Below are 56,891 nucleotides of genomic sequence, written 5' to 3'. Positions count from 1 at the left end.
TCTAGGTCATATTCGCGCTACCGTCGCGCAATGTCGATGGTTTGCCGGGCGATGGGGAAAGCCGGAGCAATTCATCCGCCCTGCGGATAGCGCCACAAGCACCCTGTTTCCAAAACCCGAAGTGAAGGGGATCACTGCGGCTAAGCGAAACCGAAAAAAGGGAGTATATCCACATGGCCGCATGGCTCATCGTCACCGCCCGCGTCCCCGACCGCGATGCTTTCATGGCCTCGGGCTATCCGCAGGCGGCCGCCAAGATCCAGGCGCAGTACGGCGGCGAATACATCATCCGTGGCCCCGGCGGCACCGTGCTCGAAGGTCCGGGCGAAGACGGCGCTTCGGTCGTGGTCACCCAGTGGAAGGACCGCGAGGCCGCGCTCGCCTTCTGGAACTCGCCCGAATACGCCGAAGCCAAGAAGCTGCGCGAAGGGCTGGCCGAGGTGTCGGTCACGCTCGTCGGCGCCTGATCGGGACGAAATGTGGGGCAGAGGCCGCAGATAGGTGCGGCCCTGTCCGGGAGGGGGAGTTTTATCGCATGAGGGCAGGTCGTGTGCAGCAGGGGGCTGCAGCGCTCCTTATCCTGGGGACCGTGATGGGTGGTGGTGGAATGGCCAAGGCTACACCTGCGCAGCCGCGCCAGGCGGGCGAGGTTTTCACCGACTGCGCGCAAGGGTGCCCGCAGATGGTTGCGATTGCTCCGGGACGTTTCCGGATGGGTGCCGATGCCGGCGAGGAAGGACGCCCCGAAGGCCCGGTCCGTGAGATCGCGCTTGCGCGTCCCTACGCGCTCGGCCGGTTCGAGGTCTCCAACCAGGAGTATGCTCTCTTCGTAGAGGAGACCGGACATATCCCTTCCGCCGATTGCCGCTCGCTCAATGCCGAGCGCGGGACCGTGGCCAAGACGCCCACGGCCGATTTTCGTCACCCGGGCCTTGGCGCCGGTGACGGAGCCCCGCAAATGCCGGTCGTGTGCATTTCCTGGAACGATGCGCAGGCCTATCTCTCCTGGCTGAGCGCGCGCACCGGCGCACATTACCGTCTGCCGAGCGAGGCCGAGTGGGAATATGCGGCCCGCGCCGGCTCGCAGGAAGACTACCCTTGGGGCCAGAGCCCTGACGAGGGATGCCGCCAGGCCAACATGCTCGACGAGGACGGCGCCGCCAGTGGTATGATCCCGGTCTTTGGCGGCCAAGCGGATGGCGACAGCACAGCCTTGCCCCGTGCCGCCTGCCACGATGGGCACGGCGGGGCCGCCCCTGTGGGCAGCTACGCGCCCAACGCCTTCGGGCTCCACGATATGATCGGCAATGTCTGGGAGTGGACCCAGGACTGCTACGCGGCGCCTTATCCCAGCGCTGCGGCGCGCGATGGTCGGCCTTACGTCGATGCCGAGGAATGTCCCTTGCGGGCGGTGCGCGGCGGCAGCTGGATCAGCACACCGTTCCGCAACCGCGTGTCCTGGCGTGGGCGCGATCCGGTGGATCAGGTTACCTGGATCTTTGGCTTGCGCGTGGCGCGCGATATCGAGGGAGACATCCAGTGACGGCCATGCCCGCCATTCTCAATCTGTCGCGCCGTGGCTTTGCAGGCGCGCTTGGCCTTGCTGCGGCGAGCTTCGTGCTGGGCATCCCGCGGGAAGGGCGCGCCGCCGAGGCGGCGCACGCCCCCGACAAGGCCCGCTTTGGCGCCATGCTCAGCATTGATGCGGCGGGCCTCGTCCGTCTGATCGTGCCGTCCTCCGAACTGGGGCAGGGCACGCAGGAAGCGCTTGCCCGCATGGTCGCCGAGGAACTGGAATGCGACTGGGCGGCTCTCGAAGTGGACCTGCCCTGGGCCGATCCGGCCTTCGCCAATCCTTTCTCGCGCAAACAAATGACGGCCAACAGCACCTCGGTCATGGGCTATTACACCGCGATGCGAACGCTGGGCGCAGCGACCCGGATCATGCTCACGCGCGCTGCTGCGCAGCGCCTGGGCGCTGACGAAGGCGAACTCGTTGTATCGGGCGGTACCATCTCCCATTCCGCAAGCGGCCGCACACTCGGCTTTGGCGATGTTGCGCGCGCAGCCTCGGCGCTGCCTGTCCCCGCCGAAGTTCCTCTCAAGCCGGTTTCCGAGTTCCGGATCATCGGTGGTACGAGCGTACGCAAGGATCTTCTCCCCAAGGTCAACGGAAACGCGGAATTCGGCATCGACGTGCGCGAGGAGGGCATGTTTGTCGGTGTGCCCGTGCTTGCCCCGCACCCGGAAGCGACTTTCGATTTTGCCGGCGTGGACGATGCCGAGTCTCGTCCGGGCGTGCGCGCCGTGGTGCCGGTGACCGGAGGCGTCGTGGTCGTGGCCGACCGTTTCTGGAGGGCAAAGACCGCGGCCGAGGCCATTACTCTGACGGTCACGTCATCCCCCATTGCCGGGCTCGACGATGACACCATCCGCTCGCGTCTGCGCGAGGCATTTACCACGATAGAGCCCCGGGTCTTTCCCGAGTTCGAGAAAGGCAGCGGCTTCCCCGGCCGTCCGATCATGCCGGACAAGCCCGCGGTCGAGGCGGCGTTCGCACAGGCCGACCGCGTGCTCGAAGCCGAGTACGAGGTGCCGTTCCTGGCGCACGCGACGCTCGAGCCGATCTGCTGTGCCGCGCGCATGGATGATACCAGCCTCTTCGTGCGCGGCCCGCTGCAGGACCCGGAAAGCGCCCGCACGCTGGGCGCCAAGCTCTCGGGCTTGCCGCTTGAAGACGTACGGGTCGAACTGACTTATGTGGGCGGCGGTTTTGGCCGCAAGTGGGGGACCGACTTCGTTGGCGTTGCCATCGAGGCCGCCAAGGGCGTGCCAGGCCAGCTGGTCAAGACGATCTGGCCGCGCGAGCAGGACATGACGTTCGACCAGTATCGCCCGGCCTTCATCGCCCGCTCACGGGCTGCCCTGGCGAAGGACGGGCGCGTTGCCGCTCTGAAGTCCGCGGTCGCCGGACAGTCGATCATGGCCTACCACGGTCGCGGCGATATCCTGGGCGACATGGCCGACCCGATGAGCGCGGGCAAGCTGGTCTACGAGGCCTATGCAGAGCCCCTGCGCTATGCGGAAAGCCACCGCGTCGACATGGGCGTACCGGTTGGCTTCTGGCGTTCGGTCTCGCTCTCGCAGAACAGCTTCTTCATGGAGAGCTTCATCGACGAGATCGCACAGGAAACCGGCCAGGACCCGTTGCAGCTGCGCCTGCGTCTTCTGGATGGGCATCCGCGAATTACGCCTGTCCTCACCCGTGCGGCTCAGATGATCGGCCTCGATGCGCCAAGGCCCAAGGGCACCGGACGCGGCATCGCGCTGGCCTATACCGAAGCCAATTTCTGCGCGGTCGGCATCGAGGTTGCGCTTTCGGGGGACAACCTCAGCCTCACGCGAATTGCCTGCGCGTGCGACTGCGGGCTCATGATCGATCCGGTCAGCGTGGAGGGACAGGTCAGCGGCGGCATTGTCTTTGGCCTCCAGGCCGCCCTGTGGGGCGAGGTCCACTTTGCCGACGGCGCGCCCACGGCGCGGAACTTCTCCGACTATCGCCTGCCGATGATGATGGACGTGCCCCCAATCGAGGTCGCGCTCATGCCCGGCAGTGACCAGCCCGGGAATGTCGGTGAGGCTTCAACGCCTGCCGTCGCGCCCGCGCTTGCCAACGCCATTGTCGATGCTGGAGGGCCCCGCATCCGCGCGCTCCCCATCTCCCGCACACTCACGATCTGAAGGACGCTATCACGATGAAAAGCCTGCTCGTAAACGGCGCTCGGCGAACGGTCGAGGTGGAAGAGGACACACCACTGCTCTGGGTTCTGCGCGAGGATCTCGATCTTCCCGGCACCAAGTACGGCTGCGGCATCGGCATGTGCGGGGCCTGCACGGTCCATATCGACGGCATGGCCGTGCGCAGCTGCCAGATGCCGCTTGCCGCCGTGGAGGAAGGTCAGGCCATCTCCACCATCGAGTCCCTGTCAGGCCCGGACGAAGAGGATGCCTTGCACCCGCTCCAGCAGGCCTGGCTCGAGGAGCAGGTGCCCCAGTGCGGCTATTGCCAGAGCGGCATGATCATGGCCGCCGCCGCTTTCCTTGCCGAAACGCCCGAGCCTGACGCAGAGACGGTCCGGGCCAGCATCACCAATCTGTGCCGCTGCGGCACCTATCCGCGCATCGAGCGGGCCATTCTCAAGGCGGCAGAGGTCATGCGCGCACCTTGATCTGGGACATGGCGTAAGCCGTGGGCCTATGCCATCATTCGAGCATGGATACTTCCAACGCCGACAAGTCGCGTGATCCGCAGGCCCGCGTGCTGGCCTTCCTCGCCGATCCAGCGACGCATGGCGAGCCGGTCGAGCGCGTGGACACGCACGGTGCCAGCGTGTTCCTCGCTTCGGACAGGGCCTACAAGCTCAAACGTGCCGTGCGTTTCTCCTACCTCGACTTCTCGACCCTGGAGAAGCGCCACGCGGTGTGCCTGCGTGAGTTGGAGTTGAACCGCCGTACCGCGCCAGCCCTCTACCTCGACGTTCTGCCGATCGTGGAGCGCGCCGACGCAAGCCTGGCATTCGGGACAGCCTTGCAAAGTGGTCCCGAAGTTCTCGATTGGGTCGTCGTCATGCGTCGTTTCCAGGATCGCGATTTGCTGGCAACTATGGCGAGGGAAGGGCGGCTCGCACCTCTGATGGTTCGCGACCTTGCCGACACCATCGCCCGTTTTCATCAACATGACGCCCATCCGGTAGAGGATGACGGCGTCAGCCGTGTGCGCCGGGTGATCGAGGGCAATCGGCAGAGCATGGCGGCCACAGGCACGGAAGTTCTCGATCCTGAGGCTTGCGCAAGCTGGCTGGACGAGAGCCTTGCGGAGCTCGAGCGGGTAAGCCCGATCCTGCGCGCCCGCGCCGCCAAAGGTTGGGTACGGCATGGCCACGGTGACCTCCATCTTGGCAACATCTGCGTGTGGGAAGGGCGCCCGACACCGTTTGACTGCCTTGAATTCAATGACGAATTCGCGATCAGTGACGTGCTGTACGACCTTGCCTTCGCGGTCATGGACCTCTGGCATCGGGGCCGTCACGAGCTCGCCTCGCTTCTGACCAATCGCTATCTTGATCGGGTGGAGATGGACGCGGAGGCGCCGGCCTTGTTCCCCTTGTTTCTTTCAATGCGCGCGGCCGTACGTGCGCACGTGCTGGCAACACAATCAACGCAGGCGCGTGACCAGGAGAGGGGGCTCGCGCTTCAACAGGAGGCCAGGAGCTATCTGGCGGCAGCCCGGGATTTCCTGAAACCGTCACTGGCTCGTCTCGTTGCGGTGGGTGGTTTCTCCGGCACGGGAAAATCGACGCTTGCAGCGCACCTTGCTTCGGAATTGGGAGCCGTACCCGGTGCGCGCTGGCTGCGTACCGATGTCCTGCGCAAGAAATTGGCCGGTGTCGCGCCCGAGACCCGTCTGCCAGAATCGGCTTACAGCCGGGCAAATTCCGACGCCGTCTATGCCGGGCTCCTGAGCCTGGCCGAACAGACCTTGCGCGCCGGAAGCAGCGTCATCGTCGACGGTGTCTTCGCTCGCGCAAGTGAACGCCAGACGCTGGTCGAACTCGCGGACAAGGTCGGTGTGCCATTTGATGGCCTGTGGCTTGAGGCATCACGCGAAGTCCTTCGCACTCGTGTCGAACAGCGCATCAACGATGCCTCGGACGCGAATGTCGAGGTGCTAGAACGCCAGCTTGACACGGATCCGGGCGATCTGAGGGAATGGCGTAGCGTTTGCGCGGAAGGCTCACCGCTGGATGTGGCAGAAGCGGCGCGAAGGGCTCTTTGATCCGGCGACACGCCAAGATAGATAATATATATTATGTTAAATTATATTGAGAGCAAAGGCTGAACTGCTGGGCTCATCCCGGCGCTCATGCCCCGCTATTAAGTACCTGAATCACGAGAACCAGACCAACGATCAGGACGGCCCAGATCAGCGCCAGACGGATGAAACGCGCAGGCCCCAACTCCCGCAACCCCGAGTGCTGACTGACAAGCAGCAGACAGCACCCGATGGCCACGATGGACGCCAGGGTCGCCATCAGGTTCACGGCGCGATCACCATGCCGTCGTAGGCGACTTCGACACCTTCGGGCACTTCGCCCGAAAGCGTGGCGTAGTCCATGCTCTTGTCGAGATGCGTCAGCACGGTGCGACCGACCCCGGCCCGATCAGCGAGCTCCAGCGACATGCCCAGATGCGCGTGCGTGGGATGCGGATCACGCCGCAGGCAGTCCACGACAAGGAGATCGGCGTCTTCACAAAGGTCCACCATGTCCCTCGTAATTTCACTGAAGTCCGTCATGTAACAAACTGATTTTCCGTCACAATCGAAACGGAATCCCGTCGACTGTGCCGGGCCATGCGGCATCTGTGTATGCTCCACGCGATAGCCTTCGCACAGCCTCAGGTTGTCGAGGTTCTCCAGCGAGACGAGCGTTGGATACCCGTACTGGCCTGCAAAGACGTACCCGAAGCGCTGGCGCAGGCGGCGCACGGTTTCGGAGGCGGCAAAGCCGGAAATCGGACCGGCCCGGCCATAGCGCAGCGGACGAAGGTCATCGATGCCGTGGCAATGATCGGCGTGATCGTGGGTCCAGAAAACGGCATCAAGGCGATGGACGTCATTGGCCAGAAGCTGGGCGCGCAGATCGGTGGGCGTATCTACGAGGATGCGCTTGCCCGCATCGCTCTCGAGCAGGATCGCAACGCGGGTGCGGCGGTTTTTCGGATCCTTGGGGTCACAATGCCCCCAGTCGGCGCCGAATTCACCGCCCAGACGCGGAACCCCCGTGGAGGTGCCGCAGCCAAGGATGGTGACCTTCATGCCCCCTGCTCCACCGGGCTCGCCTTGGTGAACAGGGCAAAGAAGTTGCGCGTGGTATTCGCGCCCAGTTCCTCGAGGCTCTCGCCGCGAAGATCCGCCACGAAACGCGCGGTGTCCGCCGTGAAGGCCGGTTCGCACTTGCGGCCGCGGTGCGGGATCGGCGCCAGGAACGGGGAATCCGTTTCCACCAGCAGGCGGTCCGACGGCACGTCCTTCGCAAACGCCTGAAGATCCTTCGCGTTCTTGAAAGTGACGATCCCCGAAAGGCTGATCGTGAGGCCCAGATCAAGAACGGTTCGGCCGAATCCGGCGCTGGCCGTGAAGCAGTGGATGAGCGCGGGGAATGCGCCCTTCTCCATCTCCTCGCGAAGGATGCGGGCGGTGTCCTCTTCAGCATCACGTGTATGGATGATGATCGGCAGACCCGTCTCGCGCGCCACGCCGATGTGCGTGCGGAACAGGTCCTGCTGCACCTCACGGTCCGACTTGTCGTAATAATAGTCGAGCCCGGTTTCACCGATCGCGATCACCCGCGGATGGGCGGCCGCTTCCAGAAGCGCTGAAGCGCCGAGGTCGGCGTGAGCGTCGGCTTCATGCGGGTGGATGCCGACCGAGGCCCAGACATCGGGCTCGCGCTCGGCCGTTCCGACCACCCTCTCCCACTCACTGCGGCGGGTGGAAATGTTGAGGAAGCCCTTGATACCGGCCGCACGGGCGCGGTCGAGAACACCGGTCTGGTCCTCGACCACGCCCTCGTATTCGAGATGGCAGTGGGAATCGATGAGCATCAGGCCGCGTCACCTTCAGCCTGATCGTCGGGCAGTTCGAGGCGCGGGAACACGCCCTGCGGCTTTTCAACGGCATAGTCCGAGGCCGCCAGAACCGCGAACCAGTCGGTCTTCTCGAGCGCCTCGTAGCCGCGCGCATCGGGCGCGACACCCATCTGGTCGAGCAGCGCGTCGATGGCGCTGGGAACCACGGGTCGGACCGCAATGGCGAGATCGCGCACGACCTGGAAGAGCGTCATCAGAACGGCTTCCATGCGTGCCGGATCGGTCTTGCGCAGGGCCCAGGGTGCCTGTTCGTCGACATACTGGTTGCAGGCAAAGACCGCCTTCATCCAGGCATCAAGACCATCACTGAACGCAAGGTCCATGAAGGCCTTGCGCATGCTGGCGATGCCCGATGCCACCGCTTCGAAAAGCGCCGCGTCCGCTTCGGATTGCTCCAAATCGGACTTAATTTCGCCGCCCATGTTTTTGAAAATCATGGACAAACTTCGCTGAGCCAGGTTGCCGAAGCTGTTGGCAAGCTCGGCGTTGCAGCGCGTGACAATGGCCTCGGGCGACCACGAGCCGTCTTGGCCGAAGGCCACTTCGCGCAGGAAGAAATAGCGCAGCGTATCGACACCGAAGGTCTCGGCGAGCGCGATCGGATCGGTCACGTTGCCGACCGACTTCGATTCCTTCTGGCCGCGGTTCAAGAGGAAGCCGTGGCCGAAGACCTGCTGCGGCACGGGTACGTCCGCGCTCATCAGGAAGGCGGGCCAGTAGACCGTGTGGAACCGCACGATATCCTTGCCGATAAGGTGCAGGCTCGCTGGCCAGTAGCGCGCGTAGTCGCCTTCCTCGTTCGGGAAACCCAGGCCCGTCAGGTAGTTGGTCAGGGCATCGACCCAGACATACATGACGTGGTTGTCGGAGCCGGGTACCTTCACGCCCCAATCGAAGCTGGTGCGGGAGATCGAGAGATCGCGAAGGCCACCTTCGACGAAGCGGGCGATCTCGTTGCGGCGGCTTTCCGGGCGGATGAAGTCGCCGCTGTTGTAGAGCTCGAGCAGCTTGTCCTGATACTTGGACAGGCGGAAGAACCACGATTCCTCGACGGTCCATTCCACCGGCGTGCCCTGCGGAGAGAGCTTGGCGCCCCCGTCCCCTTCGACGAGTTCACTCTCGTCGTAATAGGCCTCGTCGCGCACCGAGTACCAGCCCTCGTAGCGGTCGAGGTAGAGGTCACCCTTGGCCTCCATCCGGCGCCACAGCTCCTGCGTTGCCTCGTGATGGCGCGGCTCTGTGGTACGGATAAATACGTCATAATCGACGTTGAGAGCATCGCACATCTCACGGAAATATCCGGACATTTCCGTAGCAAGTTCTGCGGGGGTCGTCCCGAGATCGCGGGCCTTCTGCATCATCTTGAGGCCGTGCTCGTCGGTGCCCGTCTGGAGACGGACATCAAAGCCTTCAGCCTTGCGATGACGGGCAATCACGTCGGCGGCGATCGCCTCGTAGGCGTGGCCGATGTGGGGCTTGCCGTTGGGGTAGGAAATGGCGGTGGTGATGTAATAAGGCTCGCCCATGGCGGCGTCACACTTTCTGTGTCCGGAGTGAATGAAGGCCGTGCGTTCGTCGGGCCCGAGGTGTCCTAGGCCCGACGTTCTCTAGGCATTGCCGAGGATGCCAGCAACCCGCCAATCTCCATTATGAGGACACCGGCGTCGAAATTGTAGGTCGGCGCGCGCACCAGAAGCTGGCCGAGGCTCTGGTAGGCCTCGATGATCGCGAGTTGCTGGCGCCCGGCGGTTTCGCCCAGTTTGGCCAGAAGTACGGCGCGCGCGAGCTCAATAGCCGCCAGTTGGCGATCACGCGCCGGCCGCATCCCCATTTCACGAGCGAGGCCGCCACGTAGCGCATAGTCACGGTCGCCGTTCTGGAGAATCCGCACCATCAGATCGTGGATGGCGCCAAGGTCCTGCGCCACGAATGTCCGGGCAAGTCCTGGCGAGCCCTGGGCCGCGCGAATGGCCGCCTGGCGGGCTGCATCGTCCGCTTCGGGCGCCTCGCGCGCGAGCATGGCGCCGAGCGCGTCTTCACTCAGCGGTGCAAAGCGCAGAACGCGGCAGCGTGAGCGAACGGTGGGCAGAAGACGTCCAGGCTGGTGGGCAAGCAGCAGGAAGTAGGTCCCTGCAGGCGGCTCTTCCAGCACCTTGAGAAGCGCGTTGACGGCGCCCTTTTCCAGATCGTCAGCCGGATCAACAATGATCGCGCGGCGATCGCCCAGCGTCGGACGGGTCGCGAGCTTGCGGATCATCTCGCGCACCTGGTCGACCGAGATGTTGCGCTTGGTCTGGTAGGGTTTGCCGTCCGCCTTCTTCTTGGCGTCGTCGTCACTTGCCGGAAGCGGGGTCAGGACATGGATATCCGGGTGCGCTTCTGCGTCCATCTCACTTCTGGGCAGATGGCCGACAAGTTCGCTGGCCGCCGCGCGGGCAAAAGCCTTCTTGCCAAGGCCACGTGCCCCGGCAAGAAGCCAGGCGTGGTGCATGCGCTGCGAGCCAAGGGCGCGCATCCATTCTTGCCAGGCGGCATCCTGGCCCCAGAATTCACCTGTCGTCATTTTCCCGCTCCTTCGCACAAGGGGGCGATGGCTTCGAGAATGCGCGCGTGGATCTGCTCGGGCGTACCGTTGCCGTCGATGCGGGCGAAACGCTCTTCATCAGCGTCGGCCAGCGCGCGGAACGTGGCCGCGACACGGTCGTGGTAAGCCTGTTCGCGCCCGCCGATCCGGTCCGAGCCTTCGGTGTCGCGCAAGGCCAGGCGCCGCACCACTTCCTCGGCGGCCACCTCGACCAGCAAGGTGACATCGGGAAGCAGCCCTTCGCTTCCGAAGGCGTGAAGCGTCAGGAGATCGGTGTCGGAGACGCCCCCTCCTCCGCCTTGATAGGCACGACTGGAATCGAGATAGCGGTCGCAGACGACCCAGGCTCCCCGTTCCAGCGCCGGACGGATCAGGCGCGCGACGTGATCGGCCCGGGCTGCGGCAAAGAGCAGTGCCTCGGCGCGTGCCCCCCAGCCCGCCGTATCCCCTTCAACGCCATTGAGAAGAAGGCCGCGAATGGCTTCGGCTCCCGGAGTCCCGCCCGGTTCGCGGGTCGTGATCACCTCGAGCCCGCGTGCGCGCAGGGCTTCGGCCAGGAGGCGGGCCTGGGTCGACTTGCCGGCCCCTTCCCCGCCTTCGAGCGCTATGAATCGTCCTGTGGTCATCGGAAAATGTTGATAAGCCCGTTGCGCAGCCTGTCCAGCGTACCGGCCTTGGCGACGTCGGCTCCGGCGAACAGAGGCACATGGCCCGGGGCAAGTCCCTCGACCGCGATTTCCAGATCGCCCACCCGGTCTCCCTTGGTCACCGGCGCCTTAAGTGGCCCCTGGTAGTGGACCGTCAGCGTCACCTTGCGTCCTGGCGCATTGGCGGGAAGCGTCGCATGAACCTCGCGGTCGGTAACCAGCGGAACTGACAGTTCGGCACCGTCCTGAACCTTGGCGTCGGTCACGCTCTGTCCCATGTCGAAGAGATGGCGCGCGCTCCAGTCGGAGAAGCCCCATTCCAGAAGGTTGCGCGCCGCTGCGTCCCGGATGCGGTAAGTCGGCGATCCGGCGAGCACCATGACGAGGCGGCGCCCTTCACGCTCGGCCGTGCCGACGAAGTTGTAGCCCGCCTCCAGCGTGTAGCCGGTCTTGATGCCGTCCGCGCCGGGTACGATGCCCACCGTGGGGTCGTGGCTGCGCATGACGACATCGCGCCACTTGTATTGCTTTACGCCCGAGAATTCGCGGTAGAGCTTGGGATGGCGCATGATCATGGCATCGGCCAGTTTCACCATGTCGCTGGCGGTGACGTAGGTCTGCCCCTCGTCCATCCAGCCATTGGGCGTGTTGTAATGGCTGCGGCTCATGCCGATGCGCTTTGCGGCCGCGTTCATCATCTCGACCCAGGCCGACACGCTGCCGGCATAGCCCTTGGCCAGCACAATGCAGGCATCGTTGCCCGAGGCCGTCATCACGCCGTGAAGCAGTTCTTCGGTGGTGGGCCGGTCGTTGCGGGTGATGTACATGGTCGAGCCCTTGGCCCACCATTCCTTCTCCGTTTCCGGATCCATCTGGAAGCGCCGGTCCAGCGGCAGGCGCCCGGCGTCGATCTCCTCGAAGGCGACGAACGCAGTCATCACCTTAGTCACCGAGGCGGGCAGGAAGGGAATGTCCGGCCGGCGCTGTTCCAGAACCTGCCCTGATCCCAGATCGACGAGCATGCTGACGGGGATCTGGGCCAGTTCCTCGGGTGGTTTCGGGTTGCTGGGGGCGGCATGGACCTGCGTGGCAGCCGCCAGCGCGACACCCATGGCAAGCACGGCACGTTGCGCGCGTGCAAACGAACGATAGGACTTCAAGATCCGCTTCTCCGGCGCGCCCTGTCCCGGCGCGATGCTAGGCCTTTTGCAAAGGGAGAACGGCGAAGATTGCCGCCGGGCGAGCGACCCTGACTTCTCGCGTCAGTCCCGATGCAGGATTCGGGCGTCGTTATAGCCAGCCTTGCGCGCCGTCTCCAGCGCCGCTCCCGCTTTTGCACGGTTGTCAAAGGGGCCCATGCGCACGAGCCAGAAACGCCCGGGTTTCTCGACGAAGCCGTCGAGTGTCTGCGCGAGCTTGCGGGCATTGGGTTCGACCGAAAAGGCCCCCACCTGCACCACGAAACCGGAGGCTGCGGGCGCAATCGGGGCTTTCGCAGGAGATGGTGCCGGGGAGACTGGAGTTGCAGGCTTCGCCGATGCCGTCGGCGATGGAGCCGTAGCGCTTGTCTGTGGGCTCGGGCCGGGCTGCGGCGCGAGCCTGGGCTCTGCTGCGGGCGCGGGAAACGCAGTCGCGAACGCGGTGGCACTGCCCTGCCCCATCATCTCGGGCGACAGCTTGGGCGGCGTGGGTGGGGTCGAGGGAGGAGGCAGCAGTGGCGACTGACCCGCCAGCTTCTTGCGCAGTACCTCCAGCAAGCCTTGGGGCGTATCCATCCGGCGCGGAGCTTCTCCACCCTGGCGCAGCGCGGCACGTTCGGGTTCGGGAGGATTGACGCGGCGCACCCGGACGGGGGTATCGGAACCGGGCGAAATACCCAGCTGCCGCGCTGCCCCACGAGAGAGTTCGATCAGGTGCGAATTGGCCAGCGGCCCCCGCTCTTCCAGGCGTACGAGGATGGTGCGCCCGCTTTGCAGGTCGGTGACTTCGACATAGCTGGGCAGTGGCAGCGTCTTGTGCGCGGCTGTGACACCGGAGGTTTGCGCATCCGCCACCGACGCCATGCCGACCGCATCGTAGTTGAGCTGGTCCCGGGGCGTCCAGACGGTCCCGCCGATGGTGAACGGCTCCCCGATCACGACCGGGTAGTCGGCGGCAGGGCCGGTGCGCGCGGAATTGGTGTCCTGCGCCAGAACATGAGGCGCAAGAACGCTCCCCGCAAGTCCTCCAAACAGCGCCAGCGTGCGCTTAACGGGCAATCTCATCTGCAAGCAATCCGACCGAGAGGGCGTAATAGTTCGAGCAGTTGTACTGCAGGATCACCCGATAATTCCCGGTTAACAGGTAGGCTGGCGTGCCCGGGCCGTCCGGTTGGAACAGCGAGGCGAGCACCTCGTCACCCAGTGCGGACTGCGGCTGAACGCCAAGCGCCTTCCACTGCGAGACCGGCATCCACTGCGAGTGGCGCGCGTGGACCCGGTCACAGGTGGGTGCCTCAAGCTTCGTGTCATAGCGGTCGAGCGAAAAGCCGGAGGGCACCGAGGCACGCACACCCCAAGGGCGGCCCGGGCGCCAGCCCGCGTCCTGGAAATAACGCGCGATCGAGGCCAGCGTATCGGCCGAGCTGTTGAAGATGTCGATGGTGCCGTTGCCGTCGCCATCAGTGGCGAGGCGCAGGTAGACGCTGGGCAGGAACTGCGGATTGCCGATGGCCCCGGCCCAACTTCCCTTCAGAGTGGACGCTGGCACGCCCCTGTCGATCATCTTCATGAGCGCGATGAGTTCGCCCTCGAAAAGCTCGCGGCGGCGCCCTTCCCAGGCCAGCGTCGCCAGCGAACGGGCGGTATCGAAATTGCCGGTATAGCCGCCGTAATTGGTCTCGTGGCCCCAGATTGCGAAGAGCACGGAGGCCGGAACGCCGTAGCGCCTCTCGATGCCGGGAAGGATCGAGGCCAGCCCCTGATACTTGGCGCGGCCACGCGAAATGATCGAGGAGCTCAAATGCCGTGACAGATAGCCGGACATGGGCGGCGGCGTGTTCGAACGCCCGGGCTGTGCGGTGTCGAGTTCGATCACGCGCTGGTTCGGGGTCAGTCCGCTCAAGGTCCGGGAAATCGTCGCCTCGCTGACACCCTCGCTTCGGGCATGCCGTGCCACGGTCTCCATATAGGCCGGGAAACTCTCCGCCTGCGCACAGGCCGTGACACTGGGAAGCGAAACAAGCGTCGCCGTCGCCACAAGTGCGAGGGGGACAGAGCGAAGGGAGCGGAATCGGAATTTCATTACCCTTGGTTTTCGCACAAGGCTGTGCGTTTGCAAACCGGCCCACTGCGCCTTCCCACGCAAATTGCCGCAAGCCACCAGGCTTTGGTCGTGCAACTTGGCCCTCACCAGGCTGCAACGCCAATCTCGCACAATTCCACCTTGCACTCCGCGCACGTTTCTCTATGCGCAAGGCCAGTGCGGACAGGTGGCCGAGTGGTTTAAGGCAGCGGTCTTGAAAACCGCCGTGGGTGCAAGCTCACCGTGGGTTCGAATCCCACCCTGTCCGCCAGTTCTTCAATAAAAACAATGCCTTCGGTCGCACTTATCTGAATTGGCCAACATAACGGCCAACAATGGAGTGCAATCCATGACGCGCATCACCGCATCGCCTGAAACACTGATGAACCAAGCTGGAATGACGGTTGAGGTCTACCTCAACCAAGCACTTCGCTTGACGGCTCGGAATTTTGGCGACGAATTTGCTGAGAACAATCCGGAATTTGTCAGCCAACTCGTAATGGCAATGGCCTCTGACTACGGCCATTCCATTGTCGCCGCAGCGATCAGTGATTTGGCCGAAGTTATCGAGAATAAGCGCCTGCAAGATTAAGCGCTGCGCGAGAATTCCACGAACATTGAACCGGAGTGCTGAATATGCAGATTTCAGACGGCGAACGCCTTATCGCTTACATGCTCGCTGAGTTGATGGAAAAATCTGGGGAACAATTCGATATTGACCCCGCATTCATCAAAAGCGCTCTTGCAAATCAGGATGAGTGGGCAATCGAATGGAAGTGCCCTGGCATTTTCGGCGGCGATCCAACTGAGCAAGAGGTCATCGATGAAACTTGCAAAATTCTGACGATGTGGAGGGTAATAGATAATTCTATTGATCAAATTCCCGAAGAGCAATTGCCCGAACTCCCTGATGAGTATTTGAGGCAGTTCGAGGGATTCGATCTTAACAATGACCCGCACTATTCAGTGGCGGAGGTACTAATAGAGCAGCTGGACAGATTTCAAGAGCGAGCAGGCATGGGCCTAAATAGTCATAGTTCGGGGTCGCTCCCGCGTTATCGGGCCTTGCTCGAACGATTTGATGCGATCCGCGAAGGGCAAATGGGGCCTCTTTCGATCGAACAGCTGAACTACATTTTCAACAACTGAAAGAGCGAGAAAAACCAACCCCCGATCCCGGCGGAAGGATCGGGGGTTAGCGTTTACCGCGCGGACCAAAGGAAGAAAGCGGCGCGGCAAATTCAGCAGGCAGCGGCACCTCGGACACTGAGGATTGCCGCAAGCAGCTTCGCGGACCCTTCTTGCATATCCCGGCGCCGACGCCTCATCTCGCCATCCGTGATACGATAAGCACCGATGATCGAAAACACGCGGTCCTCGGGCATATTCAGGTCGCTCGAAATCCGCTCGACGGTAGCCCCGGCGTCCCACCGATCCATGATCGCCCGTTCCTTGATGTTGAGCGTACTCACGGCAGCACCGGCAGCTTGTGGGCAAGTTCGGCCCGTTCGGCTTCGCTGAGTGCCCACAGAGGGGCGCAGAGCAGAGGATAGGCGTCAAGGTCCACAGCATCGGCCCCGAGGCGCTGCACAGCGTCCGCAATCGGTTCGTCGGCGTCGTCCAGGCCAACGACGGCCAGCGGCGGCAATTCGACGCCTGCCTTCTTGGTGATGTGAATGAGCCGGTTCGGCATGTGAACCTGGGATGCGGGCGCGACCATTTCGATTGGGCCAGTGCTGACGCCTTCGGCCTGCGCGGACGACACGAACAGCGGCAAGGCTTCCGCGTCGAAGTCCGTGCGCGGCGGCAGGCTGAAATCGTAAGGGACAATCGACGCATAGCGCCCGGTGAGGATCGTTCCCCACACGGGCGCCTTGCGCGAGCGCGAAGACAGCGACAGCCAAGTTGCGAGTTCGCCAAGCCGGGTCTGCGCGAGCGTCATGGTCAAATCTCGACGCGAGTACGAACGTACTTGTCGGCCAGAACGCCGCGATATAGCGAGCGATGCATACGCTGGATAACGTCGCCGTACTTCGCTGCAACCCCGTCGAGTTCGATGGACTTTTGCAGGTTCGCATACGCATTGGGAAGATAACGCTTCACCGCATCTTCCCGAAGGTTCCAATGAACCTTTTCGTTAAGGCCAAGCAAAATGCGCGGAGAATGCACGACGACCGAAGCGACCTCCTGGCTTTCGTTCATCAGATCGCGGATTGTAGCCGTCTCGCCCTTCTTGGCGAGATCGCGGACATATGCGCGAAGTTCGCCGTGAATGGCCTGCCGCTCCAGCTTCGTTTCGAACGTTGCGTCAATGTCAGCGGAGGCGCTTTCGGTCAGAGCGCTTGCTCGACGCTCAATGAAGCCCTTCGTGGCGACAAGCACCTTTTCCGTCTTCTGCGCGATCTGACGGGCGACATGATGCTTTTCGGCTTCGGTGCGCGAAGCGTCGTCAGGCAAACGCGACACCTTTTCGATGCCGTCAACGACAATTCCATGTGCGCGGCGAATGGACGCAGCCGTCTCAATGTCGTGCTTGGAAGGGTCGCCAAGCGAGATATTGAGTTGGTGCGGCAGCACCATCATGCTCATGAACTTTTCAGCTTCTTCGGATTGGACAAGACCGGGCATTTTCAACTTCCTTTGTGAGAATGGTTCGCAGCAATTGCGCGGAGTTCGATTTGCTGCGTTCGAAACCTTGCCCGGAATTCGTCCGCCGTCCGGTAAGCCCGGATGACGAGAAATTTATGCTCTTTGGGGATTGGCCCCCAGCGCCTGCGGAACTGCTCAAGAGCCGTTTCGCGCGTTTCATCATGGTAGCAATTGAGAACGTTGGGGACGCGGCGCCCCTTGTTTTTGCGCGCTTCAAGCTTGGCTATGCGGCGAAGCAAATCCTTGATCATCGCTCGCCTGCCTCCAGCGCAGCCAGCCGCTTTTCGAGATCGCCGCCTTCCATGAGCCGCGCCAGGATCGAGAACGCATTGGCATAGCGGCTGAGGTCCTCGGTCTTGTACTTCCCCGCCAGCGTTCCCCGAATGAGCCGCGCCAAGGCCCGCTGCACGTCATTGACGTTTTCCAGGCGCAAACGAACCACCTTGGGCGTTTTGCCGGGGGTCGCGACCTCAGCGGCGGAATTCGGCTGCTCTGAAGTATCGGTCGGGCGGAACATAATACACCTAAGAACTACTTATGGGGCGACGACAGGCCCGATACTGCCGCAACCCGCCATACCCGTCAACAATAAAGTTTCAATAATTAACTATACGATGAACTAAAGCGTCAATTGTTCAGCATTAATGTTCACAATTAAGTTCGGTGATTGCGAGAAGTGGACTTTTGCAACTTCGATTTGGGATTGCGGCATCATAAGTCTGTCGGAAGTGGCACCTCTGCGGCGACGTTCACGATTAATCTCTGCGCGAACATCATTCGCAGCGAAATATCGAACGGCCAGTTTGATTATCCCGCTATCGTCGATTTGCTGTAAAGTTTCTGAACTATGAAGAACTCTGATGTATGCTTGCTGCAATGCTGCATCAAAATTGCGAAAATAGCTTTGGGTATGCCAATGCAATTGCATCGCGCAAATATGTTCGTTTCTTCGGTAATCCATAACGACTTTCGAAGGTGCGCATTTCGAAAGCTGATAAAGGAATATATCGGCGGCAATCCTACCTTCACTTTCGAGAAAGCATTGGCTGCGAGCCAACACGCTATCACTGCATAAGAGATACTGGCAGGTGAGCCACTCTTCAGCGTTATGCGCTTCGCACTCACCATTGCGGATTGCCCACACTTCAGCAGCGTCGATCAACTTCAGGACAATGGGATGCGCTTTGGGGTTGAACGGCAACGGTTGCGACGCTGGCACCAACTTTCTCTTCGCCATTTTCAACGTTCCTTCGTTATGATGTTGGCCGAAATGAGGGCCGCAACGTCGATTGCGGCAAATTCTGTATTAATTTCTGTCATATTGTGCGGAATGTTACTCCGCCAATATGCCCACAGCAGGCATTCAGGCTGGCCCGCCCCGCTCCTGTGGGCGGGCGCCAGCCCTAGGGGGTATGGGGGACACTGCGCGCACAAGTTGCACGGGAGTTGCGCGGGGAGTTGCACGGAAGCTGTGCGGGGTGCTGCGCGGAGTTGCACGCTAGCTGCACGGGAGTTGTGCATAGCTGTGCAGGTCATTTCGGCACCGCGCATAGGGTCAACGTCTCACGCCGGTTGATCCTCACCGATGCCTCCCGGATGCGGCCCGCTGCCATCAGCCGAACCATTGCAAGCTTGAACCCGCCTTCGTTCGTGCCCCCTGCCTGTGGGTGCTTCGCCATCAGGCGCGGCGCATACCGGGTTGGCGATTGGTACTGCGGTGACAGCGCCGTGCCCTTCGCTTCAAAGTCCGCCAACAGTTGCAGGAACAGTTCGTCGGTTGCGTTCTCGGCTAGCTTCTTGTGCTGAGGGTCGGCGGAGATATGACCGGAAGCGACGAACGCGCCCGTCTTCCACTCAAGAACCACTTGCCCGCCTGTGGTGCCGTAATTCGCCTTCATCGTTTCGAGAATGCGACCATTCGCGTTGGCTTCGTGCTTCTTCAGGTAGAGGCGCGACCGCACGCTGTTATTCCAGGCCGTGGAGCCTGAGAGGCCCGAGCCGTTGTTCATGCCGGTCAGCGACGGGTGCGCCAGCAACAACACGGCAGCGTCGAATTCGAGGGCGAGGCCGCGCAACATGCCCACAAACTGGCGAACCTGCGCGCGGTTGTTCTCTTCGCCGCCGAACAGGTCGGCCAAGGTGTCGAGGACGATCAAGGCAGGGCGCCGCGCTTCAATTTCTCCCTTGAGCGCGGCGAACCTCGCTGTGGGCTTGAGTGCCCCGTTTCGACCGTCCGTTGCCGTAAGCAGCGCGTCACCGCCAGCGAGCGGCCAGATGGCCAGCCGCTGCAACTGCTCCGGTTCGATGCCCTCACTGCGGCCAATGTCGATTAGGCGGCGATGGACTTCTTCCGTATCGTCTTCGGCAGTGAGGAAGAAGCAGCCCCCTTCCCTCACGCTCGCACCAAGCCACGTTCGCCCCGCAGCGGTCGCGACAGCAAGCTGAAGCGCCAAGAGGCTCTTGCCGGTGCCGCCGTCGCCACTCAGCAGTGTTACGGTGCGACCTGGGATCATATCCGGCACATGCCAAGGGCGCGGCATTGGCGCCTTGCCCGCAAAATCACTGGCGAGGATCACCGGAAAAGCTTCCATCGTGGCAGCGAGTTGCGCGGCTTCGGCTTTCTCGTCCTGCTTCTTCTTCATAGCCAGGAAGTCGAATTCGACCTTTGGCAACTCCCTGTCGAATGCACGGTTTATCGTCGACTGCCGGTAATCGTCGCGGGTCAGCGTCTTTTCCCGTTGCCCCTGTGGGCTTGCCAGCCAAAGCCGCTCAATCTGTTCCGGGTCCTTGGTGTAGAACGCGAGCATATTCACCAAGGCTTGATCGATGGCCGAACCGGATTGATCACCGCTCAGGTCGGAACCGTCGCCGTTCCACAGGCGCAGGAACTTCTCGCCGTTGGCTGCATTTGCGGCGCGCTCATAAATCGCCGCGTCTTCTTCGCTTGCTGCGGCGAAATGCTCGCTAGCGTCCACGTCAGCCGATGACGGGCGGAGCAATCCCCACAGTTCGTGAAGCTGCGGGCCGCAATCCGTAATCGGCGCCTCGCGATGCACGTTGCCGGTCATCGTGAAGTATCGTTCGCGGGAATAGATTTCGATGGTCCCGCGCCGCCGTCCGCTCGTCACGTCGCCGCGCACGATGATGTGCAGGCCACGGCCAGACGGGCTTATTTCCTGATAGGTCGGGAATTCGACAGCAATCCGCTTTTCAGTTTCGCCGTCGCCGTCGAGGTCAATGCCGGTGAACGGGTCCACATCGGTGAAGACGAAGCCAATGCCGTCGATGCCGTCACGTTTGGCGAATTCGCAGGCATCCTCGAAAGATACCCAATCAGCCGAATTCGTGACGCTTGCCAACCTGCCGGTCGCAGGGTTGACCGGGACCTTCGTAGGCTTGCTGCCGCGCTGTTCGTACTTCCAGCAAACCCACTGTGGGAATTCCCGCATTTCCTGCGGAATTCGTTCGTATGTCATGAAGATTAATCCGCCGAGAGTTGGGCTTAGGACGCGGCAAGCGCCTTCGAATTTGCCCGGTTCCTCTCTAGTTCCGCGACCAATGCGCGGATTTCATCGTCGGTCTTGCCCGCGATCCTGGCGGCAATGACAGCCTGCACCGCATCACAGGGCCATGCAGAGGCGCGGCCCAACTTGACCGGCTTGGGGAACGTGCCCCGCTTAATGTCGCGATAGAGGGTGGGACGTGCCAGCGCGGTTGCTGCCATCACGTCAGGCATTCGGAGTAGGGTTTGCATTGTTCGCTCCTGAACATCAGTAGATGCAGGAAGACGTAAACCCGCCCCGAAAATCAGTCGTGGGGAATAACCTTTACGATGATTTCAATTTCAGCACTCGCAATTTAATGCGGCTAGTTATGTCTCTAAGCCTGTTGTTTCGAGTTTCACTATCGAAGTGATGAATGCAGCCAGCGTATTCGGCAAGGTAATGCTTTGCCGCTTCGCGTTCACTTGCGAAGGCTCCACCAATTACGGCGTTTGCGGCAATAGTGTCGAGTTCGGCAAGGCGCTCATCCTTTGGGCGCCCGCCCTTATCCTTTGGTCCCGGCAGAAAGCCGGACGCGAGCAGCGGGAATTGGTCCATCAGGCAGCCCCCTTCAGCGACACGACGTTACCGCCAACGGCATCGGCGCTGGAGCAACGCTTTGCCCATTCTTCCATAAGCTTTACCCGCTTCGGAAACAGTGTGCCGCGCTGGTAAGCGGCTTCGGCTTTGTCTGCGATCTGGTGTGCAAGAGCGTGTTCGATGACTTCGCGAGGAAATGCGGTGGTTTCGCCCGCCCAATCGCGGAAGGTGCTGCGGAAGCCGTGTTGCGTAAGGTCGGCATAGTCCATTCGCTTGAGGACTGCGGTTAGGGACATGTCCGACAGCTTGCCGCCACGCGGCGCCGGGAACACATAGTCGTTGCCTTTGATCTTCACGGCTTTCTGCGCCGCCACGATGGCAACCGCCGCTTCCGATAGCGGCACATGGTGTTCCTTGCCTGCCTTCATGCGCTCTGCGGGGATTACCCACAGCTGGGCTTCAAGGTCGAATTCGTCGAACTTGGCAAGGCGCACCTCTTGCGACCGCGACGCGCAGAGGATCGCGAAGTGCAGCGCCTTGGCTGCAACGCCTTCGCGCTGCGTCAACTCAGCCATGAATGTCCCGATTTTCGCGTGGGGAAGTGCCGCATGGTGCCCGCGCGTCAGCTTCTGGCGCTTCGACAGCGAGTGTTCCAAGTTGCCCTTCCACGCGGCGGGATTGTCGCCATCGCGATAGCCGTTGACCTTCGCCCAATTCAGGATCGTTTCAATACGACCGCGCAGGCGGCTGGCTGTTTCGTTCTTGGTGTTCCAGATGGGCCGCAGCACATCGAGAACCAAGCCGCGATCAATGGTGCCCACAGGGAGAGGCCCCAGCTTTGGGAAAGCGTAAGTCTTTAGCGTTGCCATCCATTGCAGTTCGTGCTTTGCACTCTTCCACTCGCCACGCTTATCGGCAACGCAAAGGTCCGCGCATTCTTTGAACGTCTTGGCCTTGGCGGCGTCTATGAAGGCGGCTTGGGCCTCAGCGCGGACGGCCTCTCGCACCGCCGCTGTGGGCGAAACGACCGCGCCTGTCTCTCGGGCCATCCTGCGCAGTTCGCGCGCTTTGGTGCGAGCCTCAGCGAGCGACAGGCCATCTGCCCTGCCCGCTTCCTCATCGGTCATGCCGACCTTGCCGTTGTATGGCCCCAAACCAATGTCGCGGCGCTTGTCGCCTACCTTGATGCGCAGCGCCCACGACTTCGTGCCGCCCTCCAGGCGCAAATGTAGGCCCGCGCAGTCGCTCGGGCCGACCATGACCCTCCGGTTCTTTTCACCATCCGCCTTGAGCCTCTCAACGGCTGTGGCGGTCAATTCTTTCGCGCGCTTCGGCATACCTGCTTCCTTGGCCAACGTACCGGCCAACATAAAAGCGGATATTGGGGGAGCCGTCAAGAGTCGCCGGTAGACGTGAAATCCACCAAAAGTGGCTTAAATCCTGAACTATCCTAGACTTTCATAACCGTCCGTAGACGTAGTTATGGCAGACACCCTGTCCGCCAAACTTTTCCCGCCCCTTATGCAAACCCATGCTGCCAGAAATATGTGCTCAGGCCGACTTTGCGTGTTCCTCGCAAGCGGTTTCCCTGCGCACCTTGCGCAAGAGCCACATCGCCCAGATGAAATTCGGGAGCACCATCAGCAGCGGGAATACAAATGCGCCCGCCCCCAGAGGCGCGACTTCCGGGGGCGAAGATGCCGACGGATCTCCCCTCGTCGCGCCAGCCACCCCCATCAGGAAGATCACCCCGTCCCAGAGCCAATGGTAGATGATCGCCGGCCAGATCGAGCCTGTACGCAAGACGATGGCGATAAAGATCATTCCGCTCATCGCCGCGGTGACCGATTGCAGAAGAGCCCCGCCCCAATCGCCGGTATTGACCCCATTCAGCGAGTGAACGGCTCCGAACAGAAGGCTGGTGACGATGATGGCGGGCCAGATCCTGAGGCTTTCCAGCAAGGCCCGGAAGAGGATACCGCGAAACATCACTTCTTCCGAAAAACCCACTAGGAAGGTGTTGAACAGAACGTAGAGCGTGACCGTTCTCGAGGGGAAGCCCGTCAGCGCGATCAACGAACTGATCGCGAGCAGGAGCACAACGGGAAGCCACATCACCGCGAACACGGCGTGTGGCGCTGTGAATTTCAGGTCGTTCCATCTGAAAAAGGCAATGGCTGCAAGCAGCAGGGCCGACGCACCAACGAACTGCCACCCGATGCCGTTCTTCACCAGTTCTTCAAGGCCAGCTTCCTCTCCGCCGAGCAGCCACTTGGCGCCGAGCAAAGTGACAAGCACCCAAAGAGCATAGACCCCCAGGCTCTGCACGAGACGCATTTTCATGCCAGATCCCTCCTGTTCACGGCAACGGACAGCAGGCGAGACCGATTCAACCGGCTGAGCATGCCTTCAGCCTGAAACGGATTTGCAGATCAACTTTCGCTCTGACCCGTGCAGTCAATGCCATGAAAATAGCATGTAATGCGGCAACAGTGAAATTTTCCATCAGCGCTTTATTCTTCTGCCTTGGGGCCCAATACGCATTCCTGGCAGGGGTCAACTTTCCGCACCTTCCCCGCGTAGGTCACGAAGCCAAGGCTTGCGCGGGGCGAGCGCATCGCGCACACCAAGGGCATGAGCACCCAAACCAGCTGTCCTACGCCCGAAGCGCCCGCCTCCGCCGCGACGACCGACCTGACCTCCGGCATGGTGCGCATCGAAGGAGGCACCTTCACCATGGGCTCTGAGGATTTCTACCCAGAGGAAGCCCCCAGGCGGCAGGTCCGGGTGGACAGCTTCTGGATCGACGAAGTTCCGGTCACGAACCGTGAGTTTGCGCGCTTCGTGGAGGCGACCGGTCACGTGACGTTTGCCGAGATCGCACCTGACCCCAAGGACTATCCGGATATGCTTCCGGGCATGGACAAGCCCGGATCACTGGTCTTTCGCAAGACCAGCGGGCCTGTCGACATGGGCAATCCCGGCAACTGGTGGCATTTCGAGTTCGGTGCGGACTGGCGCCATCCCCTTGGTCCCGGCGCCGACATCGATGAGCTCGGGCTCTGGGATCATCCGGTCGTCCAGGTCGCCTACAGCGATGCCGAAGCCTATGCGAAGTGGGCTGGCAAGGAATTGCCGACTGAAGCCGAGTTCGAATACGCCGCACGCGGGGGGCTGGACGATGCCGCTTATGCCTGGGGTGATGAGCTCGCGCCAGATGGACAGATGATGGCCAATTACTGGCAGGGCCTGTTCCCCTTCGCCAACACCATGGCCGATGGCTGGGAGCGGACCTCGCCTGTGCGCAGCTTTGCGCCTAACGGCTACGGGCTCTACGACATGATTGCCAACACCTGGGAGTGGACCTGTGACTGGTGGTCGCAGAACCCGGGCGCGGCGGCGCTGGCAAAGAAGAGCAAGGGCAGCTGCTGCACCATTGCCAATCCGCGCGGCGGCAAGCTCAAGGAAAGCTTCGACCCGGCGCAACCCAAGATCAGGATCGGACGCAAGGTGCTGAAGGGCGGCTCGCACCTGTGTGCAGCGAACTACTGCCAGCGCTACCGCCCGGCCGCGCGCCATCCCGAGGCGATCGACAGCTCGACCACGCACATCGGCTTTCGCTGCGTCGTGCGCGGGGTCTGAACCCGGCGAAGCCGACCGGGCTGGCAGGAGCGACCTGCCAGCCCGGCTCACATGATTAATCCGCTCAGGGCTTCAGGTGAGTCTCGAAGAAGTCGAGCGTGCGCTCCTGCACGTCGATCTGGTGCGCGCGCTGCTGGATGGAGTGCCCCTCGCCCGGATAGTAGACGAGCTCCACCGGCTTGTTCAGCCGCGTGAGGCCAGTGTAATACTGCAGCGACATGTCGGGCGGCACGCGGGTGTCCGCCTTGCCATGCAGCAGCAGAACCGGCGTTTCCACCTTGTCGAGCAGACGCACGGAGGACACCGCATCGAGATCGGCAAGATGCTCCTGCGCCTCTCCGAAGTAGGCGGCCGAGAAATCGGGAATGTCGGTCGTGCGGGCGAGAACCGCCATGTCGACCGGGGCTGCGCCGATCACCGCCGCCTTGAAGCGATCCGTCTGCGTCACGCTCCAGGCCGACATGAAACCGCCATAGCTCCAGCCGCCAATGCCCAGGCGCTCCGGATCGGACGTGCCATCGGCCACCAGCTTGTCGATGCCGTCCATCATGTCCTGATAGTCCGCGCCGCCCCAGTCGCTGCCGACCGCGCGGGCAAACTCGGTGCCTTGGCCGTCCGAGCCGCGGATGTTGGGAAGCAGTACGGCGTAACCGTGGGTTGCGAGCATCTGCGCCCATTCATGCCAGCTTCCCAGCCAGCCCGACCACCAGGCCCATTCCGGGCCGCCGTGGATCTGCACGACCGTGGGAAGCGCTGCCTTGCCGTCGTATCCCGGCGGGGTGACGAGAACACCGTAGATGGTGCGGCCATCGACCGTGCTGGTCCAGGAGACCTCGCGCACGTCGCCAATGGTCCAGTCGGCAACCTGCGGGTTGATCCGGGTAATGGCCGTGGCCTCTCCGCTGGGCGTCAGCGTCCAGATGTCGGACGGGCGCTCCGGGCTGCTCAACGCAACGGCAATGCGCTGGCTGCCGGCGTCGAAGGCCAGATCGTGCGCTTCCCCGTCGAGCTGGGCCAGCGTGTTGATATGGCCGTCCAGCTTGATCTGGACGACCTTGGAGCGGGTCGCCTCGAAGGTCGTCGCGAGGATCGAGCGGCTGTCCGGCGCCCAGCTGAAGTGGGTGAAGAGACCGGGATACGGATCGCCCAGCTTCAGCGTCTCGCCACGGGTGAGGTCATGCACGCGCACGGCCGATCCGATGGGGTTGTCGCCGTGAACGACCGAGGAGAGCAGCTTGCTTCCGTCAGGCGACCAGCTGATCGGACCGCGAGAATGGGCAATCAGGGTTTCGCCAAGCTTGCCGCTTTGCGGATCAAGCAGCGCGACACCGGTGCCGTAGAAGAAGGTGTTGATGTCGGTGTTGTCCGCCGTGCTCACCGCGATGTGCGAACCATCGGGCGACCAGGCCAGTTCCGAGATGTTGAGGCCCTCGGGCGAGACCCGGCGCGCATCGCCTGTCTCCAGATCGAGGATCCACAGACGCGTGAAGTGGCCCGGCTCGCCGTAGACGACTTCGTCGCGGCCCGCCTCGGCGTCGGCCTGCTCTTCGGGTGTTTCGGGATCGGCCGCGAGGAAGGCAAGACGGCGGCCATCGGGCGCGAACGCCAGCTTGGTGACCGAGCTGCGCAGGGCCGTGAGCGGGATGGCTTCACCGCCATCGACCGACATCATCCAGGCCTGCGTCGTCCCCTTTGCCTCGCCCTTCCCGGCCCGGGCGCCTTCGACCTCGGTGGTGAAACGGAATTCGGTGTTCTCGTCCTCGATCAGCGGATTGGCGCGGTCGGAGAGGAAGGCGACGCGCTGGCCATGCGGGGCCCACTGCGGCGCCGTGCTGACGCCCTTGGCTCCGGCGAGGAGCCTGGCAGGCCTGCGGCCATCGGTCGGGACGAGCCAGATGGACTGGCGCTGTGAGCCTGCCGTCGCGATCTGGTCGGTCACGGTGTAGAGGATGCTCTGGCCGTCGGGCGACATGGTGATTTCACGCATGTCCTTGAGGCCCACGATATCCTTGGGCGAGATCGGGCCGCCCTGTTCGGCCTTCGAGGTCTGTTCGGATGGCTCGGAAGGAGCGGCAAAGGCGACGGCCGGCCCCATCGCCAGCACGGCGGCGAGGACGGAACGGATCATGTAGTGCATTGGCGTACCCTTGTGGCGCCCCGGCTTCGTTGCGCAGCCTTGGCTGCGACGGGGCGCCCCGCGCATAAGACCGAACCTTACGCGATGGGAAGGGTAAGTTGGCGTTTTCAAACAGATCGGGCGTCTTGTTCACAAGCTTGCGCCGATCCTTCCCCGGATGAAATCGAAACGCTCATGCGCAATTGCGCACATGACACGTCGCACTGTGTGCACTAGGAATTTACGCAAGAGGGGGAGAGTGCAGAAGGTGGACAACTCAAGCCAAGTCGCGCCAGGCGTCGGCCCAGCACCCGATCGCCTCCAGGCGCTACGGACACCGCGATGAGCCTGTCCAGCGCCATATTCGCCTCCCTGGGGCTGGTCCTGATCCTCTTTGCCGTCGCAGCAACGGTGGAGCGCATGGCGCGGCGCGGACGCCTGCAGCGCCGTGCCCGGCGCGGGGCCTATACCCTTGCGCTCGGCGTCTACTGCACCAGTTGGACCTTCTACGGATCGACCGGCACCGCGGTGCAATCGGGCTGGGCCTTCCTTCCGATCTATGCCGGACCGATCCTGCTGCTGCTGCTCGCACCGGGCTTCCTGCATCGTCTGGGTCGCGCGGTACTGCAGGAGCGCGCGACGACCGTCTCGGACTTTATTGCCGCGCGCTTTGGCCACGACATCGTGGTTGCCCGGCTCGTTACGCTGATCGCGCTTCTGGGGAGCATTCCCTACCTTGCCTTGCAACTCCGCTCCATCGGCAATGCCCTCTCTCTCGTATCGGGTTCCGCGATTGCCGTCCCGGTCATGATCGCGGCCAGTGTCCTGCTGACCTTGTTCGCGCTTCTGTTCGGCGCGCGGCGCTTCGAACTGGCGGGCCGCAGCGAAGGCCTGCTCTTTGCAATCGGGCTCGATTCCGCGTTCAAGATCGTCGCGCTTGGAGTGGTGGCCGTTCTGGCGGTCATCTTGCTCGCAGATGCGGAGCCGGCGCGCATTGCGACCGGGGCCGCACAGATGCGCGCCAATTTCGCTCCCGGGAACATCAGCCTTGATGTGATGACAGTCCTCCTCGTCTCCATCTTTGCCATCGTGGCGCTGCCTCGTCAGTTCTACATGAGCTTTGTCGAGGCGCGCGCGGAGGATGACATGCTGCGCGCGCGCCATGGCCTGGCGGCCTATCTGGCCGCCATGGCACTGATGATCGTCCCCATCGCTCTTGCCGGTCACGCCCTGCTTCCGGAAGGGACCTCGCCCGATCTCTACGTGCTGCGCCTGCCCGATTGGGTCGGATCCGAACTGGCCCTGGCCGCCGCACTCCTTGGCGGCGTGGGAGCGGCCGCCTCGATGGCTATCGTGGATACCACAGCGCTTGCGACCATGGTGTCGAACGACCTGCTCGCACGAGCCGTCTTTGCCGCCCCGGGAGCTGACGCAAGGCGTCAATCGGCCGGAGGGATTGGGCGGCGTATGCTGGCGCTCCGGCGCCTCTCCATCGCGGCCATCATGGCGCTTGCGCTGGCCTTCGCCCTTCTCGTGAACCGTGACCAGTCACTGGCCTCGATGGGTCTTGTCGCCTTTGCCGCCATGGCCCAGTTCACGCCGCACCTGATCCTTGCCACCAACGGCCGGGACCGCGATCCCGTAGCCGCGCGGGCAAGTCTGGCCGTCGGCCTGGTCGTCTGGGCCTACACGCTGGCCCTGCCCCCGATCCTTCCGGCAAGCTGGACCCTGTTCTTGGAGAGCGGCCCGTTGGCGCCGGAACATCTTTTCGGCATCGCGGCGACGAGCGCCTTTGTCCACGGCGTGCTCTGGAGCCTGGGGCTGAATCTGGCCGTCTATGCCCTCATCGCCGCACGCAAGATGCCGGCGCCTGCCCTGCCCAGCCTCTTTGCCCCCTCGCACCGGGTCACGAACCTGGGCGAACTGGAGCAGTTCGTCGCCAGCTTCATCGGCGAGGAACGGGCCCTTCGCGAATTTCCCTCCGGCGAACATGGCCAACCTGTCGATCGCCGCACGGCCCACCGCGCCCAGGCCCTGATCGGCGAGGTCGTAGGCGCGGCCTCGGCCCGAACCCTTGTCGCCTCGGCCCTTGCCAGCGGACAGATGTCGATTGCCGATGTCACCCGCCTGCTCGACGAGGGTGGGCAGTCGCTGCGCTTCTCGCGCCAGCTTCTAGCCGCAACCTTCGAGAACATCGATGCCGGGATCAGCGTGGTCGATGCCGAACTCAATCTCATCGCGTGGAATTCACGCTACGAGGAAATTCTGAAGTATCCGGCCGGGCTGGTGCGTGCGGGCATGCCCATCGAGATCCTCATCCGTCACAACGCCGAGCGCGGCGATTTCGGTTCGGACGATGTGGAAGCGGCCATCGCGCGGCGGCTCGATCATCTGCGTGCGCGGCAGAGCCACAGCTTCGAGCGACGCCGCGACGATGGCCGCGTGGTCAAGACCGTGGGCGGCCCGATGCCGGGCGGCGGCTACGTCATGTCCTTCACCGACGTGACCGAGGAAGTGCGCGTGCGCGATGAATTGGAACGCACGCTGGCCGAGCTTGAACAACGGGTTGAGGAGCGCACCCACGAAGTACGCGAGGCCAACCGCCTGCTCGCCCGCGCGACACAGGACAAGACGCGGTTCCTCGCCGCGGCCAGCCACGATCTTCTCCAGCCGCTCCATGCCGCCCGCCTGTTCACCGCCGCGTTGGGGCGCAAGGCACAGGCCGACGTGGAACCCCTCGTCGGGCGGGTCGACAGCGCCATCGTCGCGGCCGAGGAACTCCTGCGCGCACTGCTCGACATCTCGCGCATCGATGCAGGCGGCGTCATCCCGGACCCCGAACCCGTCGCCCTCGCGCCCTTTCTCGCCGATCTTGCCGAGAGCTTCCGGCCAAGTGCAGAGGCGAAGGGGCTGCGCCTCAAGATCGGCTCTCTCTACGGGCAGGTCGAGACTGATCCCGGCCTGCTGCGCTCGGTCATGCAGAACTTTCTCTCCAACGCCATCCGCTACACGCAGCGTGGCGGGGTCGTCCTGGGCGTGCGGACACGGGGCGACTGGCTGCGTATCGACGTCGTCGATACCGGGGTTGGCTTTCCGCAAGAGGCCGCCGAGACGATCTTTGGCGAGTTCACGCGGCTCGGCACGGTCGAAGCCGAGGGTCTGGGGCTGGGCCTTGCCCTGGTCGAGCGGATCGTGCGCCTTCTGGGCGGCCGTATGGAGGTCTCGTCCAACGAGGGGCGCGGAAGCCGCTTCAGCCTGCTGCTCCCGATGGCGGAAACCGTGGGCTCTCCCATGCATGAAACGTCCTTGCCACGCGCGATCACGGGCCCTGTTGCACGCCTGGCCGTGCTGGTCGTCGACAACGATTCCCGGATTGTTGAAGCGACGGTCGCCCTGGTCGAGGAACTGGGCCACCGTGCCGTTGGCGTCACAGGCGTAAACCAGGCCCTGCCCTATGCGGGTGAGATTGACGCGGTCCTTGCCGACTACCGTCTGGACGGAGACGAAACCGGTATTGCCCTGATCGAAGCGCTGCGGGCCATTCGCCCTACCCTGCCCGCCGCCATCCTGACAGCCGAGCCGCAAGGTCCGGTTCGGCCTGCTGCCGAAGCGCTGGGCGTACGGGTTCTCGCCAAGCCGGTGGAACCCAGCCTTATCGAGGCTTTTCTGGCCAGTGTTTCAATGGCTGAGGTGCAGCCCCAGTGAGCGCGCAACCAGTGCAGCCTGGGTGCGGTTGCTGACATCGAGCTTGCGCATGATTGCGGTCATGTGTGCTTTCACGGTCGCCTCGCTGACGCCCAGGCTATGCGCGATCTGCTTGTTGAGCTGACCGTCGAGAACGGCCAGAAGCACCTTGAGCTGGGTCGGTGTGAGCCCTGCAACGCGTTCGCGGATCGGATCGAGATCGCTCGGCTCGTCCTGTTTGCGCGGCGCCGGGGCCGCTCCTGAGAGCGCCGCCGCAATCGCCGCTTCGATCTCGGAAAGGTCAGCATCCTTGTGAAGGAAGCCCTTGGCCCCGAAGGCGCGTGCCTCTTCGGCGGCGCTCGCGCCTTCCGCGCTGGACACGACAAGGATCGGGACATCCGGCCGCTCGGCATGGAGCAGCGCGATCCCTGAGAAGCCGACCGCTCCCGGCATCTTGAGGTCCAGCAGGATCAGGGCAAGATCGGGGTGAGCCGCAACAGCACTCGAGGCGGCCACCAGGGTGCCCGCCTCGACGATCTGCGCATCGGGAGCGACCTGCCCTACCGCCAGGGCAAGGGCCTGGCGGAAAAGCGGGTGATCATCGGCAATAAGGACGCTGCGAGTCATCCTCCGTGCCTAGCACCGGCCTTTGCGCCCTGCATCCCTCTTGTGGCCCTCTCGTGGCCAGCTCGATCAGGCGGTGGCTGGCTGGGGTCGGTTCTCGATCAGGTTGTCGACCACCGAAGGGTCCGCCAGCGTCGAGGTATCGCCCAGGCTCGAGACGTCGTTCTCGCCGATCTTGCGCAGGATGCGGCGCATGATCTTGCCCGAACGGGTCTTGGGAAGGCCGGGGGCGAACTGGATGACATCGGGCGTTGCGATGGGGCCGATCTCATGGCGCACCCACTTGATGAGCTCGCGGCGCAGGTCTTCATCCGCCTCGACCCCGCTATTGGTGGTCACGAAGGCATAGATGCCCTGTCCCTTGATCTCGTGCGGCATACCGACGACGGCGGCTTCGGCGACCTTGTGATGGGCGACAAGCGCGGACTCGATCTCGGCCGTGCCCATACGGTGCCCCGAGACGTTGATGACGTCATCGATGCGCCCTGTGATCCAGTAGTAGCCGTCCTCGTCACGGCGACAGCCGTCGCCGGTGAAATAGAAGCCCTTGAACGTGCTGAAATAGGTCTGGAAGAACCGCTCATGATCGCCCCACACGGTGCGCATCTGACCAGGCCAGCTGTCGGCGACGACAAGGCAGCCTTCACCCGCACCGGTCATCTCCTTGCCGTCGTTGTCGAGCAGCATGGGGCGCACGCCGAACATCGGCTTGGAGGCCGAGCCCGGCTTGAGGTCGGTCGCGCCGGGAAGCGGGGTGATCATCACGCCGCCCGTCTCGGTCTGCCACCAGGTGTCGACGATGGGACAACGTCCTTCACCCACCACGTTATAATACCAGGACCAAGCCTCGGGGTTGATCGGTTCACCCACCGAACCCAGCACCTTGAGGCTCTTGCGGCTGGTCGCCTTCACGTAGTCGTCACCCTCGCGCATCAGCGCGCGCAGAGCGGTCGGGGCTCCGTAGAAGATCTCGACCTCGTACTTGTCGACGATCTGCCAGAAGCGGCTCGCGTCCGGGAAGCTGGGCACGCCTTCGAACATCACCGTGGTCGCGCCGTTCATCAGCGGACCGTAGACGACGTAGGAGTGGCCCGTAACCCACCCGATGTCGGCCGCGCACCAGTAGATCTGCCCCGGACGATAATCGAAGACGTACTCGTGCGTCATCGAGGCCCAGACTGAATAGCCGCCAGTGGTGTGGAGCACGCCCTTGGGCTTGCCCGTCGATCCCGAGGTGTAGAGGATGAACAACGGATCTTCCGCGTTCATTTCCTCCGGTGTGCAGTCGACCGACTGCTCGGCAACGCTCGTTGCCCAATCGATGTCGCGGCCTTCGACCATGGGCACGTCCGCACCGGTATGGGCAAGCACGATGACAGTCTCGACGCCGGGGCAGTCCTCCAGCGCCTCGTCGACATTGGCCTTGAGCGCCACGCGCTTGCCGCCGCGTAGGCCCTGATCGGCGGTGAGCACGATGGAGCTGTCGCAGTCGGTGATGCGCCCGGCCAGCGCGTCGGGCGAGAAGCCGGCAAAGACGATGGAGTGGATCGCACCGATGCGCGCGCAAGCCAGCATCGCGACAGCCGCTTCGGGCACCATCGGCAGATAGATCGTGACGCGGTCGCCCTTCGAGACGCCGCGCGCCTTCAGAAGGTTGGCAAAGCGGCACACGTCCTCGTGCAGCTGGCGGTAGGTGATGCGGCGTTCCGGGTCCTTGGGATCGTCCGGTTCCCACAGGATCGCGATCTGGTCACCGCGTTCGGCAAGATGCCGGTCGAGCGCGTTGGCCGAAAGGTTGAGCGTGCCGTCGGGAAACCAGGAAATGCCAAAATCGGCCTCGTGGAAGCTCGTCTGCTTGACCACGCTAAAGGGCTTGATCCAGTCGATCCGCTGCGCCTCGTCGCGCCAGAAACCTTCCGGATCGTCGAGAGAGCGCTGGTACTTATCCATGTAGGTGTCTTGGTTGATGAGCGCATTCTTTGCCCAGTCCTCAGGGACGGGATAAAGGGCCTCGACCATGGGTATCTCCTCTCCGGTATGTTGCGCGCCGGTTAATCCGGGTTTGAGTGTCCTCTAGCACATTCCACGTTCTCCACCGACATTAGACAATGGTCGTAGTACTGCGCCAAAGGTCGGGATGGTGCCCGTCTCTCATCTTGCAGAACATATCAGGGCCCGGGCACGTTCCCAAGAGAATGGACACGGCCGGGGCACTGGAGGAGAGGAGAGATGTCCATGAACAGGCGCTGGACCTGTGCCCTGCTCGCGGCGACGAGTCTGGCGGCCCCGCATGTGGCCCAGGCCGCGATCACCGAGCGCGAAGCGGCCCTGGAAGCCCGGCTTGAGCGGCTTGAGGCCGAGATGCAGCAATTGCGGGCGGACCTCGCCGCTGCGCGCGAGGATCAGGCCGCCGCCGACACCCGCACGCAGGAAGCGCTGGCAAGCGTTACCGCCCAGAACGCCGAAGTGGCGACCCGCGTCGCGGCTGCCGAAACGGCCCGCCCCAAAACCGAAAACGGCTTCACCGTCGGCGCCACCCGCTTCACGCTAGGCGGCTATGTGCGTGTCAACGCGATTGCCTCGCGCTGGAGCGAGGGCGATGTCGGTGTCGGCGCGTTGGGTAAGGAGTTCTACCTTCCCCAGCACATTCCCGTGGGCGATGCGCCGTCGAGCACCGACATGACCATGATGGCCCGCCAGACCCGCTTCTCGCTAGGCGCCGCAACGCCCGTTGGCGACAAGGAGATCAAGGGCTACCTGGAATTCGACTTCGCGCTCGCCACCGCACCTGCGGGCGCGCAGCGTGCGACAAACCCCTACACACCGACCTTGCGCCGCGCTTTTCTGCAATACGACCATTGGCTGATCGGACAGGAGTGGTCGACGTTCCAGAACACCGCGGTCCTGCCAGAATCGACCGACTTTGCAGGGCCCATCGAGGGCACTGTATTCAACCGCCAGACGCAGATCCGCTACACCACCCGGCTCAGCCCCGCACTGGAGCTGGCGGTTGCATTGGAGAACCCGCAGACCGAGATCCTGTCCAGCGCTTCACCAGGTTATCTCGATCTCGACGAGGACCGCCTGCCCGATCTGGTCGGTCGGCTCAACTGGTCCAGTTCGCTGGGCAATTTCACCCTGGCAGGCATCGTGCGCGAGCTGCGCTCGGAATTGGGAGGCGATAAGCACACCGCCGCAGGCTGGGGCATCTCGGGCTCGGGCAAGATCCCCTTCGGTCCCGACAACCGCCACGATCTGCGCTTCATGGCAACCTATGGCCAGGGCATCGGGCGCTACCTCGGGCTCGGCTTCGTAGGCGACGTGATGCAACCCCAGGCGGGCGCCGAACTGGCCGTCATCGACAATTTCGCTGCGCTCGCCGCGCTCAAGTTGGGATGGGGCGGCACCCTGCGCTCGACCTTCATGGGCGGCTACCAGAGCGCCAGTTACCCCGGCGGCCTGCTGGTCCACGACATGGCCAACAAGCGGGCCTGGAGTGCGGCGGCCAATCTGTTCTGGACGCCGGTCGAGCATTTCGACGTCGGCGTCGAATACCGCCACGCGCTGCGGGAGACGGTGTCGGGCGCGGACGGCGCGCTCGACCGCATGGAGTTCGCCGCCAAGTACAGTTTCTAAGAGGGACAACACGCGGCTGCCCGGCCCATGCTTAAGGGGACCGGCGGCCATCACGGGAGAGTTTGCAATGGCCACGACATACGAAGAATACGATGGCTTGCCCAAGCACCACAAGGCCACGGGCAAGGAGAAGCTGGTCATCACCGCGTCCTCGCTGGGCACGGTGTTCGAATGGTACGATTTCTATCTCTACGGGCTTCTTGCCAGTTTCATTTCGCGCACGTTCTTTTCGGGCGTGAACGAGACCACCGGCTTCATCCTTGCCCTCGGCGCCTTTGCGGCCGGTTTCGCGGTCCGCCCCTTCGGTGCGCTCGTGTTCGGTCGCGTGGGCGACCTTGTCGGGCGCAAGTACACCTTCCTTGTCACGATGGGCCTGATGGGCGTTTCGACGTTCGCGGTCGGCCTCCTGCCCGGCTACGACACGCTGGGCATTGCCTCGCCGATCATCCTTGTCGCGCTGCGCGTGATCCAGGGTCTGGCGCTGGGCGGTGAATATGGCGGCGCGGCGACCTACGTGGCCGAGCACGCCCCTGCCAACAAGCGCGGCCTCTACACCAGCTTCATCCAGATCACGGCGACCTTCGGCCTCTTCGCCGCACTTCTGATCGTACTGGGCGTGCGCACCGGCATGGGCGAGGATACCTTCGCAGGCTGGGGCTGGCGCGTGCCGTTCCTGCTCTCGGCCATCCTGCTGGGCGTGTCGATGTGGATCCGCCTGCAGCTCAACGAGAGCCCCGTCTACCAGAAGATGAAAGAGGAAGGCACGACCTCGAAGGCGCCCATTACCGAGGCCTTCGGCCAGTGGGGCAATCTCAAGTTCGTGCTGATTGCCCTGTTCGGCGCGGTCGCGGGCCAGGCGGTCGTCTGGTACACCGGCCAGTTCTACGCGATGTTCTACCTCGAAAAGATCCTCAAGGTGGACGGCGCGACGACCAACTATCTGATCGCCATCGCGCTGGCGCTGGGCACCCCGCTCTTCGTCTTCTTTGGCTGGCTGTCCGACCGTATCGGGCGCAAGTACATCATCCTCGGCGGCTGCCTGCTTGGCGCGGTGAGCTACTTCCCTGCCTTCCACGCGCTGTCCGAAGCGGCCAACCCGGCCCTTGCCCGCGCGACGGCCTCGGCGCCTGTCGTCGTGACCGCCCATGAAGACGAGTGCTCGTTCCAGTTCGACCCCATCGGCAAGAACAAGTTTGACGCCAGCAGCTGCGACATTGCCAAGGCGTTCCTGGCCAAGAACGGCATCAACTACACCAATGTCGAGGCCCCTGCGGGCACCATCGCCTCGGTCTCGGTGGGAGGCACCTCGCTCGTCGCACCCGATCCCGCTCGGATCCAGGGCGAGGCGCGCGCGGCCGCCATCACCGCCTACCAGGGCCAGGTCGACACTGCGCTTGCCAACACGGGCTATCCGGCCGCGGCCAATCCGGACGAGATCGACACGGTCAAGGTCGTCGCGATCCTGTTCTACCTCGTGGTGCTCGTCACCATGGTATACGGCCCGATTGCCGCGATGCTGGTCGAACTGTTCCCGACCAAGATCCGCTACACCTCGATGTCGCTTCCCTACCACTTGGGCAACGGCTGGTTCGGCGGCTTCCTGCCGACCACGGCCTTCGCGATGGTCGCTGCAACCGGCGATATCTACTACGGCCTGTGGTACCCTGTCGTCGTCGCGATCATGACGGTCGTCATCGGTGTCATCTTCCTGCCCGAAACGTTCCGTCGCAATATCGACGACTGATTGATCACCAAGTGAGAGCGTGATCCACTTCCCGTCGCCCCCGCAACCTGATTTCAATCAAGGTGCGGGGGCGGCAGCGCGCTTACAGATATCGGTACACCCTCTCCAAACGGAGTATTCCAGATGTCCACTATTACAGCCGTCACCCTCCCCACCCGCTCAGGCCTCGATCTCGACGTGCGGCCCGCAACCGAGGCCGATGCCGGGATCCTCTCGGAATTCTTCGACCGGGTGAGTGACGAGGACCGCCGCTTCCGCTTCTTTGCAGCGGCCGAACACGTCAGCGAAGCGCAGCTTGCGCCGATGGTCCATGCCGACCACTTCCGCACCGAATCCTGGCTGGGCTTCAACACCGCAACCGGCGAACTCATCGCTTCGGGCCTCCTCGCCTGCGACGGCCCGCTCGACACGGGCGAAATCGCGATCTCGGTGGCCAACGCTTACAAGGGCCAGGGCGTGGGCTGGGCCATGCTCGATTTCCTGGCCAATCAGGCCAAGGAGCGGGGTTGCCGCCGCGCCATCGCGATCGAAAGCCGCGACAACCACGCCGCCATCGAACTCGAACGCGAGAAGGGCTTTGTTCCCGAACCCTTCGATGGAGACCCTACCATGGTCGTACTGTCCAAGTCGTTTCGATAGGGGCACAACAAGAGAGGCCGACACCCCCTAGAAGAGGAGATCGGGGTGTCGGATGAGGAGGAGAGGACAACATGAGTGATGCCTATCGGCAGACCTGGGATCTGAGCATCAAGCATCCCGAAGCGTTCTGGAGTCAGGCCGCGCGCGCAATCGACTGGATCACGCCGCCCGACACCACCTACGATCCCGACCGGGGCTGGTTCGCCGGAGGCACGCTCAACACCGCGTGGAACGCGGTCGACCGCCATGTCGCCAACGGGCGCGGCGAGGATTGCGCCCTCATCTACGACAGCCCCGTCACCGGCACCGTCGAGCGCTGGACCTATGCCGGATTGCAGGATGAGGTCGGCCGCGTCGCGGCCATGCTCGAGGCCCGGGGCGTTGGACGGGGCGACCGTGTCGTCATCTACATGCCCATGATCCCGCAGACCGTGTTTGCCATGCTGGCCTGCGCACGTCTGGGCGCGATCCACTCGGTTGTCTTCGGAGGCTTTGCCGCGCACGAACTGGCCAAGCGCATCGACGATGCGACGCCGCGTGCGCTCCTCACCGCTTCGTGCGGGATCGAGGGTAGCCGCACCATCGCCTACAAGCCGCTCGTCGACGAGGCTCTTTCCAGCGCGCGCCACGAGGTCGAGAGCGTTCTCGTGTTTCAGCGTCCGCAGGTGGTCGCCGAACTGATCGCCCCGCGCGACCACGATTGGGCCACTCTGCGTGAAGAAACCGCGCACCTTCCTGTCCCGCCCTGTGCGGAAATGGCGGCGAACGATCCGCTCTACATCCTCTACACATCCGGCACGACCGGCACCCCGAAGGGCGTCGTGCGTGAGAATGGGGGGCACGCCGTCAACCTCGCCTGGTCGATGCCCGCGATCTACGACATCGGGCCGGGGGATGTGTTCTGGGCAGCCTCGGACGTGGGCTGGGTCGTGGGCCACAGCTACATCGTCTATGCGCCGCTGCTGGCCGGCGCGACGACGGTCCTGTTTGAAGGCAAGCCGGTCGGCACACCCGATGCGGGCACCTTCTGGCGCGTTATCCAGCGCCACAAGGTCAAGACCTTCTTCACTGCCCCCACCGCGATCCGCGCCATCCGCAAGGAAGACCCGGAGGCAAGTTTCCTCCAGGAAATCGGCACCGGCGACCTCAAGGTGATTTTCCTGGCGGGAGAACGCGCCGATCCCGAGACGATCTCTTGGGCCGAGGAGCACACCCGCCTGCCGGTCATCGACCACTGGTGGCAGACCGAACTGGGCGCGCCCGCCATCGCCACATGTTTTGGCCTTGGCGACACGCGCCGCAAACGCGGCAGTGCGGGCTTTCCGGTGCCGGGCAACGCCTTTGCGATCCTGGGCGAAGATGGCCAGCCTGTTCCTGACGGGCAGAGCGGCGCCGTCGTCATGCGTGAGCCCCTGGCCCCCTGTGCCTTCCGCACGCTCTGGAACAACCCGGCAGGCTACGCGAAGAACTTCACCTCCTTCCCCGGCTTCTATGAGACGGGCGATGCGGGCCATTTCGACGAGGAGGGTTTCCTCCACATAATGGGGCGCACCGATGACATCATCAATGTCGCCGGGCACCGCCTCTCGACCGGGCAGATGGAGCAGATCGTGGCCACCGTCGATGGCGTGGCCGAATGCGCGGTGATTGGCGCGGACGATGCTCTCAAGGGTCAGATCCCGATTGCTTTCGTGATCCCGCGCGCGGGGGCAAGCGATCTGGAGAGCCTCGCGCCTCGCGTCATTGCCGAAGTGCGCCGCGAACTGGGCGCCGTGGCCGCTCTCAAGACCGCTTTTGTCGTACCCCAGCTGCCCAAGACCCGCTCGGGCAAGATCCTGCGCAATGTCCTTCGCAAGATCATGAACGGCGAAGACTTCCCCCCGCCCCCGACCATTGAGGATCCGGGCGCGCTCGACGCGATCCGTTCGGTCGTCTTCCCCAAGGCGGCGGCCTGAGAGCGCAAATGAAGCCGAAATGAGAAAGGGCGGACCGCAAGGCCCGCCCTTCTTCGTTTGCCAACCCCTTGGGGACGCGGCGATCAGATGTGGATCGCGCGGCCGAAGGCAGCGAGCACGGATTCGTGCATCGATTCCGAGATCGTGGGGTGCGGGAAGACCGTCTGCATGAGTTCGGCTTCGGTCGTCTCGAGCGTCTTGCCCACGACATAGCCCTGGATCATCTCGGTGACTTCCGCGCCCACCATGTGCGCGCCCAGCAGTTCGCCGGTCTTCGCGTCGAACACGGTCTTCACGAAGCCTTCCGGCTCGCCCAGTGCGATGGCCTTGCCGTTGCCGATGAAGGGGAACGTGCCCGCCTTCACGGTGTAGCCGGCTTCCTTGGCCTTGGCTTCGGTCATGCCGACCGAGGCCACCTGCGGGTGGCAGTAGGTGCAGCCCGGGATGTTGTTGCGGTCAAGACCGTGCGGGTGCACGTCCTTGTTGCCCAGTTCCTGCGCAATGGCTTCGGCCGCCGTCACACCCTCGTGGCTGGCCTTGTGGGCGAGCCAGGGACCGGGGGTGCAGTCGCCGATGGCCCACAGGCCCTTGACGCCGGTACGCCCGTAATCGTCGATCTGGATGAAGCCGCGGTCGAGCTTGGCACCGACTTTTTCCAGGCCCACGTTCTCGGTGTTGGGCACGATGCCCACGGCCGAGATCACGTGGCTGTAGGTTTCCTCGGTGACCTTGCCGTCCTTGGCCTTGATCTTGACCTTGACGTCCTTGGCGCCCGCCTTGACGTCCTGCACGGCGGTTTCGGTCAGGATCTTCATGCCCTGCTTGGTCAGCGCCTTGTGCATGAAGGCCGAGACGTCCTTGTCTTCCACCGGCATGATGCGGTCGACCATCTCCACGATGGTCACATCGACGCCCATGTCGTTGTAGAAGCTCGCGAACTCGACGCCAATCGCGCCCGAGCCCATGACCAGCAGCTTGGTCGGCATCTCGGTCGGGGTCATCGCGTGGCGGTAGGTCCACACCCGCTTGCCGTCGACAGGCGCATTGGGGAGTTCGCGCGCGCGCGCGCCGGTCGCCACGATGATGTGCTTGGCCGAGATGGTTTCCTTGCCCTTCTCGCCTGCAACCTCGATCTTGCCGTCGCCCACCAGCGTACCGGTGCCCATGTGGACGGTGATCTTGTTCTTCTTCATCAGGTGCGTGACGCCCTGGTTCAGCTGCTTGGCCACGCCGCGCGAGCGCTTGACCACGGCCTCGAGATCGGCGCGGATGTTGTCCGCGGCCAGGCCGTAGTTCTTGGCATGCTGCATCTGGTGGAACACCTCGGCCGAGCGCAGCAGCGCCTTGGTCGGGATGCAGCCCCAGTTGAGGCAGATGCCGCCGAGCAGCTCGCGCTCCACAATGGCGGTCTTCAGGCCAAGCTGCGCCGCGCGGATGGCCGAAACGTAGCCACCGGGGCCGGAACCGAGGACGATGACGTCGTAGGTGTCTGCCACTGTCTTATTTCTCCTGTTCGATCTCGCGGGGCCTGCCCGCCTCGTCGATCGCGACGAAGGTGAAGACCGCCTGGGTCACCTTCACGCGCTCTTCTTCATAGCGATGGCGGCGCCAGGCCTCGATGGCGATGGTCATCGAGGTGCGGCCCACCTTCTGGATGTCGCCGTAGACGGAGACTTCGTCCCCGATGCTCACCGGCTTGTGGAACTGCATCGAATCCATGGCGATGGTGACGGCACGCCCGCGCGAGAAGCGCGCGGCGATGAGGCCGGCGGCCATGTCCATCTGGCTCACCAGCCAGCCACCGAAGATGTCGCCATAGGCATTCGTGTCAGCGGGACGCGCGGAGACGCGGATCACCGCCTCGCGCTTGTCTGCGATCATATCCTGCATGTCATGCTTCCTTGCGCCTGTCGGACAGGGGCTTGGGGCGGTCGTTCGTATCGAGCCCGACGAAAGTGAAAGTACCGTTGGCCACTTCCACCTCCTCGTCACTGGCCCGGGCGCGGCCGAAACCGCGCGTGCGCACCGTCATGGAGGTGCGGCCCACGCGCAGGACATCGGCGTAGACGTTGAGCTCGTCGCCCACCTGCATCGCGCCCGGAAACGCGAAATCGGTGGCGCCCACGACGACGGCCTTGAGGCCGGTGCGCCGTGTGACGAGGGAACTCGCGCCAAGGGCCAGCTGGCACATCAGCCAGCCCCCGAAGACCCCGCCGTAGGGGTTGAGATCGGTGGGCATGGCGGTGACGCGGATGACCAGATCACCCACCTCGCCATACCCTGATCCCGTGTCCATCTCAGGCGATCATCCCGAGCGGGTTCTCGACGAAGTCCTTGAACGCGGCCATCAGGCGCGCACCGTCCGCACCGTCGATGGCGCGGTGGTCGAAGCTGCCGGTCGCGCTCATCACGGTGGCAACACCGAGCGAACCATCGTCCATGACCCAGGGCTGCTTCTGACCGGCGCCAATCGCCATGATCATGCCCTGCGGCGGGTTCACCACCGCCGAGAAGGACTTGATGCCCATCATGCCCATGTTCGAGATCGAAGCCGTGCCGCCCTGGTATTCCTCGGGCTTGAGCTTGCCTTCCTTGGCGCGGGTGCCGAGGTCCTTGGTCATCTTCGCGATCTGCGAGAACGACTTGTTGTTGGCGTCCGGCACGATCGGGGTGATCAGGCCATTGGGGATCGAGACGGCGACCGAAATGTCGGCACGCTCGTACTTGATGAGCTCGGTTCCTGCGAAGGACACGTTGCACTCGGGAACCTCGACCAGCGCCATGCCGAGCGCCTTGACCAGCATGTCGTTGACCGAGACCTTGAGGCCACGGCTGGCGAGCGTCTCGTTGACCTGCGCGCGCAGCGCCATCAGCGCGTCGAGCTTCACGTCCACCGACAGGTAGATGTGCGGCGCTTCCTGCTTGGACTGGGTGAGGCGCTTGGCGATCGTCTTGCGCATGCCCGAGAGCGTCTCGATGGTGTGCGGCACGCGATCGTCCAGGATCGAGGCTGCGCTGGAGACGGCCGGTGCGGCTGCGGGCGCGGGAGCCGCGGCTGCGGCAGGCGCTTCGGCCTTGCCGGGCTCGGCGTTCTCGACGTCGGCCTTCACGATGCGACCGTTCGGGCCCGAGCCCTTGATGGTGGCAAGGTCGAGGCCCTTGTCGGCGGCGATGCGGCGCGCGAGCGGCGAAGCCTTGATGCGGCTGTCGTCGGACTTGGCGGCGGCGGGAGCCGGGCTCGGCGAGGGAGCGGGCGCGCTGGAAGCCGGGGCCGCAGCCTCCTCTTCCTTGATGGCAGGGGACGAAGCCGGGGCTGCGGAGACGTCGGCGTCGGCCAGAGCGGAGGCATCCTCACCCTCCTCGGCCAGCAGCGCGATGACCGTGCCGACCTTCACGCCTTCGGTGCCCTCGGGCACGGCGATCTTGCCGATCACGCCTTCATCGACCGCCTCGAATTCCATCGTGGCCTTGTCGGTTTCGATCTCGGCCATGATGTCGCCCGAGCTGACGGTGTCGCCTTCCTTGACCAGCCATTTGGCCAGCTTGCCCTCTTCCATCGTGGGGGAAAGGGCGGGCATCTTGATCTCGATGGGCATGGAAGCTTTTTTGTCCCTTTATTCCGTGGGGAGGCGTTTCAGGTTGCCCCTTCATTGAACAAGTTGCAGCTTGCGCACAAGCTCCCAACAGGTGCTTTTTTCGCATATGGGATGGGTTGCGCGCAGGCTCAATACCCCTGATAAAGCGCGGTGAGAGGATGAATATGCGCGTATATCTGGTCATTGTGGACGAAAGCGACGAGGCTCTGGTTGCCCTTCACTATGCGGCGCGGAGAGCTGCAAAAACTGAAGGTGCACTTCACCTTCTTGCAATCGTACCCCCTCAGGAGTTCAACGCCTTCGCCGGTGTGCAGGCCACCATCGAGGAAGAAGCGCGCGCGCGGGCCGAGACTTTGGTGACGGCAGCGGCCGGCAACCTGCTCTCGCAAGGTGCGAAGATGCCGCTGATTTCCGTCGAGGTCGGTGAGGACATCAAGGTCGTGCGCAAGTACCTTGAAGCCCACCCCGAAGTCTCCGCGCTGGTGCTCGGCGCTGCACGCGAGGGAGGCCCGGGCCCCCTCGTCTCGCACTTCACCGGATCGGGCCTTGCGCGCATGGCCTGTCCCGTTTTCGTCGTCCCAGGCAACCTAGACGATGCGGCCATCGAGCGCCTGGCCGACAACTAGGTCTTAGGATGTCACACCCGGCATCGCGCCGACCGATTTCGTCGGGGCGATGCCAGTTCCTATCAGGGTCAGCGCTTCTTGCCGCGCCCCTGATGGCGGATGTTCGCCGGGCGACCGCGATTTCCGACAAGGTGCTTGCCGCGGTGCTTGAGCGGCGCGGGTTTGCCACGCGGTTCGATCCGGCCACCGCCCTCTTCCAGCTCGAACTTGAGTGCGCCGGTCAGTGGGTTCGCTTCGGCGAGGCGCAGCGGCAGGATCTGGCCGATGGCGTACGTCGTGCCGCTCCGCTCGCCTTCGAGGACCTGCTTCTTCTCGTCGTAATCGAAGCGCTCGTCGCCCAGCGTCGAGACCGGGACGAGCCCATCGCCGCCCAGCGAAATGATCGTTGCGAAGAAACCGAACTTCTGGACGCCGGTGATGCGGGTTTGGAAGACCTCGCCCACACGCGAGGCGAGCCAGGCCGCAACATAGCGGTCGATGGTTTCGCGCTCGGCTTCCATCGCACGGCGCTCGGCCTTGCTGATGGCATCGGTCACCCGGCCCAAGTCTTCGCGGTCGCGCTCGGAGAGGCCACTGGTTGCCGGGATGTCGCCCTTGGGAGCCGGTTGCTCAAGATGGTAGGCATCGACGAGCGCACGGTGGACCAGAAGGTCGGCATAACGGCGGATCGGCGAGGTGAAGTGCGCGTAGGAGCCCAGCGCAAGACCGAAGTGCCCGGCGTTGCGCGGCCCATAGTACGCCTGCGTCTGGCTGCGCAGAACCGCTTCCATGATGAGCGCCTTCTCGGCCTCGTCTGAAATGTCCTTGAGCATCCGGTTGAACAGCCCCGGCGTGATGACCTGCCCCATCGCCAGCTTCATGTCGAAGGTGGCAAGGTAGTCCTTCAGGGCCACCAGTTTCTCGCGGCTCGGCGCCTCGTGGACGCGGTAGACGACCGGCGCGACCTTGGCTTCCAGCGCCTTTGCCGCCGCGACGTTGGCCGAGATCATGAAGTCCTCGACCACGCGGTGCGCATCGAGACGCTCGCGCGTGGCGATCTCGGTGATGCGCCCTTCCGCGTCCAGCTGGACGCGCCGTTCGGGCAGTTCCAGTTCGAGTGGGTCGCGCGCCTTGCGGGCCGCGGCAAGCGCCTTCCAGCAGGCCCACAGGCCCTGGAGGTTGGCCCCGGCGCGGTCTTCATCGATGCGGGCCTGCGCTTCCTCGTAGGCGATCACTTCGTCGATGCGCACGATGGCGCGGGTGAAGCGCCAGTCGATGACCTTGCCCTGCGCATCGATCGTCATGTGGCAGGCCATGGCCGCGCGATCCTCGCCCGAGCGCAGCGAACAGACGTCGGCACTCAGGATCTCGGGCAGCATGGGCACGACGCGGTCGGGGAAATAGACCGAATTGCCGCGCTTGCGCGCTTCCCTGTCGATGCTGCCGCCCGGGCGCACGTAGAACGAGACGTCGGCAATCGCGACGAGCGCGTCGAAGCCCCCGTCCTCGCGCGGCTGCGCCCAGATCGCGTCGTCATGGTCGCGCGCGTCCGAGGGGTCGATGGCCACGATCGGAAGATGGCGCAGGTCCTCGCGGTCCACGTGGCTGAGCGGCAGCTTCGCAGCGGCCTCGGCCTCGCCCAGCGTCTCTTCCTCGAAATGGTTGGGAATGCCATGCTTATGGATCGCGATCAGGCTGAAGGCCTTGGGCGCGAGCGGTTCGCCAAGCACTTCGGTGACCTTGACCGCCGCGCGCACCGACTTGCCGATGGGCTCGGCCAGCACGAGCTCGCCCGCTTCGGCGCCGCCCAGATCGCTGATCTTGGAGGACTGGCGGATGCGCTTGTCCACCGGCTGCAACCAGCCCTGCCCCGACTTGTCGATCTCCACCACGCCCAGCATCTGCTCGGAGCGCAGGGCGAGCTTCTTCATCGGGTAGCCACGCCAGCCCGAACCCGTTTCCTCGGTCCGGGAAAGTACACGGTCACCTTTCTTGAGCGCCCCCATCGGGTTGCGCTTGCCCTTGGCTTCGACAAGGCGGATGCGCGGCGGAGGGCTCGCGTCCTCGGGGTGCCAGGTGTCGGGCACGGCGATCGCCTCGCCCTCGTCAATGTCGATCACCCGCAGCACAGTTACCTTGGGTAACCCGCCCATGCGGTGGTATGCGGTGCGCTTGCCGTCGATCAGGCCTTCCTCGGCCATGTCCTTGAGCAGTGCCTTGAGCTGGATCTTTTCCTGCCCTTTCAGCGCGAAGGCGCGCGCGATCTCACGCTTGCCGGCAGGGCCGTCAGCGTTCTGGATGAAGTCGAGGATCTGCTTGCGCGTCGGCAGCCCCGGTTCGGGCCGTTTCTTGAATGCCATAGCCTTGCCATGGGACACACAGGGCCCGAATGCAATGGGCAGCGACGCGTTGAGGCCGCGTCAGTCCTGCTGGAGCGGATGAAAGGCCCCGCCCGGCACCGCAGCCGCGATCGGGCTCTGGGCACCGCTCGGCGAACTGGCGCTGACGCCCAGGATCCAGTCATCGCCGCGAAGACCTTCCAGTTTGACGGCGGTCTCGGAGGTTGCCTTGATGACGGGCTCGGCCTCCCAGTCCGCCGCGTTGGTCGCACGCTTCCAGACCGAATAGCTCGCCGCGCCCACGACCGGCTCCCAGGTCACATCGGTCCAGGTCTTCACCGCCGCATCGGCATGGGGCGCGGGCGGCATCGGCGCCTTCGCCAGGGCGCCAAGCGCCGCGATGTTGAGATCGGTGACCTTGGCAAGATAGGGAAAATCCATGTACTCGACCGTGTCCCCGTAGAAGGTGCCGCCCTCGGTCCGCAGGTCCTGGTGCTGGTGATCGTAGTTCTCCACCGCCACGGTGAAGCGTACGGCCGGATAGCCCAGTTCCAGGAATGGCGTCTGGTCACCGCCACGCCCCATGCGGTCCGCGCGCCAGATCTCGCGCACGTCAAAGGCGGGGTCGAGATCGGGCGCAAGGCCAGTAATGAAACGCGAAAGATTGCGTCCCGGACTGTCATTCTCGCCGCCAAAGCGCCGTGCGGCGCTGCGCGTCTCGTCGGTCGCATCGGCGCGGGGCCCCTCGGAGAAAAGGCGCACATGGGCATCGTCGCAATAGCCGTCCGAGCCGCACGAACCGCCCACGATATCGTTGTTGAGAACCGCCTTCACCGTCCAGCCCTGCGCCTTGGCGTAGTCGGCCAGCACCTTGCCGCCCAGGAGCCCCTGTTCCTCTCCGGAGAGCGCGGCGTAGACTATCGTTGTCGGGAACTTCTGCTGGGAGAGCGCGCGCGCGGCCTCGAGGACGAGAGCTACGCCCGAGGCATCGTCGTTGGCGCCGGGCGCATCGCTGGTTGCGTCCATGACGTCGCTTACCCGGCTGTCGATGTGCCCCTGTACGATCACGACTTCATCGGGCCGCTCGGTCCCACGCTGGATCGCGACCACATCGACAATGCGCGTCGGCTCGGGGACGCGGCGTCCGGTGACCGTCTGTTCCGGCTGAACGATGTCGAGGCAGTTCCCGCACGACGTACCGATCTTCGCGAACTCGCGTGCGGCCCAGGTCCGAGCTGCGCCGATCCCGCGCGCCGGATCGCTCGCCGAGGACAAGGTGTGGCGGGTTCCGAACGAGACGAGCGTTTCGACATCGCTGCGCAGACGCGTCTGGGATGCCGGGTCCGCGTGGGCGGTCATTGGGGAAAGGACGGCGCCAAGCGCGATTGCGGTGTGGAAAATGCGAGCGTTCATGGCGCGCAATGTTCCCCGCGCCAACGCAGAAAGCAAGCCTTGCTCAGGTCAGTAGTCGTCGGGTTCCGGGCCGTAGCGGTTATCGCCATCGCTCGAGCCCATGATGCCAAAGACCACGACAAGCAGCAGGGGTACCATGCCCAGGAGGACCGCTGGCGAACTGTTCAGGCCCTGAAGGTCGGCCTGCATGGTTTCCGGATGCGCGAAGTCAAGCTTTTCGAACGCCGCCGTAACAAGCGGGATGCTGGCAATGCCGCCCCCGATGCCGACGAGCTTGAGCGCAACGGCAAGGCCTGCAATCCAGCCCGGCTTGCCGGAATCGTGGAGGCGGCGCACGAACGCGGCGGCCAGCAATCCGGTTGCGACAAGGGAGGCAATTGCGTTGACCCAGATCGTGCCAACCAGAGTGGATGCCATGCGTGTTCTAATCGCATCGGCCACGGCAGCTTCATTTGCGCTGCCCGGGTTGGACGAGATGGCGTTGATGCCGTCCAGCACCATCGCGCCGCCCACGATCAAGCCATAGATCCACGATACGGCGAAATAGAGCACCACGAGAAACGCGGTGTAGATCCAGAAGGTCGTGCGCGAATCGCGACCGGTGAACGTGACGAGGTTCGAAAGGCAATGCCGGATCGGCTCTATCACGTTCATGGATCGGTCCTTGTTTGCGCAGGCTCTAGTAAGCGCGCGCGACGTAGATGCGTTCGGCGGCGGGTTCACCTGTGAAGATGCACGCACCGCTGACCGGCTCAGCATCCATGGGCGTGTTGCGCATGGTGAGCTTGAGCGCCTTCAGGCGCTGCACGATCTCTTCCAGCTGCACACCGGTGGGTCGCGACCACTGCACTTCAGCCCAACCCGGGTACTTCTTGCTGGGAGCAAAGAAGGCCTCGAGTTCCTCGAAGGTCGAAACGCGCGAGATATTGGCGTCGCGCTTGGCCTTGGCTTCCGCGAAGAGCGAGGCCTGAAGGTCTTCCAGTTCGCCGGCAGCGATACCAAGGAAAGCCTCGCGCGCCATGGCCTTGAAGTTGACCTTGCCCGCCTCGTTCCAGAGCTGGTCGCGGCGCACGACGGTGATCTGTCCGTTCTCGGCGTCGCGCCCACCGATCTCCAGGATCAGCGGAACGCCCTTCTTGACCCAGCCCCAGCGCTTGAGCGCGGCCTTGCCCGGACGCTTGTCGAGCAGGACGCGGATCTTCTCGCCCATGGCCTGACGTGCGCCGAGTGCCTTGCGCAGGTCCTCGCAGTAGGCCAGCAGCGCGGCATCTTCCGGCTTGTCGCGCAGCATCGGGAGAATGACGATCTGGTGCGGCGCCACGGCGGGCGGCACGCGCAGGCCATCGTCGTCACCATGGGTCATGATGAGCCCGCCGACCATGCGGGTCGAGGTGCCCCACGACGTCGTGTGGCACAGCTGCTGCTGGCCTTCACGATCCTGATAGCTGATGCCCGCCGCCTTGGCGAAGCCGGTGCCCAGGTAATGCGAAGTGCCCGCCTGGAGCGCCTTGCCGTCCTGCATCATGGCCTCGATCGAGTAGGTCGCATCGGCGCCCGGGAAACGCTCGTTCTCGGGCTTCTCGCCAGCGATCACAGGCATTGCCAAAACGTCTTCTGCGAACTCGCGGTACATTTCGAGTGCGCGCAGCGTCTCTTCCATCGCACCGACGCGGTCGGCGTGGGCGGTGTGCCCTTCCTGCCAGAGGAACTCGCTCGTGCGCAGGAACATGCGGGTGCGCATTTCCCAACGCACGACGTTGGCCCACTGGTTGGTCATCAGCGGCAGGTCGCGCCAGGACTGGATCCAGCGGCCCATGGCCTGGCCGATCACGGTTTCCGAGGTCGGGCGCACGATCAGCGGCTCTTCGAGCTTGGCCTCGGGATCGGGAACCAGGCCACCCTTCCCGTCCGATACCAGACGGTGGTGAGTGACGACGGCCATTTCCTTGGCGAAGCCATCCACGTGCTCGGCTTCCTTGGAGAAGTAGGAGAGCGGGATGAACAGTGGGAAATAGCAATTGTCGACGCCAGCATCCTTGATGCGGTCGTCCATCAGGCGCTGCATGCGCTCCCAGATGCCGTAGCCCCAGGGTTTGATCACCATGCAACCACGGACACCGGATTCTTCGGCCAGCTCGGCCTCGGCGATCACTTCCTGGTACCACTGCGCGAAGTCGTTTTCACGCTTGGTGTTCAGGGCATGGCGGATAGCGGACACGGGCAATCTTTCTGTATCTGCATTAAAGGCGGCCGAATGGCCGCCCTTGGGTGAAAAATCAGTGTGCCGGAATCACCGGCACCATGCCCATGCGCAGATACTTATTTGCCGAGCGCGTCAAGCCTCTTCTGCATTTCGGCCATCTGATCGCGCAGCGCCGCGAGGTCCTTGTCCCCATCTTCCGACTTGGGAGCGGGTGTTTCGGGCTTCTCGGCTCCGGGCATGAAGGCGGCCGATGCGGCGCGGAACATGGCCATGTTCTGTTCGGCAAGCTTGGCCAGCGGGTTGTTGCCGAGGCTGTCCTCGAAGGTCTTGGCGAGCTTGGACTGGTTGGCCCGGAAATTTTCCATCGAGGCTTCGAGGTAGTGCGGGATCAGCGACTGCATCGAGTTGCCGTACATGCCGATCAGCTCACGCAGGAAGTTGACGGGCAGCATCTGCTCGCCGTTCGATTCCTCTTCCATGATGATCTGCGTCAGGATGGTGTGGGTGATGTCGGTCCCCGACTTGGCGTCGAGCACCTTGTAGTCCACACCTTCGCGCGTCATCTTCGCGAGATGGTCGAGCGTGATGTAGCTCGACGAGCGGGTGTTGTAGAGACGCCGGTTCGCGTACTTCTTGATGATGACCGTGCCGTCGTCCTTGGATGCCTTGTCAGCCATGCGCAATCCTCAGTTATCTATGGATGAACCGTACCACCCGGATATGTCGCGTTGCAACAGGATTTGCTGCGCAGCAATAGACGGTATTAACCGCTTTTAACGCCCGAAACGACGGCCCAGCGAGGTCAGCAGTTCATACTGGGTCAGGCCGGAGAGTTCGGACGCCTCAGGCAGCGAATAGTCCAGCGTCAGCCAGTCGCCCTCACGAACATCGGGTGCTGCGCCCAGATCGACGACCGTCAGGTCCATGCTGACCCGACCGAGAACCGGCAAAGCCGCGCCTTCGCCATCGCGAAACATGCCCTTGCCCGACCAGCAGCGCAGGAAGCCATCGGCGTAGCCCAGAGCCAGCGTGCCCACCCGCATGGCGCGCGGCGCGGTAAAGGTCGCGTTGTAGCCCACGCTCTCCCCGGCTTCGAGGTCCCGCACCTGCAGTACGGCCGCCTGCGGGCGCACGACCTGGCGCAAGTCCGGTGCCATTTCGACGCGTGGCAGTCCTCCGTAGAGCCCCAGCCCCGGCCGGGTCAGGTCGCCATGATATTCCTCGCCAAGGCCAATCCCGGCGCTGTTGGCAAGACTGGCACGGCGATGCGTGAGGGTGCCTCGCGCCTCCGTCCAGCGCGTGCGCTGCACTTCGTTGAGCGGGGTCTCCTCTTCCGAGGCGACAAGGTGCGAGAGCAGGACATCGACATCGAGCCGGGCCAGTGCCGGGTCGCCCAGCTCGTCCATGGCAACACCGAGACGGTTCATGCCGGTGTCGACCATGAGATCGCAGCGACCGCCACCCGCAGCCAGCCAGCGCCGCGCCTGGGCCAGGGAATTGATCACTGGCTTCACACCGCACGCCTTTGCGAAGGCGGCGTCGGCCTGCGTCAACGGGCCATGCAGGACCGACACCATGCCGGGATCAACCGCCGGAACCGCATCGGTCACTTCGCCCCAGTGCGCCACGAAGAAATCGCGGCACCCTGCCCGAAGCAATAGCGGCACGGCATGGCGCGCGCCGGTACCGTACGCGTTCGCCTTCACCGCAGCGCCCGCCCGCGCCGCGCCGGAGAGCCGGTCGAGCGCCTTCCAGTTTGCGATCAGGGCGTCGTCGTCAAAATCGAGGCGCAGGGGCGCCTGGGGCCGTTCAGGGTGCATCGTGTCCAAAGTCGCGCGGAGGCCCGCCACGCAGGCCCCAAAGGGAAATCAGCAGCGCGAACGCGACCACGATCCAGGTATACCAAAGACCCTGATACGGATTCCCGCTGCTGGCGACCATGTAGCTGGAAATGAGCGGCAGGAAACCTCCGAAATAGCCTGTCCCGATATGATAGGGGATCGACATCGAGCTGTAGCGGATCTGGGGAGGGAACATCTCGGCGAGCAGAGCCGCAACCGGCCCGTAGGTCGCGCCGGAGAGCGCCATGAGGAGAAGCAGCATGGCCCCGATGCGAATGGCGTCCCAGGCGCCGGGCCGGACCGTCTCGAAGCTGTAGCCGGCCTCTTCCAACCAGCCTTTGAGGCGCGCCGTGCGCTCGGCAGCCGACGGGAACGTATCGAGGGTGATGGCGCGCTCCCCGATGCGGAGTTTCAGTGCGTCACTGGGAACGACCGAATAGGTTACTCCCAGCCCGGTGAGATCGCCCAGGAGGCTCGCGCAGGGCGTTGCCTGCTCCTCGGCAAACGGACTGTAACGGCATCCCGCGCCCTCGACCTTTACGGGCACGGCCGCGTTGGTCCTGACGAGGTCGGGATTTGCACTCTGGCCCATGATCCAGAACGCCGGGAACAGCAGCACGAGCGTCAGCGCATACCCCCAGACAATCGGCTTCTTGCGCCCGATCCGATCGGACAGCGCGCCGAAGAGGACGAAGAAGACCATGCCAAGCGCTGCACTCGCGCCGATAATGATCTCGGCCATGGTGCTCTCGACCCGCATGGCCCCCTTGAGAAAGCCAAGCGCAGAGAACATCGCGGTGTACCAGATCACGGTCAGTCCGGCCGCGATCCCGAACAGCGCGATGAAGATGCGCTTGCGGTTGCCGGGATAGGTAAAACTCTCCTTAAAAGGATTGCCCGCGATCTCGCCTTCGGCGCGCATGGCCTGGAAGACCGGGCTCTCCGAGAGCTTGAGGCGCATCCATAAGGAAATGCCCAGCAGTACGAGCGAGAGCAGGAAGGGCACCCGCCAGCCCCACTCCAGCCACAGCGCCTCGGGCATGAGCGCCTTGCACCCCAGCACGACGATGAGGCTGAGGACGAAGCCGCCCACCACGCTCGCCTGAATGTAGCCCGTAAAGTAGCCACGTCGTTCCGGGGGCGAATGCTCCGAGACGTAGATCGCCGCCCCACCGTACTCGCCGCCAAGCGCGAGCCCCTGCATCACGCGAAGGCACAGGACGATGGCAGGCGCGGCAAGTCCGATCGAGGAGGCCGAGGGAATGAGCCCCACACCCGCCGTCGCGATGCCCATGAGGGTGACCGTAACAAGAAACGTGTACTTGCGACCGAGCCTGTCCCCCAGAAAGCCGAACAGGATCGCGCCCAGCGGCCGAAACCCGAAGCCAACCGCAAAGCCGGCCCAGACGAGCAGGGTCTCCAGCGTTTCATTGCCCGAGGGGAAGAACGTCTGGCCGATGATCGCGGCCAGCGTCCCATAGATGAAGAAATCATACCATTCGAACACCGTCCCCATCGACGATGCGGCAATCACGAGCCGAATATCGGAAGCGCTTGGCTGTGTGTCTGCTACGTGCAGATGCGTCCCTGCCATGAACCGGACCTCTCCCCCCAGAGCCTGTTCTCAGGCCTCTCTCCGGAAGGAGGGTAGCGTTACTCGGCGAGAGAGGAAAGGGCCTCTTGCGCCGCATCCCAGGCGAGCAGCACCGCGCCGTGCCGCCCCGGGTAGTCCGGAACGGCCGCGAGCGTGTCAAAGCCGGGCCATCCGGGCATCGCCCCCTCACCCGAAAGCCAGCTTCGGATCTCGCCGCGGGCCTGGGCCAGTTCGGCCGCGCTCTGCCCTTGCGCGCCCTTGGCAAAGATCGCGGCCGCAGCCTGGCCGATGGCGCAGGCCTGCGCGGATATGCCGACACGGACAATGCGTTCATCTGGGCCACTGTCGAGGCCAAGCCTGAGCTGGCTTCCGCAGGTAGGGGAACGGGCCTCAGCCACATGCGGCAGGTCGCTTGCCAGAGGATAGGCGGCCAGGTCCATGGCTAGTGCGAGCACATCGGGGGTGTAGAGGACCGTTGCCGACATCAGGCGCCCTCCCCTTCGCTCAGCATGGCCGTGCGGCGCTCCGAGATCATCTGCACCATCGCTTCGCTGCTGGCGTTGATGAAGGGGTAGGTGCGCGATTGCGTGACCCAGTCAGGACGGCCGGCAATGCCCCAGACGGTGTCATAGCCCAGCATCAGAACCGAGAACGCCAGGACGATGATGATGATGCCCTTCATCGCCCCGAAACCGAAACCGAGCACCCGGTCGATGGGACCCAGCACCGACTTGCGGCTCTGCGATCCGGCCCACTTCGCCACCATCTTGACCACGATGTAGGGCACCAGAAGCAGCAGAGCGAAGGCGAGGATGCTCACGCTCGAGCTGTCGCCAAGGTAGTTCTCGAGCTGGTAGGTGAGCGGCGTGTGCAGCATACGGATCGCAAAGATCGCGAAGATCCACGCCGAGAGGGCCAGGACTTCCTGGACAAAGCCGCGCACAAAGCCCGTCGCCGCGCCCAGGGCAACGAAAAGCAGCGCAGCCATGTCGAAACCAGTCATGGGATCAGTGTCCTAGGCATCACTCAGGATGCGGTCAACGAGATTGGGCAACATGCCAAGCCCGGTAAAGGTCAGCCCCTTGCCGCCCTCTCCGCCCGAATCCTGATCGGACGCCGAGGACGGGCCAAAGGCCTTGGCAAACCCCAGCTTTGCCGATTCGCGCTGTCGGATCGCTGAATGGGCCACGGGCCGGATTTCACCGGCGAGCGAGACCTCGCCAAACCATACCGCGTTGCTCGACAGGGGCTTGTCGCCAAGCGCGGAAACGAGCGCAGCAGCCACGGCCAGATCGGCGGCCGGATCAGAAAGCCGGTAGCCCCCCGCAACGTTGAGATAGACCTCGGCGCTGGAAAAATTGAGACCGCAGCGCGCTTCCAGTACCGCCAGTAACATCGCCATGCGTCCGTTGTCCCAGCCCACGACCGCGCGGCGCGGCGTCGCGCCGCTCTGGAGGCGCACGATCAGCGCCTGGATCTCGATCAGGACGGGCCGGGTACCCTCCATTGCGGGGAATACCGCGCTGCCCGCCATCGGCTCTTCCCGGCCGGACAGGAACAACATGGAAGGGTTGCCGACCTCGGCAAGCCCTGCGCCTTCCATCGCGAATACACCGATCTCGTCGACCGGACCAAAGCGGTTCTTGAGGCTGCGCAGGATGCGGTACTGGTGGCTGCGCTCACCCTCGAAGCTCATGACCACATCGACCATGTGCTCAAGCACGCGCGGGCCAGCGATGTTGCCGTCCTTGGTGACGTGCCCGACGAGGATCAGCGTCACGCCGTTTTCCTTGGCGTAGCGGATCAACTCGAACGCGCAGCCACGCACCTGGCTGACCGTCCCCGGCGCGCCCTCGATCTGGTCGGAATGCATGGTCTGGATCGAGTCGATGACGAGCAGCGAGGGCGTGTCCATGTTGCCCAGCGTCGTCAGGATATCGCGAACAGATGTGGCCGAGGCCATCAGGATCGGCGCCTTGGAGAGCCCCAGACGCTCGGCGCGAAGCCGCACCTGTCCGGCTGCTTCCTCGCCGCTGACATAGACCGCACTGCCGCCCGAGCTCGCGATATGGGCCGAAACCTGCAGCAGCAAGGTCGACTTGCCGATGCCCGGATCGCCGCCCATCAGGATCGCCGAGCCCGGGACGAGCCCACCGCCCAACGCACGGTCGAACTCGGCAAGACCACTGGCGCGGCGCACCGGCAGTTCGCCGGGAGCGTCGAGCGGGGTGAACACGATCGGCCGCCCGCCCGAAGACAGGTCGTGCTTGGAGGAGAAGACCGTCTGCGGCGCCTCCTCGACCAGGGTGTTCCATTCGCCGCAGTCGGCGCACTGTCCCTGCCAGCGTGTCGCGACAGCGCCACAGGCCTGGCAGGCGTATCTACGTTTGGGCTTTGCCATGGCACCGGGCGTAACCGGAACGGAGCGAGAACGCAATTGCCTTTCCCGCGCATCGGGTCCACGCTAAGTCCATGCGCCAGAAAGAACTGCGAATTGCGCTCGTTTGCTATGGAGGCGTCAGCCTCGCCGTCTACATGCACGGGGTTACCAAGGAGCTCTGGCATGCCTTGCGGGCAAGCCGTTCATTCTGGTCGGACGATCCCTCCGATCTGGGCACAGGCGCCGTCTACCGCCAGTTGCTCGAACGGATCGAGGATGCCAGCAGGCTGAAGCTGCGGGTCATGGCGGACGTGATCGCCGGGGCGAGCGCGGGCGGCATCAACAGCGTGTTCCTGGCCCAGGCAATCCATTCGGGCCAGTCGCTCGAGCCACTGACCAACCTGTGGTTGGAATGCGCGGACATCGACCGCCTGCTTCACCCCGATGCCCGCCCGCTTTCGGCCGCCACCAAGTTCTGGGCACAGCCACTTGTCGCCTTTCTCCTGAAGCGCCCGGACGGCGCCATCGCTTCCAGCGTCGCCCCGGAAACCCGCGCCGAGGTGCGCGAGAAGCTCTCGCGCCTGATCCGCTCGCGCTGGTTTGAGGCCCCGTTCTCAGGCGAAGGGCTCTCCAATACGCTCGCCTCGGCATTGGAAGCCATGGCACGCGCTCCGGGCGGCGCTCCGCTTCTGCCCAACGGGCACCCGCTCGATCTTTTCGTGACAGCAACCGACTTCAAGGGCCACCTCGAAGCGCTCAAGCTGCATTCGCCGCCGCTCGTGCTGGAGAGCGAACATCGCCTCACCATCGACTTTCACGCGCGCACGCCTGTGCATCGCGGCATGCCGCTTGCCCCCATCCCCGAACTGGTCTTCGCGGCGCGCGCGACCTCCAGCTTTCCGGGCGCCTTTCCTCCGTTGCAGCTGGCCGAGATCGATGAACTTACCCGCGAGCGCGAGATCGAGTGGGAGGGGCGCGAAACCTTCCTGGCCCGGATCATGCCCGAGCACACCCGGCGCGGCGATCTCGCCAATGTCGCGCTGATCGATGGCTCGGTGCTCGTCAACGCGCCCTTCCGCGATGCCATGAGCGTCCTGCGCACGCGCCCTGCTGCACGCGAAGTGGACCGCCGCGTTGTCTACATCGAGCCCACCCCCGATGCCTTCGGCGAAGCGGCACGGCGCGAGAACAAACCGCCCGGCTTCTTCCCCGTAATCTTCGGCTCGCTATCCTCGATCCCGCGCGAGCAGCCGATCCGCGACAACCTGGAGGCTATCCAGCTCGATTCGCGCGAGACGGCCATGCTGCGTGAAATCATCGAGGCCCTGCGCCCCGAGATCGAGGAGACGGTGGAGCGCCTGTTCGGGCACACTCTCTTCCTTGACCGGCCGACCCCGGCGCGCCTCGCGAGCTGGCGCAGCAAGGCGCACAAGGCCGCACAGGAGCAATCGGGATTTGCCTACCACAGCTACGCGCAGGTCAAGCTGACCGGCGTCCTCGAAAAGATGGCCGAGCGCATCGTCGAAAGCGCGCCCGGCGCCGAGCACGTCACGCTCCGGCGCGTGAGCAAGCACCTTGCGCGCTATCTTGCCGAGACCGGGCTCGACCGCCGTGAGGCGCTGCGCGATGGCAATTCACCGCGCTTGATCGCGTTCTTCCGCAAATTCGACCTTTCCTACCGCACCCGCCGCCTGCGTTTTCTGGCCCGGCGCGTAACGCAGGAACGCGAGCAGGACGAGGACGTGCGCGAGGTGGACCGCGATCAGGCCCGCGAGGCCATCTACACCGCACTCAATCTTTACCAGGAGGCAAGCAACTGCACCGTACGGGATCGCGACTTTGCGCAGAAAGCACCGCAGATCCTGGCCGATCCGGAAGCGGCCCTGGCCGATCTCGAACGCTGCTGGTCGCTCCACGAAATCGATG

52 protein-coding genes and 1 tRNA gene (1 of these 53 only partly in view) are annotated in these 56,891 nt (G+C 63.9%); 16 read left to right on the top strand and 37 right to left on the bottom strand.

Annotated features, from left to right (window positions below; translation table 11 throughout):
* Positions 1–173 precede the first annotated feature (173 nt).
* The 5 genes from MTR65_RS04395 (at position 174) to MTR65_RS04375 (ending at position 5,836) form a co-directional block, all read left to right on the top strand.
* Positions 174–467, top strand: coding sequence for a DUF1330 domain-containing protein (locus MTR65_RS04395; RefSeq protein ID WP_243797444.1), 294 nt, complete (start codon positions 174–176; stop codon positions 465–467).
* A gap of 68 nt (positions 468–535) precedes the next feature.
* A complete protein-coding gene (locus tag MTR65_RS04390) occupies positions 536–1,543 on the top strand; it encodes a formylglycine-generating enzyme family protein (protein WP_243797442.1) in 1,008 nt (335 codons plus the stop codon).
* A gap of 5 nt (positions 1,544–1,548) precedes the next feature.
* Positions 1,549–3,741: a xanthine dehydrogenase family protein molybdopterin-binding subunit gene (locus tag MTR65_RS04385; RefSeq protein WP_243797542.1), complete on the top strand. Its 2,193-nt coding sequence runs from the start codon at positions 1,549–1,551 to the stop codon at positions 3,739–3,741.
* A gap of 14 nt (positions 3,742–3,755) precedes the next feature.
* On the top strand, positions 3,756–4,229 hold the full coding sequence (locus MTR65_RS04380; RefSeq protein WP_243797440.1) for a (2Fe-2S)-binding protein: 474 nt from the start codon (positions 3,756–3,758) through the stop codon (positions 4,227–4,229).
* 44 nt (positions 4,230–4,273) lie between these two features.
* Positions 4,274–5,836, top strand: a complete 1,563-nt coding sequence (locus MTR65_RS04375; protein WP_243797437.1) for a bifunctional aminoglycoside phosphotransferase/ATP-binding protein — start codon at positions 4,274–4,276, stop codon at positions 5,834–5,836.
* A gap of 85 nt (positions 5,837–5,921) precedes the next feature.
* On the opposite strand, the gene MTR65_RS04370 is transcribed toward MTR65_RS04375, so the two are convergent.
* The 9 genes from MTR65_RS04370 to MTR65_RS04330 form a co-directional block, all read right to left on the bottom strand.
* Entirely contained in the window at positions 5,922–6,101 is a 180-nt protein-coding gene (locus MTR65_RS04370) for a hypothetical protein (protein WP_243797434.1), read from the bottom strand.
* The gene (locus MTR65_RS04365) at positions 6,098–6,877 is read right to left on the bottom strand and encodes an MBL fold metallo-hydrolase (RefSeq protein WP_243797432.1); all 780 of its coding nucleotides are present in this window, start codon (positions 6,875–6,877) and stop codon (positions 6,098–6,100) included. Before MTR65_RS04365 ends, MTR65_RS04370 begins: the two co-directional genes overlap by 4 nt.
* Complete coding sequence (locus MTR65_RS04360) at positions 6,874–7,665, bottom strand: TatD family hydrolase (RefSeq protein WP_243797429.1); 792 nt, start codon at positions 7,663–7,665, stop codon at positions 6,874–6,876. Before MTR65_RS04360 ends, MTR65_RS04365 begins: the two co-directional genes overlap by 4 nt.
* Positions 7,665–9,236, bottom strand: a complete 1,572-nt coding sequence (metG, locus tag MTR65_RS04355) for a methionine--tRNA ligase (protein WP_243797426.1) — start codon at positions 9,234–9,236, stop codon at positions 7,665–7,667. The genes MTR65_RS04360 and metG overlap by 1 nt, the downstream gene beginning before the upstream one ends.
* 65 nt (positions 9,237–9,301) lie before the next feature.
* Positions 9,302–10,273 (bottom strand): DNA polymerase III subunit, encoded by a 972-nt coding sequence (locus MTR65_RS04350; protein ID WP_243797423.1) that lies wholly within the window; start codon positions 10,271–10,273, stop codon positions 9,302–9,304.
* On the bottom strand, positions 10,270–10,920 hold the full coding sequence (gene tmk, locus MTR65_RS04345; RefSeq protein WP_243797421.1) for a dTMP kinase: 651 nt from the start codon (positions 10,918–10,920) through the stop codon (positions 10,270–10,272). The genes MTR65_RS04350 and tmk overlap by 4 nt, the downstream gene beginning before the upstream one ends.
* A complete protein-coding gene (locus MTR65_RS04340; RefSeq protein ID WP_243797418.1) occupies positions 10,917–12,101 on the bottom strand; it encodes a D-alanyl-D-alanine carboxypeptidase family protein in 1,185 nt (394 codons plus the stop codon). Before MTR65_RS04340 ends, tmk begins: the two co-directional genes overlap by 4 nt.
* Before the next feature lie 102 nt (positions 12,102–12,203).
* Entirely contained in the window at positions 12,204–13,205 is a 1,002-nt protein-coding gene (locus MTR65_RS04335) for an SPOR domain-containing protein (RefSeq protein WP_243797415.1), read from the bottom strand.
* Positions 13,189–14,223 carry a lytic murein transglycosylase gene (locus tag MTR65_RS04330; RefSeq protein WP_243797413.1) on the bottom strand — a complete coding sequence of 345 codons (1,035 nt, stop codon included), beginning with the start codon at positions 14,221–14,223 and terminating at the stop codon, positions 13,189–13,191. The genes MTR65_RS04335 and MTR65_RS04330 overlap by 17 nt, the downstream gene beginning before the upstream one ends.
* A gap of 181 nt (positions 14,224–14,404) precedes the next feature.
* Here MTR65_RS04330 and MTR65_RS04325 point away from each other — a divergent pair.
* The 3 genes from MTR65_RS04325 (at position 14,405) to MTR65_RS04315 (ending at position 15,372) form a co-directional block, all read left to right on the top strand.
* Positions 14,405–14,494 (top strand) — tRNA-Ser (locus tag MTR65_RS04325).
* A 78-nt stretch (positions 14,495–14,572) separates the two neighbouring features.
* A complete protein-coding gene (locus MTR65_RS04320; protein WP_243797411.1) occupies positions 14,573–14,815 on the top strand; it encodes a hypothetical protein in 243 nt (80 codons plus the stop codon).
* 44 nt (positions 14,816–14,859) lie between these two features.
* Complete coding sequence (locus MTR65_RS04315; RefSeq protein WP_243797409.1) at positions 14,860–15,372, top strand: YfbU family protein; 513 nt, start codon at positions 14,860–14,862, stop codon at positions 15,370–15,372.
* Between the two features lie 92 nt (positions 15,373–15,464).
* On the opposite strand, the gene MTR65_RS04310 is transcribed toward MTR65_RS04315, so the two are convergent.
* From MTR65_RS04310 to MTR65_RS04260, 11 genes are all read right to left on the bottom strand, one after another.
* A complete protein-coding gene (locus MTR65_RS04310) occupies positions 15,465–15,695 on the bottom strand; it encodes a hypothetical protein (RefSeq protein WP_243797406.1) in 231 nt (76 codons plus the stop codon).
* Complete coding sequence (locus MTR65_RS04305) at positions 15,692–16,165, bottom strand: hypothetical protein (RefSeq protein WP_243797404.1); 474 nt, start codon at positions 16,163–16,165, stop codon at positions 15,692–15,694. Before MTR65_RS04305 ends, MTR65_RS04310 begins: the two co-directional genes overlap by 4 nt.
* A 2-nt stretch (positions 16,166–16,167) precedes the next feature.
* On the bottom strand, positions 16,168–16,851 hold the full coding sequence (locus tag MTR65_RS04300) for a hypothetical protein (protein WP_243797401.1): 684 nt from the start codon (positions 16,849–16,851) through the stop codon (positions 16,168–16,170).
* A 2-nt stretch (positions 16,852–16,853) separates the two neighbouring features.
* Positions 16,854–17,123: a hypothetical protein gene (locus tag MTR65_RS04295; RefSeq protein WP_243797398.1), complete on the bottom strand. Its 270-nt coding sequence runs from the start codon at positions 17,121–17,123 to the stop codon at positions 16,854–16,856.
* Positions 17,120–17,389, bottom strand: coding sequence for a hypothetical protein (locus tag MTR65_RS04290; RefSeq protein ID WP_243797396.1), 270 nt, complete (start codon positions 17,387–17,389; stop codon positions 17,120–17,122). Before MTR65_RS04290 ends, MTR65_RS04295 begins: the two co-directional genes overlap by 4 nt.
* Before the next feature lie 102 nt (positions 17,390–17,491).
* Entirely contained in the window at positions 17,492–18,109 is a 618-nt protein-coding gene (locus MTR65_RS04285; protein WP_243797394.1) for a hypothetical protein, read from the bottom strand.
* 295 nt (positions 18,110–18,404) lie between these two features.
* Positions 18,405–20,348: a phage NrS-1 polymerase family protein gene (locus tag MTR65_RS04280; RefSeq protein ID WP_243797392.1), complete on the bottom strand. Its 1,944-nt coding sequence runs from the start codon at positions 20,346–20,348 to the stop codon at positions 18,405–18,407.
* Positions 20,349–20,374: 26 nt separating this feature from the next.
* Positions 20,375–20,626 (bottom strand): helix-turn-helix transcriptional regulator, encoded by a 252-nt coding sequence (locus MTR65_RS04275; protein ID WP_243797389.1) that lies wholly within the window; start codon positions 20,624–20,626, stop codon positions 20,375–20,377.
* A 73-nt stretch (positions 20,627–20,699) separates the two neighbouring features.
* Complete coding sequence (locus MTR65_RS04270; protein ID WP_243797387.1) at positions 20,700–20,972, bottom strand: hypothetical protein; 273 nt, start codon at positions 20,970–20,972, stop codon at positions 20,700–20,702.
* On the bottom strand, positions 20,972–22,291 hold the full coding sequence (locus MTR65_RS04265; protein ID WP_243797385.1) for a tyrosine-type recombinase/integrase: 1,320 nt from the start codon (positions 22,289–22,291) through the stop codon (positions 20,972–20,974). Before MTR65_RS04265 ends, MTR65_RS04270 begins: the two co-directional genes overlap by 1 nt.
* A 214-nt stretch (positions 22,292–22,505) precedes the next feature.
* Positions 22,506–23,297: a CPBP family intramembrane glutamic endopeptidase gene (locus tag MTR65_RS04260; RefSeq protein ID WP_243797383.1), complete on the bottom strand. Its 792-nt coding sequence runs from the start codon at positions 23,295–23,297 to the stop codon at positions 22,506–22,508.
* Between the two features lie 363 nt (positions 23,298–23,660).
* Between MTR65_RS04260 and MTR65_RS04255 the strand changes: the two genes are divergently transcribed.
* Positions 23,661–24,596 (top strand): formylglycine-generating enzyme family protein, encoded by a 936-nt coding sequence (locus tag MTR65_RS04255; RefSeq protein WP_243797540.1) that lies wholly within the window; start codon positions 23,661–23,663, stop codon positions 24,594–24,596.
* A 64-nt stretch (positions 24,597–24,660) separates the two neighbouring features.
* Here the strand turns inward: MTR65_RS04255 and MTR65_RS04250 are convergent, their stop codons facing one another.
* Positions 24,661–26,724, bottom strand: a complete 2,064-nt coding sequence (locus MTR65_RS04250) for a S9 family peptidase (RefSeq protein ID WP_243797380.1) — start codon at positions 26,722–26,724, stop codon at positions 24,661–24,663.
* Between the two features lie 330 nt (positions 26,725–27,054).
* On the opposite strand from MTR65_RS04250, the gene MTR65_RS04245 reads away from it, so the two are divergent.
* On the top strand, positions 27,055–30,417 hold the full coding sequence (locus MTR65_RS04245) for a PAS-domain containing protein (RefSeq protein ID WP_243797378.1): 3,363 nt from the start codon (positions 27,055–27,057) through the stop codon (positions 30,415–30,417).
* Here the strand turns inward: MTR65_RS04245 and MTR65_RS04240 are convergent.
* Both MTR65_RS04240 and acs read right to left on the bottom strand, forming a co-directional pair.
* A complete protein-coding gene (locus MTR65_RS04240; protein ID WP_243797376.1) occupies positions 30,391–31,023 on the bottom strand; it encodes a response regulator transcription factor in 633 nt (210 codons plus the stop codon). The genes MTR65_RS04245 and MTR65_RS04240 overlap by 27 nt on opposite strands.
* 66 nt (positions 31,024–31,089) lie before the next feature.
* Positions 31,090–33,039: an acetate--CoA ligase gene (gene acs, locus MTR65_RS04235; RefSeq protein ID WP_243797374.1), complete on the bottom strand. Its 1,950-nt coding sequence runs from the start codon at positions 33,037–33,039 to the stop codon at positions 31,090–31,092.
* A gap of 210 nt (positions 33,040–33,249) precedes the next feature.
* Here acs and MTR65_RS04230 point away from each other — a divergent pair, with 210 nt between their 5' ends.
* The 4 genes from MTR65_RS04230 (at position 33,250) to MTR65_RS04215 (ending at position 38,994) form a co-directional block, all read left to right on the top strand.
* Positions 33,250–34,656 (top strand): DcaP family trimeric outer membrane transporter, encoded by a 1,407-nt coding sequence (locus MTR65_RS04230; protein WP_243797372.1) that lies wholly within the window; start codon positions 33,250–33,252, stop codon positions 34,654–34,656.
* Positions 34,657–34,723: 67 nt separating this feature from the next.
* Positions 34,724–36,400, top strand: coding sequence for an MFS transporter (locus MTR65_RS04225; protein ID WP_243797369.1), 1,677 nt, complete (start codon positions 34,724–34,726; stop codon positions 36,398–36,400).
* Between the two features lie 123 nt (positions 36,401–36,523).
* Positions 36,524–37,039, top strand: a complete 516-nt coding sequence (locus MTR65_RS04220; RefSeq protein WP_226635467.1) for a GNAT family N-acetyltransferase — start codon at positions 36,524–36,526, stop codon at positions 37,037–37,039.
* Positions 37,040–37,110: 71 nt separating this feature from the next.
* Entirely contained in the window at positions 37,111–38,994 is a 1,884-nt protein-coding gene (locus MTR65_RS04215; protein ID WP_243797366.1) for an AMP-binding protein, read from the top strand.
* A gap of 83 nt (positions 38,995–39,077) precedes the next feature.
* On the opposite strand, the gene lpdA is transcribed toward MTR65_RS04215, so the two are convergent.
* From lpdA to MTR65_RS04195, 4 genes are read right to left on the bottom strand one after another with little or no spacing between them, the layout of a single operon-like run.
* Positions 39,078–40,490: a dihydrolipoyl dehydrogenase gene (lpdA, locus tag MTR65_RS04210; protein ID WP_243797364.1), complete on the bottom strand. Its 1,413-nt coding sequence runs from the start codon at positions 40,488–40,490 to the stop codon at positions 39,078–39,080.
* Positions 40,491–40,494: 4 nt separating this feature from the next.
* Positions 40,495–40,884 carry an acyl-CoA thioesterase gene (locus MTR65_RS04205; RefSeq protein WP_371710868.1) on the bottom strand — a complete coding sequence of 130 codons (390 nt, stop codon included), beginning with the start codon at positions 40,882–40,884 and terminating at the stop codon, positions 40,495–40,497.
* A 1-nt stretch (position 40,885) separates the two neighbouring features.
* Positions 40,886–41,290 carry an acyl-CoA thioesterase gene (locus MTR65_RS04200; protein WP_243797361.1) on the bottom strand — a complete coding sequence of 135 codons (405 nt, stop codon included), beginning with the start codon at positions 41,288–41,290 and terminating at the stop codon, positions 40,886–40,888.
* A gap of 1 nt (position 41,291) precedes the next feature.
* Positions 41,292–42,590 (bottom strand): pyruvate dehydrogenase complex dihydrolipoamide acetyltransferase, encoded by a 1,299-nt coding sequence (locus tag MTR65_RS04195; RefSeq protein ID WP_243797359.1) that lies wholly within the window; start codon positions 42,588–42,590, stop codon positions 41,292–41,294.
* A 164-nt stretch (positions 42,591–42,754) separates the two neighbouring features.
* Here MTR65_RS04195 and MTR65_RS04190 point away from each other — a divergent pair, with 164 nt between their 5' ends.
* Complete coding sequence (locus MTR65_RS04190; protein WP_039395529.1) at positions 42,755–43,216, top strand: universal stress protein; 462 nt, start codon at positions 42,755–42,757, stop codon at positions 43,214–43,216.
* 68 nt (positions 43,217–43,284) lie between these two features.
* Here MTR65_RS04190 and rnr read toward each other — a convergent pair whose 3' ends face one another.
* The 10 genes from rnr to radA form a co-directional block, all read right to left on the bottom strand.
* Complete coding sequence (rnr, locus tag MTR65_RS04185; protein ID WP_243797357.1) at positions 43,285–45,555, bottom strand: ribonuclease R; 2,271 nt, start codon at positions 45,553–45,555, stop codon at positions 43,285–43,287.
* A 60-nt stretch (positions 45,556–45,615) separates the two neighbouring features.
* Entirely contained in the window at positions 45,616–46,947 is a 1,332-nt protein-coding gene (locus MTR65_RS04180) for a M20/M25/M40 family metallo-hydrolase (RefSeq protein ID WP_419145028.1), read from the bottom strand.
* 48 nt (positions 46,948–46,995) lie between these two features.
* A complete protein-coding gene (locus MTR65_RS04175) occupies positions 46,996–47,601 on the bottom strand; it encodes a DUF805 domain-containing protein (RefSeq protein WP_243797355.1) in 606 nt (201 codons plus the stop codon).
* A 25-nt stretch (positions 47,602–47,626) separates the two neighbouring features.
* Positions 47,627–49,165: a proline--tRNA ligase gene (proS, locus tag MTR65_RS04170; RefSeq protein ID WP_243797353.1), complete on the bottom strand. Its 1,539-nt coding sequence runs from the start codon at positions 49,163–49,165 to the stop codon at positions 47,627–47,629.
* A 101-nt stretch (positions 49,166–49,266) separates the two neighbouring features.
* Positions 49,267–49,827 (bottom strand): polyhydroxyalkanoate synthesis repressor PhaR, encoded by a 561-nt coding sequence (phaR, locus tag MTR65_RS04165; protein ID WP_039393723.1) that lies wholly within the window; start codon positions 49,825–49,827, stop codon positions 49,267–49,269.
* A gap of 96 nt (positions 49,828–49,923) precedes the next feature.
* A complete protein-coding gene (locus MTR65_RS04160) occupies positions 49,924–50,970 on the bottom strand; it encodes an alanine racemase (RefSeq protein ID WP_243797351.1) in 1,047 nt (348 codons plus the stop codon).
* Positions 50,960–52,585, bottom strand: a complete 1,626-nt coding sequence (locus MTR65_RS04155) for an MFS transporter (protein WP_243797349.1) — start codon at positions 52,583–52,585, stop codon at positions 50,960–50,962. The genes MTR65_RS04160 and MTR65_RS04155 overlap by 11 nt, the downstream gene beginning before the upstream one ends.
* A gap of 59 nt (positions 52,586–52,644) precedes the next feature.
* Entirely contained in the window at positions 52,645–53,070 is a 426-nt protein-coding gene (locus MTR65_RS04150) for an iron-sulfur cluster assembly scaffold protein (protein ID WP_243797346.1), read from the bottom strand.
* A complete protein-coding gene (locus MTR65_RS04145) occupies positions 53,070–53,588 on the bottom strand; it encodes a CvpA family protein (RefSeq protein WP_243797344.1) in 519 nt (172 codons plus the stop codon). The genes MTR65_RS04150 and MTR65_RS04145 overlap by 1 nt, the downstream gene beginning before the upstream one ends.
* Before the next feature lie 12 nt (positions 53,589–53,600).
* Positions 53,601–54,986: a DNA repair protein RadA gene (gene radA, locus MTR65_RS04140; RefSeq protein WP_243797341.1), complete on the bottom strand. Its 1,386-nt coding sequence runs from the start codon at positions 54,984–54,986 to the stop codon at positions 53,601–53,603.
* Positions 54,987–55,057: 71 nt separating this feature from the next.
* Between radA and MTR65_RS04135 the strand changes: the two genes are divergently transcribed.
* Positions 55,058–56,891, top strand: the 5' portion of a protein-coding gene (locus tag MTR65_RS04135) for a patatin-like protein (RefSeq protein WP_243797338.1). It continues 485 nt past the right edge of the window; 1,834 of the gene's 2,319 nt are visible here — the first part of the coding sequence; it begins with the start codon at positions 55,058–55,060; its stop codon lies off the right edge, out of view.

The sequence above is a fragment of the Novosphingobium mangrovi genome (assembly GCF_022818885.1).
Lineage (GTDB): Bacteria > Pseudomonadota > Alphaproteobacteria > Sphingomonadales > Sphingomonadaceae > Novosphingobium > Novosphingobium mangrovi.
Note: the sequence above shows the minus strand (reverse complement) of the source record. Positions and strands in the feature narration are given on the sequence as shown.

Coding starts and splice junctions, on each gene's coding strand:
- MTR65_RS04395 (WP_243797444.1), top strand. CDS start 174: ATGGCCGCATGGCTCATCGTCACCGCCCGCGTCCCCGACCGCGATGCT.
- MTR65_RS04390 (WP_243797442.1), top strand. CDS start 536: ATGAGGGCAGGTCGTGTGCAGCAGGGGGCTGCAGCGCTCCTTATCCTG.
- MTR65_RS04385 (WP_243797542.1), top strand. CDS start 1,549: ATGCCCGCCATTCTCAATCTGTCGCGCCGTGGCTTTGCAGGCGCGCTT.
- MTR65_RS04380 (WP_243797440.1), top strand. CDS start 3,756: ATGAAAAGCCTGCTCGTAAACGGCGCTCGGCGAACGGTCGAGGTGGAA.
- MTR65_RS04375 (WP_243797437.1), top strand. CDS start 4,274: ATGGATACTTCCAACGCCGACAAGTCGCGTGATCCGCAGGCCCGCGTG.
- MTR65_RS04365 (WP_243797432.1), bottom strand. CDS start 6,877: ATGAAGGTCACCATCCTTGGCTGCGGCACCTCCACGGGGGTTCCGCGT.
- MTR65_RS04360 (WP_243797429.1), bottom strand. CDS start 7,665: ATGCTCATCGATTCCCACTGCCATCTCGAATACGAGGGCGTGGTCGAG.
- metG (WP_243797426.1), bottom strand. CDS start 9,236: ATGGGCGAGCCTTATTACATCACCACCGCCATTTCCTACCCCAACGGC.
- MTR65_RS04350 (WP_243797423.1), bottom strand. CDS start 10,273: ATGACGACAGGTGAATTCTGGGGCCAGGATGCCGCCTGGCAAGAATGG.
- tmk (WP_243797421.1), bottom strand. CDS start 10,920: ATGACCACAGGACGATTCATAGCGCTCGAAGGCGGGGAAGGGGCCGGC.
- MTR65_RS04335 (WP_243797415.1), bottom strand. CDS start 13,205: ATGAGATTGCCCGTTAAGCGCACGCTGGCGCTGTTTGGAGGACTTGCG.
- MTR65_RS04330 (WP_243797413.1), bottom strand. CDS start 14,223: ATGAAATTCCGATTCCGCTCCCTTCGCTCTGTCCCCCTCGCACTTGTG.
- MTR65_RS04320 (WP_243797411.1), top strand. CDS start 14,573: ATGACGCGCATCACCGCATCGCCTGAAACACTGATGAACCAAGCTGGA.
- MTR65_RS04315 (WP_243797409.1), top strand. CDS start 14,860: ATGCAGATTTCAGACGGCGAACGCCTTATCGCTTACATGCTCGCTGAG.
- MTR65_RS04305 (WP_243797404.1), bottom strand. CDS start 16,165: ATGACGCTCGCGCAGACCCGGCTTGGCGAACTCGCAACTTGGCTGTCG.
- MTR65_RS04300 (WP_243797401.1), bottom strand. CDS start 16,851: ATGCCCGGTCTTGTCCAATCCGAAGAAGCTGAAAAGTTCATGAGCATG.
- MTR65_RS04295 (WP_243797398.1), bottom strand. CDS start 17,123: ATGATCAAGGATTTGCTTCGCCGCATAGCCAAGCTTGAAGCGCGCAAA.
- MTR65_RS04290 (WP_243797396.1), bottom strand. CDS start 17,389: ATGTTCCGCCCGACCGATACTTCAGAGCAGCCGAATTCCGCCGCTGAG.
- MTR65_RS04285 (WP_243797394.1), bottom strand. CDS start 18,109: ATGGCGAAGAGAAAGTTGGTGCCAGCGTCGCAACCGTTGCCGTTCAAC.
- MTR65_RS04280 (WP_243797392.1), bottom strand. CDS start 20,348: ATGACATACGAACGAATTCCGCAGGAAATGCGGGAATTCCCACAGTGG.
- MTR65_RS04275 (WP_243797389.1), bottom strand. CDS start 20,626: ATGCAAACCCTACTCCGAATGCCTGACGTGATGGCAGCAACCGCGCTG.
- MTR65_RS04270 (WP_243797387.1), bottom strand. CDS start 20,972: ATGGACCAATTCCCGCTGCTCGCGTCCGGCTTTCTGCCGGGACCAAAG.
- MTR65_RS04265 (WP_243797385.1), bottom strand. CDS start 22,291: ATGCCGAAGCGCGCGAAAGAATTGACCGCCACAGCCGTTGAGAGGCTC.
- MTR65_RS04260 (WP_243797383.1), bottom strand. CDS start 23,297: ATGAAAATGCGTCTCGTGCAGAGCCTGGGGGTCTATGCTCTTTGGGTG.
- MTR65_RS04255 (WP_243797540.1), top strand. CDS start 23,661: ATGGTGCGCATCGAAGGAGGCACCTTCACCATGGGCTCTGAGGATTTC.
- MTR65_RS04250 (WP_243797380.1), bottom strand. CDS start 26,724: ATGATCCGTTCCGTCCTCGCCGCCGTGCTGGCGATGGGGCCGGCCGTC.
- MTR65_RS04245 (WP_243797378.1), top strand. CDS start 27,055: ATGAGCCTGTCCAGCGCCATATTCGCCTCCCTGGGGCTGGTCCTGATC.
- MTR65_RS04240 (WP_243797376.1), bottom strand. CDS start 31,023: ATGACTCGCAGCGTCCTTATTGCCGATGATCACCCGCTTTTCCGCCAG.
- acs (WP_243797374.1), bottom strand. CDS start 33,039: ATGGTCGAGGCCCTTTATCCCGTCCCTGAGGACTGGGCAAAGAATGCG.
- MTR65_RS04230 (WP_243797372.1), top strand. CDS start 33,250: ATGTCCATGAACAGGCGCTGGACCTGTGCCCTGCTCGCGGCGACGAGT.
- MTR65_RS04225 (WP_243797369.1), top strand. CDS start 34,724: ATGGCCACGACATACGAAGAATACGATGGCTTGCCCAAGCACCACAAG.
- MTR65_RS04220 (WP_226635467.1), top strand. CDS start 36,524: ATGTCCACTATTACAGCCGTCACCCTCCCCACCCGCTCAGGCCTCGAT.
- MTR65_RS04215 (WP_243797366.1), top strand. CDS start 37,111: ATGAGTGATGCCTATCGGCAGACCTGGGATCTGAGCATCAAGCATCCC.
- MTR65_RS04205 (WP_371710868.1), bottom strand. CDS start 40,884: ATGCAGGATATGATCGCAGACAAGCGCGAGGCGGTGATCCGCGTCTCC.
- MTR65_RS04200 (WP_243797361.1), bottom strand. CDS start 41,290: ATGGACACGGGATCAGGGTATGGCGAGGTGGGTGATCTGGTCATCCGC.
- MTR65_RS04195 (WP_243797359.1), bottom strand. CDS start 42,590: ATGCCCATCGAGATCAAGATGCCCGCCCTTTCCCCCACGATGGAAGAG.
- MTR65_RS04190 (WP_039395529.1), top strand. CDS start 42,755: ATGCGCGTATATCTGGTCATTGTGGACGAAAGCGACGAGGCTCTGGTT.
- rnr (WP_243797357.1), bottom strand. CDS start 45,555: ATGGCATTCAAGAAACGGCCCGAACCGGGGCTGCCGACGCGCAAGCAG.
- MTR65_RS04180 (WP_419145028.1), bottom strand. CDS start 46,947: ATGAACGCTCGCATTTTCCACACCGCAATCGCGCTTGGCGCCGTCCTT.
- MTR65_RS04175 (WP_243797355.1), bottom strand. CDS start 47,601: ATGAACGTGATAGAGCCGATCCGGCATTGCCTTTCGAACCTCGTCACG.
- phaR (WP_039393723.1), bottom strand. CDS start 49,827: ATGGCTGACAAGGCATCCAAGGACGACGGCACGGTCATCATCAAGAAG.
- MTR65_RS04160 (WP_243797351.1), bottom strand. CDS start 50,970: ATGCACCCTGAACGGCCCCAGGCGCCCCTGCGCCTCGATTTTGACGAC.
- MTR65_RS04155 (WP_243797349.1), bottom strand. CDS start 52,585: ATGGCAGGGACGCATCTGCACGTAGCAGACACACAGCCAAGCGCTTCC.
- MTR65_RS04150 (WP_243797346.1), bottom strand. CDS start 53,070: ATGTCGGCAACGGTCCTCTACACCCCCGATGTGCTCGCACTAGCCATG.
- MTR65_RS04145 (WP_243797344.1), bottom strand. CDS start 53,588: ATGACTGGTTTCGACATGGCTGCGCTGCTTTTCGTTGCCCTGGGCGCG.
- radA (WP_243797341.1), bottom strand. CDS start 54,986: ATGGCAAAGCCCAAACGTAGATACGCCTGCCAGGCCTGTGGCGCTGTC.